59 protein-coding genes, 1 tRNA gene and 1 riboswitch (2 of these 61 running past the window's edge) are annotated in these 54585 nt (G+C 63.8%); of the genes, 32 read left to right on the top strand and 28 right to left on the bottom strand.

Features of this window, described 5'->3' with window-relative positions; all coding sequences use genetic code 11:
* A protein-coding gene (gene argF / locus AWB75_RS03020) for an ornithine carbamoyltransferase (RefSeq protein WP_061122589.1) crosses the window boundary here: on the top strand, window positions 1-902 show its 3' portion. It extends 28 nt beyond the left edge of the window; only the last 902 of its 930 coding nucleotides appear in the window; its start codon lies beyond the left edge, outside the window; its stop codon occupies window positions 900-902.
* A 150-nt stretch (window positions 903-1052) separates the two neighbouring features.
* Window positions 1053-2282 carry an argininosuccinate synthase gene (locus AWB75_RS03015; RefSeq protein ID WP_061122746.1) on the top strand — a complete coding sequence of 410 codons (1230 nt, stop codon included), beginning with the start codon at window positions 1053-1055 and terminating at the stop codon, window positions 2280-2282.
* A gap of 72 nt (window positions 2283-2354) precedes the next feature.
* Here AWB75_RS03015 and murB read toward each other — a convergent pair whose 3' ends face one another.
* The gene (murB, locus tag AWB75_RS03010) at window positions 2355-3371 is read right to left on the bottom strand and encodes a UDP-N-acetylmuramate dehydrogenase (protein WP_061122588.1); all 1017 of its coding nucleotides are present in this window, start codon (window positions 3369-3371) and stop codon (window positions 2355-2357) included.
* 96 nt (window positions 3372-3467) lie between these two features.
* On the opposite strand from murB, the gene AWB75_RS03005 reads away from it, so the two are divergent.
* Window positions 3468-3953 (top strand): YajQ family cyclic di-GMP-binding protein, encoded by a 486-nt coding sequence (locus AWB75_RS03005; protein WP_061122587.1) that lies wholly within the window; start codon window positions 3468-3470, stop codon window positions 3951-3953.
* A 54-nt stretch (window positions 3954-4007) separates the two neighbouring features.
* Here the strand turns inward: AWB75_RS03005 and plsY are convergent, their stop codons facing one another.
* The 5 genes from plsY to queG all read right to left on the bottom strand — a co-directional run bounded on the left by plsY (window position 4008) and on the right by queG (window position 7899).
* On the bottom strand, window positions 4008-4634 hold the full coding sequence (plsY, locus tag AWB75_RS03000; protein ID WP_061122586.1) for a glycerol-3-phosphate 1-O-acyltransferase PlsY: 627 nt from the start codon (window positions 4632-4634) through the stop codon (window positions 4008-4010).
* 36 nt (window positions 4635-4670) lie between these two features.
* Window positions 4671-5162, bottom strand: coding sequence for a Cys-tRNA(Pro) deacylase (ybaK, locus tag AWB75_RS02995; RefSeq protein ID WP_061122585.1), 492 nt, complete (start codon window positions 5160-5162; stop codon window positions 4671-4673).
* A gap of 96 nt (window positions 5163-5258) precedes the next feature.
* Entirely contained in the window at window positions 5259-6188 is a 930-nt protein-coding gene (gene xerD / locus AWB75_RS02990; RefSeq protein ID WP_061122584.1) for a site-specific tyrosine recombinase XerD, read from the bottom strand.
* A complete protein-coding gene (locus AWB75_RS02985) occupies window positions 6185-6661 on the bottom strand; it encodes a methylated-DNA--[protein]-cysteine S-methyltransferase (protein WP_061122583.1) in 477 nt (158 codons plus the stop codon). Before AWB75_RS02985 ends, xerD begins: the two co-directional genes overlap by 4 nt.
* Complete coding sequence (gene queG, locus AWB75_RS02980) at window positions 6658-7899, bottom strand: tRNA epoxyqueuosine(34) reductase QueG (RefSeq protein ID WP_061122582.1); 1242 nt, start codon at window positions 7897-7899, stop codon at window positions 6658-6660. The genes AWB75_RS02985 and queG overlap by 4 nt, the downstream gene beginning before the upstream one ends.
* An 18-nt stretch (window positions 7900-7917) precedes the next feature.
* Here queG and tsaE point away from each other — a divergent pair, with 18 nt between their 5' ends.
* Together tsaE and AWB75_RS02970 are read left to right on the top strand one after the other, a co-directional pair.
* Complete coding sequence (tsaE, locus tag AWB75_RS02975) at window positions 7918-8490, top strand: tRNA (adenosine(37)-N6)-threonylcarbamoyltransferase complex ATPase subunit type 1 TsaE (RefSeq protein ID WP_061122581.1); 573 nt, start codon at window positions 7918-7920, stop codon at window positions 8488-8490.
* Window positions 8472-9992 carry an N-acetylmuramoyl-L-alanine amidase gene (locus AWB75_RS02970; protein WP_061122580.1) on the top strand — a complete coding sequence of 507 codons (1521 nt, stop codon included), beginning with the start codon at window positions 8472-8474 and terminating at the stop codon, window positions 9990-9992. Before tsaE ends, AWB75_RS02970 begins: the two co-directional genes overlap by 19 nt.
* Window positions 9993-10010: 18 nt before the next feature.
* On the opposite strand, the gene AWB75_RS02965 is transcribed toward AWB75_RS02970, so the two are convergent.
* Together AWB75_RS02965 and AWB75_RS02960 are read right to left on the bottom strand one after the other, a co-directional pair.
* Window positions 10011-10892: an EamA family transporter gene (locus AWB75_RS02965; RefSeq protein ID WP_061122745.1), complete on the bottom strand. Its 882-nt coding sequence runs from the start codon at window positions 10890-10892 to the stop codon at window positions 10011-10013.
* Window positions 10893-11050: 158 nt separating this feature from the next.
* A complete protein-coding gene (locus tag AWB75_RS02960; protein ID WP_061122579.1) occupies window positions 11051-11320 on the bottom strand; it encodes a hypothetical protein in 270 nt (89 codons plus the stop codon).
* 178 nt (window positions 11321-11498) lie between these two features.
* Here AWB75_RS02960 and AWB75_RS02955 point away from each other — a divergent pair, with 178 nt between their 5' ends.
* Together AWB75_RS02955 and trxA are read left to right on the top strand one after the other, a co-directional pair.
* Window positions 11499-12398 carry a pirin family protein gene (locus tag AWB75_RS02955; RefSeq protein ID WP_061122578.1) on the top strand — a complete coding sequence of 300 codons (900 nt, stop codon included), beginning with the start codon at window positions 11499-11501 and terminating at the stop codon, window positions 12396-12398.
* Between the two features lie 78 nt (window positions 12399-12476).
* Window positions 12477-13325 (top strand): thioredoxin, encoded by an 849-nt coding sequence (gene trxA, locus AWB75_RS02950; protein WP_061122577.1) that lies wholly within the window; start codon window positions 12477-12479, stop codon window positions 13323-13325.
* Window positions 13326-13390: 65 nt separating this feature from the next.
* Here trxA and AWB75_RS02945 read toward each other — a convergent pair whose 3' ends face one another.
* Entirely contained in the window at window positions 13391-14230 is an 840-nt protein-coding gene (locus tag AWB75_RS02945; protein ID WP_061122576.1) for a tRNA threonylcarbamoyladenosine dehydratase, read from the bottom strand.
* 282 nt (window positions 14231-14512) lie between these two features.
* Between AWB75_RS02945 and pdxH the strand changes: the two genes are divergently transcribed.
* The 3 genes from pdxH to AWB75_RS02930 all read left to right on the top strand — a co-directional run bounded on the left by pdxH (window position 14513) and on the right by AWB75_RS02930 (window position 17533).
* Window positions 14513-15154, top strand: coding sequence for a pyridoxamine 5'-phosphate oxidase (pdxH, locus tag AWB75_RS02940; RefSeq protein WP_061122575.1), 642 nt, complete (start codon window positions 14513-14515; stop codon window positions 15152-15154).
* A gap of 100 nt (window positions 15155-15254) precedes the next feature.
* Complete coding sequence (locus AWB75_RS02935) at window positions 15255-16469, top strand: SAM-dependent methyltransferase (RefSeq protein ID WP_061122574.1); 1215 nt, start codon at window positions 15255-15257, stop codon at window positions 16467-16469.
* The gene (locus AWB75_RS02930) at window positions 16469-17533 is read left to right on the top strand and encodes a DUF72 domain-containing protein (RefSeq protein ID WP_407642116.1); all 1065 of its coding nucleotides are present in this window, start codon (window positions 16469-16471) and stop codon (window positions 17531-17533) included. Before AWB75_RS02935 ends, AWB75_RS02930 begins: the two co-directional genes overlap by 1 nt.
* Before the next feature lie 16 nt (window positions 17534-17549).
* Here AWB75_RS02930 and msrA read toward each other — a convergent pair whose 3' ends face one another.
* Window positions 17550-18107: a peptide-methionine (S)-S-oxide reductase MsrA gene (gene msrA / locus AWB75_RS02925; RefSeq protein ID WP_061122573.1), complete on the bottom strand. Its 558-nt coding sequence runs from the start codon at window positions 18105-18107 to the stop codon at window positions 17550-17552.
* Window positions 18108-18397: 290 nt separating this feature from the next.
* Between msrA and AWB75_RS02920 the strand changes: the two genes are divergently transcribed.
* Entirely contained in the window at window positions 18398-18910 is a 513-nt protein-coding gene (locus AWB75_RS02920) for a flavin reductase family protein (RefSeq protein WP_061122572.1), read from the top strand.
* Between the two features lies 1 nt (window position 18911).
* Here the strand turns inward: AWB75_RS02920 and AWB75_RS02915 are convergent, their stop codons facing one another.
* Window positions 18912-19415 carry an Lrp/AsnC family transcriptional regulator gene (locus AWB75_RS02915; protein ID WP_061122571.1) on the bottom strand — a complete coding sequence of 168 codons (504 nt, stop codon included), beginning with the start codon at window positions 19413-19415 and terminating at the stop codon, window positions 18912-18914.
* 133 nt (window positions 19416-19548) lie between these two features.
* Between AWB75_RS02915 and kynB the strand changes: the two genes are divergently transcribed.
* From kynB to kynA, 3 genes are read left to right on the top strand one after another with little or no spacing between them, the layout of a single operon-like run.
* A complete protein-coding gene (kynB, locus tag AWB75_RS02910; protein ID WP_061122570.1) occupies window positions 19549-20175 on the top strand; it encodes an arylformamidase in 627 nt (208 codons plus the stop codon).
* 26 nt (window positions 20176-20201) lie between these two features.
* Window positions 20202-21452, top strand: a complete 1251-nt coding sequence (gene kynU / locus AWB75_RS02905; RefSeq protein ID WP_061122742.1) for a kynureninase — start codon at window positions 20202-20204, stop codon at window positions 21450-21452.
* Between the two features lie 14 nt (window positions 21453-21466).
* Window positions 21467-22336: a tryptophan 2,3-dioxygenase gene (kynA, locus tag AWB75_RS02900; RefSeq protein WP_061122743.1), complete on the top strand. Its 870-nt coding sequence runs from the start codon at window positions 21467-21469 to the stop codon at window positions 22334-22336.
* Between the two features lie 4 nt (window positions 22337-22340).
* Here the strand turns inward: kynA and AWB75_RS02895 are convergent, their stop codons facing one another.
* On the bottom strand, window positions 22341-23129 hold the full coding sequence (locus AWB75_RS02895; protein WP_061122569.1) for an IclR family transcriptional regulator: 789 nt from the start codon (window positions 23127-23129) through the stop codon (window positions 22341-22343).
* A 134-nt stretch (window positions 23130-23263) separates the two neighbouring features.
* Here AWB75_RS02895 and AWB75_RS02890 point away from each other — a divergent pair, with 134 nt between their 5' ends.
* From AWB75_RS02890 to AWB75_RS02875, 4 genes are all read left to right on the top strand, one after another.
* Window positions 23264-24454: an acyl-CoA dehydrogenase gene (locus tag AWB75_RS02890; protein WP_061122568.1), complete on the top strand. Its 1191-nt coding sequence runs from the start codon at window positions 23264-23266 to the stop codon at window positions 24452-24454.
* Window positions 24455-24715: 261 nt separating this feature from the next.
* Window positions 24716-25018 (top strand): DUF883 family protein, encoded by a 303-nt coding sequence (locus AWB75_RS02885; RefSeq protein WP_061122567.1) that lies wholly within the window; start codon window positions 24716-24718, stop codon window positions 25016-25018.
* A 190-nt stretch (window positions 25019-25208) separates the two neighbouring features.
* Window positions 25209-25589 carry a phage holin family protein gene (locus AWB75_RS02880; protein ID WP_061122566.1) on the top strand — a complete coding sequence of 127 codons (381 nt, stop codon included), beginning with the start codon at window positions 25209-25211 and terminating at the stop codon, window positions 25587-25589.
* 20 nt (window positions 25590-25609) lie between these two features.
* Window positions 25610-26107, top strand: a complete 498-nt coding sequence (locus AWB75_RS02875; protein ID WP_061122565.1) for a DUF3318 domain-containing protein — start codon at window positions 25610-25612, stop codon at window positions 26105-26107.
* A 10-nt stretch (window positions 26108-26117) separates the two neighbouring features.
* Here the strand turns inward: AWB75_RS02875 and AWB75_RS02870 are convergent, their stop codons facing one another.
* The 7 genes from AWB75_RS02870 to glyA form a co-directional block, all read right to left on the bottom strand.
* Window positions 26118-26582 (bottom strand): type IV pilin protein, encoded by a 465-nt coding sequence (locus AWB75_RS02870; protein WP_061122741.1) that lies wholly within the window; start codon window positions 26580-26582, stop codon window positions 26118-26120.
* Window positions 26583-26591: 9 nt separating this feature from the next.
* Entirely contained in the window at window positions 26592-27077 is a 486-nt protein-coding gene (locus tag AWB75_RS02865; RefSeq protein WP_061122564.1) for a pilus assembly PilX family protein, read from the bottom strand.
* Complete coding sequence (locus AWB75_RS02860; RefSeq protein ID WP_061122563.1) at window positions 27074-27868, bottom strand: PilW family protein; 795 nt, start codon at window positions 27866-27868, stop codon at window positions 27074-27076. Before AWB75_RS02860 ends, AWB75_RS02865 begins: the two co-directional genes overlap by 4 nt.
* Window positions 27865-28260, bottom strand: coding sequence for a type IV pilus modification PilV family protein (locus tag AWB75_RS02855; protein ID WP_061122562.1), 396 nt, complete (start codon window positions 28258-28260; stop codon window positions 27865-27867). The genes AWB75_RS02860 and AWB75_RS02855 overlap by 4 nt, the downstream gene beginning before the upstream one ends.
* Complete coding sequence (locus AWB75_RS02850) at window positions 28257-28805, bottom strand: GspH/FimT family pseudopilin (protein ID WP_061122561.1); 549 nt, start codon at window positions 28803-28805, stop codon at window positions 28257-28259. Before AWB75_RS02850 ends, AWB75_RS02855 begins: the two co-directional genes overlap by 4 nt.
* A gap of 159 nt (window positions 28806-28964) precedes the next feature.
* Window positions 28965-29447, bottom strand: a complete 483-nt coding sequence (nrdR, locus tag AWB75_RS02845; RefSeq protein ID WP_061122560.1) for a transcriptional regulator NrdR — start codon at window positions 29445-29447, stop codon at window positions 28965-28967.
* A gap of 18 nt (window positions 29448-29465) precedes the next feature.
* Window positions 29466-30713, bottom strand: a complete 1248-nt coding sequence (gene glyA, locus AWB75_RS02840) for a serine hydroxymethyltransferase (protein WP_061122559.1) — start codon at window positions 30711-30713, stop codon at window positions 29466-29468.
* Window positions 30714-30879: 166 nt separating this feature from the next.
* A riboswitch (ZMP/ZTP riboswitch) is annotated at window positions 30880-30978 on the bottom strand.
* Between the two features lie 206 nt (window positions 30979-31184).
* Between glyA and ydfG the strand changes: the two genes are divergently transcribed.
* The 9 genes from ydfG (at window position 31185) to AWB75_RS02795 (ending at window position 37875) form a co-directional block, all read left to right on the top strand.
* Window positions 31185-31931, top strand: a complete 747-nt coding sequence (gene ydfG, locus AWB75_RS02835; protein ID WP_061122558.1) for a bifunctional NADP-dependent 3-hydroxy acid dehydrogenase/3-hydroxypropionate dehydrogenase YdfG — start codon at window positions 31185-31187, stop codon at window positions 31929-31931.
* 127 nt (window positions 31932-32058) lie between these two features.
* Window positions 32059-32520 (top strand): tol-pal system-associated acyl-CoA thioesterase, encoded by a 462-nt coding sequence (gene ybgC / locus AWB75_RS02830; protein ID WP_061122557.1) that lies wholly within the window; start codon window positions 32059-32061, stop codon window positions 32518-32520.
* Between the two features lie 163 nt (window positions 32521-32683).
* Complete coding sequence (gene tolQ, locus AWB75_RS02825) at window positions 32684-33361, top strand: protein TolQ (protein ID WP_008342801.1); 678 nt, start codon at window positions 32684-32686, stop codon at window positions 33359-33361.
* 15 nt (window positions 33362-33376) lie between these two features.
* The gene (tolR, locus tag AWB75_RS02820; protein WP_061122556.1) at window positions 33377-33820 is read left to right on the top strand and encodes a protein TolR; all 444 of its coding nucleotides are present in this window, start codon (window positions 33377-33379) and stop codon (window positions 33818-33820) included.
* Window positions 33817-34917, top strand: a complete 1101-nt coding sequence (tolA, locus tag AWB75_RS02815) for a cell envelope integrity protein TolA (protein ID WP_061122555.1) — start codon at window positions 33817-33819, stop codon at window positions 34915-34917. The genes tolR and tolA overlap by 4 nt, the downstream gene beginning before the upstream one ends.
* A 106-nt stretch (window positions 34918-35023) precedes the next feature.
* Window positions 35024-36316 (top strand): Tol-Pal system beta propeller repeat protein TolB, encoded by a 1293-nt coding sequence (gene tolB / locus AWB75_RS02810; RefSeq protein ID WP_061122554.1) that lies wholly within the window; start codon window positions 35024-35026, stop codon window positions 36314-36316.
* A gap of 55 nt (window positions 36317-36371) precedes the next feature.
* Window positions 36372-36878, top strand: coding sequence for a peptidoglycan-associated lipoprotein Pal (gene pal, locus AWB75_RS02805; protein WP_061122553.1), 507 nt, complete (start codon window positions 36372-36374; stop codon window positions 36876-36878).
* A 27-nt stretch (window positions 36879-36905) separates the two neighbouring features.
* Window positions 36906-37655 carry a tol-pal system protein YbgF gene (ybgF, locus tag AWB75_RS02800; RefSeq protein ID WP_061122552.1) on the top strand — a complete coding sequence of 250 codons (750 nt, stop codon included), beginning with the start codon at window positions 36906-36908 and terminating at the stop codon, window positions 37653-37655.
* 144 nt (window positions 37656-37799) lie between these two features.
* Window positions 37800-37875, top strand: a tRNA-Lys gene (locus AWB75_RS02795).
* A 74-nt stretch (window positions 37876-37949) separates the two neighbouring features.
* Here the strand turns inward: AWB75_RS02795 and AWB75_RS02790 are convergent.
* Complete coding sequence (locus AWB75_RS02790; RefSeq protein ID WP_061122551.1) at window positions 37950-38222, bottom strand: hypothetical protein; 273 nt, start codon at window positions 38220-38222, stop codon at window positions 37950-37952.
* A gap of 184 nt (window positions 38223-38406) precedes the next feature.
* Between AWB75_RS02790 and AWB75_RS02785 the strand changes: the two genes are divergently transcribed.
* Window positions 38407-39480, top strand: coding sequence for a helix-turn-helix transcriptional regulator (locus tag AWB75_RS02785; protein ID WP_061122550.1), 1074 nt, complete (start codon window positions 38407-38409; stop codon window positions 39478-39480).
* 36 nt (window positions 39481-39516) lie between these two features.
* Here the strand turns inward: AWB75_RS02785 and AWB75_RS02780 are convergent, their stop codons facing one another.
* Together AWB75_RS02780 and AWB75_RS02775 are read right to left on the bottom strand one after the other, a co-directional pair.
* Window positions 39517-42966, bottom strand: coding sequence for an ATP-binding protein (locus tag AWB75_RS02780; protein WP_061122549.1), 3450 nt, complete (start codon window positions 42964-42966; stop codon window positions 39517-39519).
* 3 nt (window positions 42967-42969) lie between these two features.
* Entirely contained in the window at window positions 42970-44226 is a 1257-nt protein-coding gene (locus tag AWB75_RS02775; protein ID WP_061122740.1) for a metallophosphoesterase family protein, read from the bottom strand.
* A gap of 170 nt (window positions 44227-44396) precedes the next feature.
* Between AWB75_RS02775 and AWB75_RS02770 the strand changes: the two genes are divergently transcribed.
* Window positions 44397-44651: a hypothetical protein gene (locus AWB75_RS02770; protein WP_061122548.1), complete on the top strand. Its 255-nt coding sequence runs from the start codon at window positions 44397-44399 to the stop codon at window positions 44649-44651.
* Here the strand turns inward: AWB75_RS02770 and rsmA are convergent.
* The 4 genes from rsmA to AWB75_RS02750 all read right to left on the bottom strand — a co-directional run bounded on the left by rsmA (window position 44633) and on the right by AWB75_RS02750 (window position 50349).
* The gene (gene rsmA, locus AWB75_RS02765) at window positions 44633-45457 is read right to left on the bottom strand and encodes a 16S rRNA (adenine(1518)-N(6)/adenine(1519)-N(6))-dimethyltransferase RsmA (protein WP_061122547.1); all 825 of its coding nucleotides are present in this window, start codon (window positions 45455-45457) and stop codon (window positions 44633-44635) included. The genes AWB75_RS02770 and rsmA overlap by 19 nt on opposite strands.
* A gap of 26 nt (window positions 45458-45483) precedes the next feature.
* Entirely contained in the window at window positions 45484-46467 is a 984-nt protein-coding gene (pdxA, locus tag AWB75_RS02760; RefSeq protein ID WP_061122546.1) for a 4-hydroxythreonine-4-phosphate dehydrogenase PdxA, read from the bottom strand.
* A 4-nt stretch (window positions 46468-46471) separates the two neighbouring features.
* Entirely contained in the window at window positions 46472-47830 is a 1359-nt protein-coding gene (locus AWB75_RS02755) for a peptidylprolyl isomerase (protein WP_407642112.1), read from the bottom strand.
* A gap of 131 nt (window positions 47831-47961) precedes the next feature.
* On the bottom strand, window positions 47962-50349 hold the full coding sequence (locus AWB75_RS02750) for an LPS-assembly protein LptD (protein ID WP_061122544.1): 2388 nt from the start codon (window positions 50347-50349) through the stop codon (window positions 47962-47964).
* A 225-nt stretch (window positions 50350-50574) separates the two neighbouring features.
* Here AWB75_RS02750 and AWB75_RS02745 point away from each other — a divergent pair, with 225 nt between their 5' ends.
* The 3 genes from AWB75_RS02745 (at window position 50575) to purB (ending at window position 53784) form a co-directional block, all read left to right on the top strand.
* Window positions 50575-51600, top strand: a complete 1026-nt coding sequence (locus AWB75_RS02745; RefSeq protein ID WP_061122739.1) for an aminoglycoside phosphotransferase family protein — start codon at window positions 50575-50577, stop codon at window positions 51598-51600.
* Window positions 51601-51606: 6 nt separating this feature from the next.
* Complete coding sequence (gene murU / locus AWB75_RS02740; protein ID WP_061122543.1) at window positions 51607-52311, top strand: N-acetylmuramate alpha-1-phosphate uridylyltransferase MurU; 705 nt, start codon at window positions 51607-51609, stop codon at window positions 52309-52311.
* Window positions 52312-52395: 84 nt separating this feature from the next.
* On the top strand, window positions 52396-53784 hold the full coding sequence (gene purB / locus AWB75_RS02735; RefSeq protein ID WP_061122542.1) for an adenylosuccinate lyase: 1389 nt from the start codon (window positions 52396-52398) through the stop codon (window positions 53782-53784).
* 34 nt (window positions 53785-53818) lie between these two features.
* On the opposite strand, the gene AWB75_RS02730 is transcribed toward purB, so the two are convergent.
* Both AWB75_RS02730 and AWB75_RS02725 read right to left on the bottom strand, forming a co-directional pair.
* The gene (locus AWB75_RS02730) at window positions 53819-54316 is read right to left on the bottom strand and encodes a gluconokinase (RefSeq protein WP_061122541.1); all 498 of its coding nucleotides are present in this window, start codon (window positions 54314-54316) and stop codon (window positions 53819-53821) included.
* 10 nt (window positions 54317-54326) lie between these two features.
* Window positions 54327-54585, bottom strand: partial view of a GntP family permease gene (locus tag AWB75_RS02725; RefSeq protein ID WP_061122540.1) — the 3' end only. Its footprint extends 1106 nt past the window's final position; 259 of the gene's 1365 nt are visible here — the last part of the coding sequence; its start codon lies beyond the right edge, outside the window; the stop codon is at window positions 54327-54329.

Genomic DNA, 54585 nt, shown 5'->3' with positions numbered 1-54585 from the left:
TTCAGTTCAAGGATTTTTCGCTCGACGACTACGAGTACGTGCTCGAACGCGCGCGCATCCTGAAGCGCAAGTTCAAGAACTACGAGACGTATCATCCGCTGCACGACCGCACGCTCGCGATGATCTTCGAGAAAAGCTCGACGCGCACGCGTCTCTCGTTCGAGGCGGGCATCTTCCAGCTCGGCGGCCACGCGGTCTTCATGAACACGCGCGACACGCAGCTCGGCCGCGGCGAGCCGATCGAAGATTCGGCGCAGGTCATTTCGCGCATGGTCGACATCATCATGATCCGCACGTTCGGCCAGGACATCATCAAGCGCTTCGCGGAAAGTTCGCGCGTGCCGGTCATCAACGGGCTGACCAACGAGTATCACCCGTGTCAGGTGCTGGCCGACATCTTCACGTTCTATGAGCACCGCGGGCCGATTCACGGCAAGACGGTCGCGTGGGTCGGCGATGCGAACAACATGCTCTATACGTGGATCGAGGCGGCCCAGATTCTCGGGTTCAAGCTGCGCCTGTCGACGCCGCTGGGCTACAAGCTCGATCCCGCGCTCGTCGCCGAGGAAAGCAAGCCGTTCTTCACTGAATTCGACGATCCGAACGAAGCCTGCGCAGGCGCGGACCTCGTCACGACGGACGTGTGGACCAGCATGGGCTACGAAGCCGAGAACGAAGCGCGCATGAAAGCGTTCGCCGACTATTGCGTCGATGCCGAAATGATGGCGCGCGCCAATCCCGATGCGCTCTTCATGCACTGCCTGCCCGCGCACCGCGGCGAGGAAGTGAGCGCGGATGTCATCGATGGTCCGCAGAGCGTCGTCTGGGACGAGGCGGAAAACCGTCTGCACGTCCAGAAGGCGCTGATGGAGTATCTCCTGCTCGGCAAGCTCAACCATTGAGCGCCGACGAGCCGCGCATCCCAAATTTACGGGAGCGCGGCTTTTTAATGTCAAAATAGTATTTTTTCCGCGCACTTCATGCCCGTCGCGCGCGGCGGACGCGAAGCGGCGCACAACCGCCGCACCGGCTTTTCCGCACACGAGTTCACCATGAGCGATATCAAGAAAGTCGTGCTCGCCTATTCGGGCGGTCTCGACACCTCCGTCATCCTGAAGTGGTTGCAGGACAACTACGACGCCGAAGTCGTCACCTTCACGGCCGACATCGGCCAGGGCGAGGAGCTGGAACCCGCACGCAAGAAAGCGATCCAGCTCGGCATCAAGCCGGAGAACATTTTCATCGACGATCTGCGCGAAGAGTTCGTCCGCGATTTCGTGTTCCCGATGTTCCGCGCGAACACCATCTACGAAGGCGAATATCTGCTCGGCACGTCGATCGCGCGTCCGCTGATCGCGAAGCGCCAGATCGAGATCGCGCGCGCGTCCGGCGCACAGGCCGTCTCGCACGGCGCGACCGGCAAGGGCAACGACCAGGTGCGCTTCGAGCTCGGCTATTACGCGCTGGAACCGGGCATCAAGGTCATCGCGCCGTGGCGTGAATGGGATCTGCTCTCGCGCGAAAAGCTGCTCGCGTACGCGGAAAAGGCCGGCATTCCGATCGAAATGAAGCACAAGCAAGGCGGCGCGCCCTACTCGATGGACGCGAATCTGCTGCACATCTCGTTCGAAGGCCGCCATCTGGAAGACCCGAAGGCCGAGGCCGAAGCCGAAATGTGGCGCTGGACGGTGTCGCCGGAAGAGGCGCCGGATCAGCCGGAATATCTGGACGTCGAATACGAGCACGGCGATCCCGTCGCGCTGAATGGCAAGCGCCTGTCGCCCGCGGAAATGCTGACCGAGCTGAACCGTCTCGGCGGCAAGCACGGCATCGGCCGGCTGGATCTGGTCGAGAACCGTTACGTCGGCATGAAGTCGCGCGGCTGCTATGAAACGCCGGGCGGCACGATCATGCTGAAGGCGCACCGCGGTATCGAGTCGATCACGCTCGATCGCGAAGTCGCGCACCTGAAGGACGATCTGATGGCCCGTTACGCATCGCTGATCTACAACGGCTACTGGTGGAGCCCGGAGCGCCGCGCGATCCAAGTGCTGATCGACCACACGCAAGAGAAGGTCAACGGCTGGGTGCGCGTGAAGCTCTACAAGGGCAGCGTGTCGGTTGTCGCGCGCGATTCGAAGGAAACCCTGTTCGACAAGAACATCGCGACCTTCGACGACGACGGCGGCGCCTACAACCAGGCCGACGCCGGCGGCTTCATCAAGCTGAATGCGCTGCGCATGCGGATCGCGGAGAACGCGCGTCGTCAGCGCCGAGACTGATTCTCTGGCGTTGTGACGTAAAAAAACCCGCTGGGCTTCGAAATCCAGCGGGTTTTTATTTGCGCGGCGACGTCAGAGGCAGACCGGCTCCATCTCCAGCTCGACATCGAAACGCGCGAGCACATCGCGCTTGATGGCTTCAGCGAGTTCGAGCACCTGCGCGCCCGTTGCGCCGCCGCGATTCACGAGCACGAGCGCCTGCCGGTCGTGCACCGCCGCGCCGCCGATGCCGCGCCCTTTCCAGCCGCATCGGTCGATCAGCCAGCCCGCCGCGAGCTTCACCTGCCCGTCGTGCTGCGGATACGACACGACGCCGGGTTCACGCGCTTTCAAGGTTTCGAACGCCAGCGCGCTCACGACCGGATTCTTGAAGAAGCTGCCCGCGTTGCCGAGCACGGTCCAGTCGGGCAGCTTGGCGCGCCGCACGGCGACGACGGCATCGAAAACGGCCTTCGCATCGCATTTTCCGGCGCCTTCGAGCGCGCGCGCGACATCGGCATAGTCGGCGCGCGGCGTCCACGCTTTCGGCAGCCGGAACACCACCGACGTGATCATGAAGCGCCCGCGCCCTGCCCGCTTGAAGAAGCTGTCGCGATAACCGAACGCACATGCGGCGCGATCGAAGTCCACGCGCTCGCCCGTCGCGAGCTCCACCGCGCTCAGGCGCTCGAAGCGCTCGCCCATTTCGAGGCCGTACGCGCCGATGTTCTGAATCGGCGCCGCGCCGACCGTGCCGGGAATCAGCGCCAGGTTTTCGAGGCCCGGCATGCCATGTGCGAGCGTCCAGGCGACGAAGTCGTGCCAGTTCTCGCCCGCGCCGGCTTCGACGAGCCACGCGTCGTCGTCCTCGCCGATCACGCGTTTGCCCGCGATGCCGACGATCAGCGCGACGCCGTCGAAATCGCGCGTCAGCACGACGTTGCTGCCGCCGCCGAGCACGAGTTGCGGCAGGTTCGCGATGCGCGCGTCGCGAGCGAGCGAGGCGGCCGCATCGACGGAATCGATGCGCATGGCGTGGCGGGCGCGCACGTCGAAACCGAACGTGTTATGCGGGAGGAGCGGGAAATCCGTGAGAAGCTGAAGCGACATGAGCGAGGCGCGTCGGTAAAATGACGTCAGGTTCGTGATTATAGCGATAGCGCGAGCGCGTCCAGCCGCGCTCGCCTCAATGAAGGAGAAACAGCAATGCCATCGTTTGACGTCGTCAGCGAAGCAAACATGATCGAAGTGAAGAACGCCATCGAGCAATCGAACAAGGAAATCTCGACGCGCTTCGACTTCAAGGGTTCGGATTCACGCGTCGAGCAAAAGGAGCGCGAACTCACGCTCTACGCCGACGACGATTTCAAGCTCGGCCAGGTGAAGGACGTCCTGCTGAACAAATTGGCCAAGCGCGGCGTCGACGTGCGTTTTCTCGATTACGGCAAGCAGGAGAAGATCGGCGGCGACAAACTCAAGCAGGTCGTCACGGTCAAGAAAGGCGTCTCGGGCGATCTGGCGAAGAAGATCGTCAAGATCGTGAAGGACAGCAAGATCAAGGTGCAGGCGAGCATTCAGGGCGACGCGGTGCGCGTGCAAGGCACGAAGCGCGACGACCTGCAGGGCGCCATTGCGCTGCTCAAGAAGGAAGTCACGGACACGCCGCTCGACTTCAACAACTTCCGCGACTGAGCTTTTCCTGTTTCGACAAAGCCGTTCCGTCTCGCACCGGAACGGCTTTTTTATTTACTCGACCGCTTTCTTCTTCTCGCCGATGCGGCTTTCCTTGCCCGCGAGCAGTTTCGAGATATTGGCGCGATGCCGCCAGATGAGCAGCAAACTCATCGCGAGAACGGCGAGCGAGATGCGGCCCGGCCCGAATAGAAAGACCTGAAAGAACGGCGCGAACACGGCCGCGACGAGCGCCGCCAGCGACGAATAGCGGAAGAAGAACGCGATGATGAGCCACGTGAGCAGCGTCGCGATGCCGAGCGCCGGATGGATCGCGAGCAGCACGCCCGCCGCCGTCGCGACGCCCTTGCCACCCTGGAACCTGAAGAAGACCGGGTACAAATGCCCGAGGAACACGGCGATGGCCGCGAGCGCGGTCGCGGTATTGACGCCCGTCTGATCCCATCCGAAGCTCGCGCCGAAATGCGCGACGATCCACACGGGCAGCCAGCCCTTGAATGCATCGCCGATGAGTGTGAGGATCGCGGCTTTCTTGTTGCCGGTGCGCAGCACGTTGGTCGCGCCGGGATTGCCCGAGCCGTACGAGCGGGGATCGGCCAGGCCCATCGCGTGACTCACGACGACGGCGAATGAAATCGAGCCGATCAGATAGGACACGACGGCGACGATCAGAAAAATCATGGTGTCTTGTAGGTTGTGGCGAGAGCGGAAGGCATTCTAATCGACGCTCGCGCACTGTACGGGCGTAGCAATGAGCAGTTCGGTGAGCACCGACGGTTTCAGGCTCACGAGATAGCCGCGCCGCCCACCGTTCAGATAGATCAGGTCGAGATCGAGAATGCTCGACTCGACGTACACCGGCATGGCTTTCTTCGTTCCAAACGGCGACGTTCCGCCGACGAGAAAGCCCGAGTGCCGGTTCGCGACGTCCGGTTTGCACGGCTCGATGCGCTTCGCGCCCGTCTGCCGCGCGAGGTTCTTGGTGGATACGGTGCGGTCGCCGTGCATCAGCACGATGAGCGGCTTCGCGTGCTCGTCTTCCATCACCAGCGTCTTGACGACGCTATGCTCGTCCACGCCGAGCTGCCGCGCGGATTCCTCCGTGCCGCCGTGCTCGACATAGTCGTAAGGATGCTCGCCGAAATCGACCTTATGACGACGCAGGAATTGCGTCGCGGGCGTTTCGGAGACGTGTTTGGTTTTCGACATGGACGCATTGTAGCGGCGCGTTCAGCGCCTCACCATCGGCCATCCGGACGAGTGTGCAACGGCGCGCCGCCGTGGCACGATCGTTCGCGAATGAAGCTACCCCCGCGGATGATGCTCGCGATGCAGCTTGTGCAGACGCTCGCGCGCAACGTGCGTGTAAATCTGCGTCGTCGAGATGTCCGAATGGCCGAGCAGCAACTGCACGACGCGCAGGTCCGCGCCGTGATTGAGAAGATGCGTCGCGAACGCGTGACGCAGCGTGTGCGGTGACAGCGGCGCATGCACGCCGCCGTTGAACGCATGACGCTTGATGATGTTCCAGAACTGCTGACGCGTCATGCCGTCGCCGCGCGAAGTGACGAAGAGCGCATCGGCGGCGCGCGCGCCGAGCAGCGCCGGGCGCGACTCGCGCAAGTAGCGGTCGAGCCAGTCATGCGCCGTCTCGCCGAACGGAATCAGGCGCTCTTTCGAGCCCTTGCCCATCACGCGCACGACGCCTTCGTTGAGACCGAGCTCGACCGTCTTCAGCGTGACGAGCTCGGTGACGCGCAGGCCGCTCGCATACATCAGTTCGAGCATCGTGCGGTCGCGCAGCCCGAGCGGCGTGTCGATGTCAGGCGCGCCGAGCAGCGCTTCGACTTGCGCTTCGTTGAGCGTCGATGGAAAGCGCGGCGGTTGCTTGGCCGAGCGCAGCTTGAGCGTCGGATCGGCGGTGACGCGATGCTCGCGCAACGCCCACGCGTAGTAGCGTCGGAAGACGGACAAGCGGCGGTTCGCGGAGGTCGCCTTGTCGCCGCTTCGCAAAGCTGCGTACGCGGTCAGATCGACTTCCGTCGCCGTGTCGAGCGATGCGCCGCGCGTTTTGCCGAGCCACTCCGCGAAGAGCTTTAGATCGCGCCGATACGCTTCGAGCGAGTTCTTCGCAAGCCCGTGTTCGAGCCAGAGCGCGTCGCAAAAGAAATCGATCGCGTCATGGCTCGCGACGAATCCGGGCGTCTGTATGTCTTCAGTCGTTGCACTCATCATGCGATCGATACACCTTCGTGCGCCAGCAGCCAGCGCTTCACGTTGCGATAAAACCCTTCGCCGGGATGATGCGCGAAACCGCCGATCCCGCCCGACGCCACTACCCGATGGCACGGTATCACGATCGGCAGCGGATTGGAGCCGCACGCCTGCCCGACCGCGCGCGGCACGCTGCCGATCTCGCGCGCGAGCTGGCCGTATGTCCATACGTGCCCTGCGCCGATGCTGGAAATACCGCGCCACACGCGCTGCTGAAACGCGGTGCCACACGTTGCGAGCGGCAGGTCGAAACGTATCGACGGTTGCTCGAAATACGCACGGATCTGCGCGGCGGCGTCTATCACGAGCGGCTTTTCAGGCGCGATGCTGTCGACATCGGCGGGCAGATAGACGATCTCGCGCACGCACGCTTCATCGGCGCGAATGCCGACCTTGCCGAACGGCGCTTCGATGACCGCATCGAACGGATTCATTTGCGACTCCCTTGCGCGAGCGCCCAGTGCACATGCTCGCGAACCAGCGCCGACGGATCGTCCGCGCGTGCTTCCAATGCTTCGGTGACAGCCTTGCGTTCGACCGTATCGAGCGTGGAAGAACGCAACGCATTGCCCATCGCGACCGCGATATTGCGCAGCCAGCGCTCGTGCCCGATGCGCCGGATCGCGCTGCCCTGCATGCGTATATCGAAGTCGCCGGCGCTCCACGCAAACAGCTCGACGAGCGTCGCGCGATCGAGCCCGTGCCGCACGTCGAAATCCGCGACGGGCGCGGCCTGCGCGAACTTGTTCCACGGACACACGAGCTGGCAGTCATCGCAGCCGTACACGCGATTGCCGATCAGCGGCCGCATCTCTTCGGGGATGCTGCCGTGCAGTTCGATCGTCAGATACGAGATGCAGCGCCGCGCGTCGACCCGATACGGCGCGACGATCGCGCCCGTCGGACACGCGCCGATGCAGCGCGCGCACTGCCCGCAATGCGCGCCGTCCTCTTCGGGATGCGGATCGAAAGGCAGCGGCACGTCGACGTAAATCTCGCCGAGAAAGAACAGCGAACCGGCGTCGCGATCGAGCAGCAGCGTGTGCTTGCCGCGCCAGCCGTTGCCCGCTTTCTGCGCGAGCGCGACCTCCAGCACCGGCGCGGAATCCGTGAACGCGCGATGGCCGAACGGCCCGATCTCGCCCTCGATGCGCTCGGCCAGTTGCTGCAGACGATTGCGCATGACCTTGTGATAATCGCGGCCGCGCGCGTAGATGGACACGACCGCTTCGGATGGCTTCGACAAACGCGACCATTCGATCGCGCGCCAGTCGTTCTTCTGACCATCGGCTGTCGCGACACTTTCATCGCCTATTTTGCCGAGCGTTTCTGCCGGCAGATAGGCCATGCGAGCCGTGATGACGCGTCGCGTGCCGGCCACAAGCTCGGCCGGTCTTGCGCGTTTCATCCCATGTTTGGCCATATAATCCATTTCGCCGTGATAGCCTGCTTCCAGCCAGTCATTCAGGCCTTTCTCGGCATCCGACAGGTCGATATCGCTGATACCGACCGCACCGAATCCCAGCTCGCGCCCCCACACCCTGATGCGTTGCGCGAGCGCCGCCAGCGCGTTTTCATCGAGATCGAATACGCGAGACTCTGAGGCGGACTCAGCGGCGGCGTCGCTGGACGCGGTCGTGATTTCAACGGAATGTTCCGGCAATCGGTTCATCACGACATTTTACGAGCAATGCCCGAAAGCCCATCACGAACGACGCAAGACTTATCCGCCGCGCTTCTCGAACGACGTTTCGAACTGCGCGACGAAGCCGCGACGCTCGCTTTCGGTGAACGCTTCGCGCGCGCCATCGACGCCACGCGCAAGCACGCATCCATCGCTTCATCTGAACGTTTTCACGGTCTGCAAGTCCAGTTGATCGGGGATCTGGGCGCGGGCAAGACCACGCTCGTGCGCGCCACGCTGCGCGCGCTCGGTCACGTTGGCCGGGTGAAGAGCCCGACTTACACGCTCGTCGAGCCGTATTCGCTCGTCATCGAAAGCGGTCCGCTCGACGTTTATCACTTCGATCTCTATCGCTTCGCCGATCCGGCCGAATGGGCCGATGCCGGCTTTCGCGAATATTTCGATGCAGGCGCGGTGTGCCTCGTCGAGTGGCCACAACAGGCGGGCGGCCTGCTCGGCGTGCCGGACCTCGTATTTGCGCTTTCTCTGCCAGACGAAGGAATATCGAACGAAGAAGGCCGCGTGCTGACCGCGCGGGCGTTTAGCGAAACAGGAAAGTCATGTCTCGAAAGATGTTGATCAAGCCGTTTGCGTCGATCGAAGCGAGTGCGAGCGCGCCGCATAACTGGCGCCGCCGCCAGGTGTTGCGCGCGGGCGCGTCGACGCTCGTGCTCGCGCTCGCCGGACCGAAGCTCGCGCGTGCGAGCAGCGTGCTCGGCGTGCGGGTGTGGCCGGCGCGCGATTACACCCGCGTGACGATCGAATCGGACCAGCCGCTGCAGAACGCCAATCAGTTGTTGCAGGGACCGGACCGGCTCGTCGTCGATCTTTCGGGCATCGATCTCGATCAGGCGCTGCGCGATCTCGTCTCGAAGATCGCGCCGAACGATCCGCAGATTCAATCGGTGCGCATCGGGCAGTATCAGCCGCATGTCGTGCGCATGGTGTTCGACCTCAAGGGCTCGGTGAAGCCGCAGGTGTTCACGCTGGGGCCGATCGGCAGCTATAAATATCGGCTCGTGTTCGACCTGTATCCGGCCGTCGCGCCCGATCCGCTGATGGATCTGCTCGCGCAGACCGAGCGCAAGCAGGAAGCGCTCGACCGCGCGAATCCCGCATTTTCAAACTCGACATCGACGCCGCCGCCCGCGACGCTCTCCGGTCCGACGACCGCGCAGAAGCCATCCACGCCCGATTCCACCGACGATTTCTTCCAGAAGTACGCGCAAAGCGACACTTCAGCCGACAGCGCGGCCGCACCGAAGCCTTCGGTGAAACCGCAGCGCGTGCCGACGCCGCCGCCCGTCATCGCGAAGAAGGACGACAACGAAGACCAGTACACGTTCTCCGCGCCCAAGCAGTCGGGCACGACGCGCCTGCTGACCGTGGCGATCGATCCGGGTCACGGCGGCGAGGACCCCGGCGCGATCGGCGGACAGGGCACGTACGAGAAGCACATCGCGCTCGACATCGCGAAAAAGCTGCGCGCGAAGATCGACGCCCAGCCGAACATGCGCGCGATGATGACCCGCGACGCCGACTTCTTCGTGCCGCTCAACGTGCGCGTGCAGAAGGCGCAGCGCGTCTCGGCGGATCTGTTCGTGTCGATTCACGCGGACGCCTTCACCTCGCCCGATGCGCGCGGCTCGTCGGTGTTCGCCTTGTCGGAGCACGGCGCGTCGAGCGCGGCCGCACGCTGGATGGCGGCCAAGGAGAACGCGTCGGATCAGGTCGGCGGCATCAACGTGAAGTCGCAGGATGCGAGCGTCAACCGCGCGCTCTTCGATATGTCGACGACCGCGCAAATCCGCGATTCGATGCGCTATGGCAGCTTCGTGCTGAACGAGATCGGCGGCATCAACAAGCTGCACAAAGGCTCGGTCGAACAGGCGGGATTCGCCGTGCTGAAGGCGCCGGACATTCCTTCGATCCTCGTGGAGACGGCGTTCATCAGCAATCCGGACGAGGAAGCGCGCCTGAACGACGAAGCCTATCGCGACAAGATGGCCAGCGCGATCATGAAAGGCATCAAGCGATACTTCGCGGCGAATCCGCCGCTCGCGAAGAGCCGCATGACGTAAGGCGCGAGAACGGCCCGGTCAGCGTGTCGTCGGCAGAATGCGCTGAGCGAGCCGCGCGCCGAAGACGTTCACTACGAGCCCCGCCATCACGAGCGCCGCGCCCGCGACCTGCGCGGCGTTCAATCCCTCGTCGAGAAACACCGCCGCCGACGCGAGCCCGACCACCGGGACGAGCAGCGAAAACGGCGCGACGCTGCCCGCCGGATAGCGCGCGAGCAACTTTCCCCACAGGCTATAACCGACGATCGTCGCGACGAACGCGAGATAGAGAATCGCGAGCACCGACACGAGCGGAATGTGCGCGAGGCTCGCTTCGATCCGCGCCGGGCCTTCGAAGATCAGCGACAGCGCGAGAAACGGCAGCGGCGGAATGAGGCTGCCCCACACGACGAGCGAAAGCAGATCGACCTTGCCCATGCGCTTCGTCACGACATTGCCGAGCGCCCACATCGACGCCGCCGCGAGCGTGAAGAGAAAGCCGGTGACGGTCATCGCCTGCCCGCCGCGCACGCCGATGAGCGCGAGCCCCGCCGCCGCGATCAACAGTCCGGCGACATTCACCGCGCGGATCCGCTCGCCGAGGAACATCGCCGCGAACATGAGCGTGAAAAACGCCTGCGCCTGCAGAACGAGCGACGCGAGCCCGGCCGGCATGCCGACGTACATGCCGTAGAACAGCAACGCGAACTGGCCGAGGGAAATCGTGAGGCTGTAGGCGAACAGCCAGCGCAGCGGTATCTGCGGGCGCTTGACGAAGATCACCGGCACGGCGGCGAGCGCGAAGCGCAGCGCGCCGAGCAGCATCGGCGGCACACCATGCAATCCCAGCTTGATGACGACGAAATTCACGCCCCACGCGAGAATCACGACTGTTGCGATCAGCAAATCTTTTGGCGACATCGCCATTCCCCTCGTGTCTTGCGCGTCGTTGACGAGCCGGAAAGTGTAACGGAGGGCGGCGCGGCAGGCTTGTCGAATGCTGTGTCGATGCGCGCACACGCAAAAAGGCGCTCGCGCCGATCAAACGGCACGAGCGCCTCGCGGCGCGAAAGCGACGCTTACTTGCTCTGACCGCCCTCCGCGGCCGGATCGTTGCCGGTCGTCGCATCGGGCGTCTTCTTGCCCGCCGACGGATGCGCGGTGTGCTTGCGCGGCTTCTTGTGCTTCATCGTGGTCGAGCCGGACGCATCGCCCTGCGTCGCGGTCGATGTGTCGCCGCCCATCGCCGCCGACGAATTGCCCGACGAGGTCTGCGCGAACGCGCCCGTCGCTGCGGTAGCGGTGAAAAGGCCCGCGGTAATGGCCATCAACAGCTTGTTCTTGCTCATGTTTTCAATCTCCCATCAAGGTTGCACAGGTTGCGCGACGCTGCACGCATGCTAAAAAGCGCGGCGACGTAAAAGACGAAGGCTGTGGTGGCACGTCTGCGCCACACGGCATCGGCCGGTAGAATCGACGGAATCCGGTGCGCCATTCCGGCGTCCGATCTTTCCCTCGGAACCCGCCATGCCCTCGACGATCCGCGCACTCCTCAAGCCTCACCAGCACGACGTCGGCGGCCTCATGGTGCGTCGGGTGCTGCCCGCACTCGCGGCGCGCACCGTCGGACCCTTCATCTTTTTCGACCACATCGGTCCCGCAACGCTCGTGCCCGGCAAGGGACTCGACGTGCGTCCGCATCCGCATATCGGGCTTGCGACGGTTACCTATCTGTTCGACGGCGCGATCATGCATCGCGACAGCGTCGGCTCGGTGCAGAAGATCGTGCCCGGCGACGTCAACTGGATGACCGCGGGCCGCGGCATCGTCCATTCCGAACGCACGCCCGATGAAGAGCGCGCATCCGGCCAGACGATGCACGGCATCCAGACGTGGGTCGCCATGCCGGTCGCGAGCGAGGAGATCGAGCCGGCGTTCGAGCATCACGCGGCGGCCGCGCTGCCGCAGATCGAGCGCGATGGCGTCACGCTGCGCGTGATCGCGGGCACGGCGTTCGGCGCAAAAGCCCCGACGCGCACGTTCTCACCGACGCTCTACGTCGCCGCGCAGTTCACGGCCGGCAGTGCGATCGCGCTCGATACCGAGCACGAGGAACGCGGCGTCTATCTCGTGAGCGGCGATCTCGCGATCGACGGCGAGGCTCTGCCAGAACAACAGATGGCCGTGCTCGAACCGGGCGCGGACGTGATGCTGCAAAGCGCGAACGGCGCCGTTGCGATGCTGCTCGGCGGCGCGCCGCTCGACGGCCCGCGCTTCATCGAATGGAACTTCGTGTCGAGTTCGCGCGAGAAGATCGACGCCGCGAAGATCGCATGGAGCGAGCAGCGCATGGGGCACGTGCCCGGCGAAACCGAATTCATCCCGCTGCCGCCGCAGCGCCGTGAGAATCGCGCGCCCGAAGCTTGAGGCGCGCGCCAGCGCTTGAGAGTTGCGCGGATCGTCCCTATCTCTTAGGAACCGACCGCAAGAATTAGGAGAAAACGCATGGATACGACCCTCGCCACCTTCGAGAACGACGTCATCAACGCGTCGATGCTCGCGCCCGTTCTGGTCGATTTCTGGGCGCCCTGGTGCGGCCCCTGCAAGACGCTAGGCCCGATGCTGGAGCGGCTCGAAGCGGAAGCCGCGGGCAAGTGGAAGCTCGTGAAGGTGAACGTCGACGAAAATCAGGAACTCGCCGCGCATTTTCAGGTGCGCAGCATTCCGCACGTTGTCGCGTTCGCGGATGGCCGGCCGGTCGATCAGTTCATCGGCGTATTGCCGGAAGGCCAGTTGCGCGAATTTCTCGACCGGCTCGTACCCGACGGCGCCGATGCCGAGCGCCGCACGGCGCAAGCCGCGTGGGCCGCGGGCAAGCGCAAGGAAGCGATCGACACGATCAAGGCCGCGCTCGCGCTCGATCCCGGCTGGGACGATGCGCGTCTCGACCTGATCGAATGGCTGATCGCGGAACGCCGCATCGACGAAGCGAAGGAAGAGGACAAGCTGCTGTCGCCGAAAACGAAGCAGGGCATCGATGCGCGCTACAACGCGCTGAAAACCGAGCTCGACGCCGCCGATGCAGCCGCCGATCTTCCGCCCGCCGACGCGCTGATCGACGCGGTCAACGCGAATCCCGACGATCTGGACGCGCGCTTCGCGCTCGCCAACCGCCTGATTGCGGGACGCGATTACGACGGCGCGCTGGAGCATCTGCTCGCGATCGTCACGCGCGACCGCGCCTTCATGGACGACGTCGGCCGCAAGACGATGCTGTCGGTGTTCGACCTCGCCGCAAGTCAGCCGGATCTCGTATCGAAGTGGCGGCGCAGGCTGAGCGCGGCGATGAACTGATCCGTGCTTTCAGATCGATACGGCCAGCCTTCCAGAGCTGGCCGTATTGCTTTCAGGCGGCGCTCTCAGGCAGCACTTTTTGCCAGCGCTCGCAACACATGCGCGGCCGCCGCGAAACCGAAGCTCGCCGTCACGCACACGCTCGATCCAAACCCCGCGCAATTGAGCCCTACCGGCCCTGCGTAACCCGCGCCGGTTTCGAGATGTTCTGCGCCTTCGCTGATATCGCACGCGGCGGCTTCGGGATAGATCAGCGGCTCGTCCGAATACACCGCGCTCACCTTGAAGCGCGCCTTGGGCCCGCGCGGAAAGCCATGCAGCTTGCGCAACTGGCCGCGCACCTTCGACAGCAGCGGGTCCTGAATCGTGAGCGCGAGATCGTCAATGCGGATGCGCGTCGGATCGAGCTGCCCGCCCGCGCCGCCGACGGTGATGAGCGCCTGCTTGCGCGCGACGCACCACGCGATCAGCGCGGTTTTCGTACGCACGCTGTCGATCGCATCGACGACGTAATCGAAGCCGCTGCCAAGCGTCGCGTCGAAGTTGCCAGGCTCAACGAAGTCCTCGATCTGCCGCACGTCGCAGGCCGGGTCGATCAGCCTGATGCGCTCGGCCATCGCGGTGACTTTCGCCTTGCCGTAATTGCCGTCGAGCGCGTGAATCTGCCGGTTGGTGTTGCTTTCCGCGACGTTGTCGAGATCGATCAGCGTCAGCGTGCCGACCGCGCTGCGCGCGAGCGCCTCGGCAACCCACGAGCCCACGCCGCCGATGCCGATCACCGCGATATGCGCCCTTTCGAACGCGGCGAGCGCGGGCGCGCCGTACAGACGCGCGATGCCGCCGAAGCGGCGTTCACGGTCGGCGTCATCGGGAGGCGGTACGGTGGTGCTGGATGAAACGTTCATGTCGTGCGTCGATAAAACCGGAGTTGTTGAAAGCAAACCAAAAGCCATGAAATACCGCGCGCCTTGCGCTGCGTCAATCAGCGCTTACAGCGGGCTGTCGGTCTGGAAACTTACGTGCCCGATCATGCAAAATTCGAACGAATTGCGTATTCTGCCTTATCGAAACCCTGAACGTGATAGCCCCAAACGCCGTGCTCGGCGGCGCGTACCGCGTTAAGGGTAATCAGGGCAAGATCGTTTCTCCTTGGCTATACTGACCGCGACTGTAGCGCTTGCATAAAAATGACCACCCTAGCAGACCTTCGTAAAAATTATTCGCGCGGCGCGCTCGATGCCGCCGATGTCGATCCGGACCCGGTGCAACAGTTTCATACGTGGTTCGCGCAGGCGCTCGATGCGAAGCTGCCCGAACCCAACGCGATGACCCTGGCGACCGTCGATGCGCAAGGGCGTCCGTCTGCGCGCATCGTGCTCATCAAGGGCGTCGATGAGCGCGGATTCGTTTTCTTCACCAATTACGAAAGCCGCAAGGGCCGCGAACTCGCCGCCAATTCCGCGGCGAGCCTGCTGTTCCACTGGATCGAACTCGAGCGCCAGGTGCGCATCGAGGGCCGCGTCGAAAAGACGAGCGATGCGGAGAGCGACGCGTATTACGCATCGCGGCCGCTCGGTTCGCGTATCGGCGCGTGGGCATCCGACCAGAGTCAGCCGCTCGCAAGCCGTGAGACGCTGGAAGCGCGCGAGCGCGAGATGGTCGCCAAATATGGCGACGCGCCGCCGCGCCCACCGCATTGGGGCGGTTATCGCGTCGTGCCGGATTGCATCGAATTCTGGCAGGGACGCCCGTCGAGGCTGCACGACCGCATCGTCTATACGCGTGACGACGCGGGCGGTCCGTGGCGAATCATAAGACTCGCGCCGTGAAGTAAAACGAGCGCGAGCGCTGGCAACACCGAGATCGCAACGGCAACGAACATGAAGGCGCGAGCCTTCCCTTGATTTTCTTTAGCGCGGAGAAACAAGCATGTTCTGGGAGAAGAAGCTGACGCAGTGGGTTCAGGAAGTCCGCGACCGGGCCAACGTGCCCGCGCGGCTCGTGCTGTGGGATGGCCAGCAGCACGATTTCGGACAGTTCGCAGCGCCGCAGGTGACACTGCACGTCAAGAGCGCGACCGCGCTGCCCTATCTGCTGGAACCGAGTCTCGACAATCTCGGCGAAGCCTACGTGAAGGGCAAGATCGATATCGAGGGCAAGCTCTCCGACATCATCAACGTCAGCTATTCGCTTGCGAAGAGCACGGTGACGAGCGCGAGCAAACTCGCCCGCGTGCGACGCTACTTCAATCACTCGAAGTCGTCGGACAAGAAGGCCATTGAGTACCACTACGATGTGTCGAACGAGTTCTATCAACTCTGGCTCGACAAGAACATGGTGTATTCGTGCGCGTACTTCGAGAACGGCGACGAAGACATCGACACCGCGCAGCTCAAGAAGATCGACCACATTCTCACGAAGATCCAGGTTCAGCCGGGGCACCGCCTGCTGGATATCGGCTGCGGCTGGGGGGCGCTCGTCATCCGCGCGGCGCAGAAGTTCGGCGCGCAGTGCGTGGGCGTCACGCTCTCCGAGAACCAGTTCAGGCTCGCGACCGAGCGCGTGAAGGCCGCCGGCCTCGAAGACAGAGTCGAGATTCGCCTGCAGGACTATCGCGACATTCCGGGGCAGTTCGACCGCATCACGAGCGTGGGCATGTTCGAGCATGTCGGGCGCAAGAATCTGCCGGGTTATTTCGCGAAGATGCGCGATCTCCTCGCCGATGACGGCGTCGCGTTGAATCACGGCATCACGTCTTCCGACGCGGACAGCGGCGAAACCTCGCTCGGCGGCGGCGAGTTCATCGACCGGTATGTGTTCCCCGATGGCGAGCTGCCGCACATCGGCCTCGCGCTCGAAAGCATGCAGCGCGGCGGGCTGGAGGCGATCGACATCGAAAGCCTGCGGCGGCATTACGCGCATACGCTCGGGATCTGGGCTGAGCGGTTCGAGCAACACGCCGAAGAAGCGAAGAAGCTCGTCGATGACGAGCATTTCCGCATCTGGCGCGTGTATCTGGCGGGCTGCGCGTATGCGTTCGAAAACGACGACGTGTCGATCTATCAGGTGGTCTGCCGCAAGGCGGGACGCAGCGCGACGACGTTGCCGTGGTCGCGGCGGTATATCTACGAGAAGGCGCTCTGATTCCATCGCCCGACTCTTCCGAGGCCGAACAGAGCGATTTGTTCGGCGAACCGCCCGCTCTCGCCGAAGCCGCGAAGCCGGCGAAGCAACCAAAGCCGCGCGGCGTCCTGCCCGCGCCTTCGCAGCCCGAGCTCGAAACGCTCGCAACGCGCCTTCCCCGCACGGTCCGGCTCGGCACGTCGACGTGGTCGTTTCCCGGCTGGCGCGGCATCGTCTACGGCGACGAGTATTCGAACGCCAAACTTTCGCGCGACGGTCTCACCGCTTACGGCGCGCATCCGCTTCTGAAAACCGTGTCGATCGACCGCTCGTTCTACGCGCCGTTGCCGCTCGCGGAATATGCGCGCTACGCGTCGCAGGTGCCGGAGCATTTCCGCTTCATCGTGAAGGCGCCCGCTTCCGTCACCGATGCCTTCGTGCGTGGCGAGCGCGGCGCGCCGGACGCGGAGAACCCGGCGTTCCTGAACGCGCAGATCGCCATCGACGAGTTCGTGACGCCTTGCGTCGGCGGTCTCGGCGCGAAAGCGGGCGCGCTCGTGTTCCAGTTCTCGCCGCTGCCCGATGCGATGGTCGTCGAACCGGCGCGCTTCATCGACCGACTGTCCGCATTCCTGAGCGCGCTGCCGCCGCTCGAAGGCGAGTCGTGCTATGGGGTCGAAATCCGCGACGCCGTGATGCTCACGCCGCGCTTCATCCGCGCTTTGCGCGATGCGAATGTGCGCTATTGCATCGGCGTGCACGCGCGCATGCCGGACGTGCGCCGTCAGGCGAAGGCGCTCGCAATGCTCGATGAGGAAAAGATGGGACCGCTCGTCGTGCGCTGGAGTCTGCACAGCGGCTTTCGCTATGAACAGGCAAAGGCGAAGTACGAGCCGTTCGACAAGATCGTCGATGAAGATATCGAGACCCGCGAAGCGCTCGCCGAGCTTGCCGCGCGCTATGCGATCGCGGGCCAGCCGGTGGTGATCGCGGCGAACAACAAGGCGGAAGGCTCCGCGCCTCTCACGTGCATCGCGCTCGCGCGCGGCATCGCTGAAAACTGCGAGCGCGCGCGAGGAAATTAAAAGCGCTGGAAACGCATCACGCCTTCAGCCGATGCACGAACTTCTTGCGGAACTTCGCGACCTTCGGCCCGACGACCGCCGCGCAATAGCCCTGATTCGGATGCTGCGCGAAGTAGTTCTGGTGATATGCCTCGGCGGGATAGTAGTCGTTATCAAGCGGCACGACTTGCGTGACGATCTTGCCGCCGTAGATATCCTCGCGCTGCAATTCGTCGATGACTTCGAGCGCCGTCTTGCGCTGCTCGTCGGAATGCGTGAACACGGCCGAGCGATACTGTGTGCCGACATCGTTCCCCTGCCGGTTGAGCTGCGTCGGATCGTGCGTCGCGAAGAAAATCTCGAGCACCTCGCGATAGCTGATGACCGAGGGATCGAATACGACCTTCACCACTTCGGCGTGACCGGTATCGCCTTCACAGACCTGCTCGTAGGAAGGATCGACGACCTTGCCGCCCGCATAGCCCGATTCGACCGACTCCACGCCCTGCACCGCGAGAAACACGGCTTCGGTACACCAGAAACATCCACCGCCGAGCGTCGCGGTTTCGAATTTCTCCTGGCCAGTTTGAGTCATAAGGCGCAACTCCTCGTCAAGTGCTTGCGGCCACGCCGCGGATCATGCATATGGATGCGCGCATCGATTTTTTCAATTTCCGCGACGCGCACGCGATGAATCCGAGCTTACTGGGTTTGGCCGACTCGCGCCGAAGCCCTCTCGATTGCTGGTGAATTGCTGGCGTTTGGCGGCTACCGGCAGCCGATTCCGATAGAATCGAAACTAATTTCCCGCTTTTACATGACTTCTGAAAAGGTCCTTCCGACTGAAGCGCGACGCGCGGCCGGCTCGGTAGCACACTCTGCCAAATGAAACGCGCCAAATCCCCGAACTTCGATCCCACCGCGTTTCGCGCCGCGCTCGGCCAGTTTGCGACCGGCGTCACGGTCATCACGACGCGCACCGAATCCGGCCAGCTCATCGGCATCACCGCGAGTTCGTTCAATTCGGTGTCGCTGAATCCGCCGCTCGTGCTCTGGAGTCTCGCGACGAAATCTGCGTCGATGCCGGTTTTTCGTGCAAATAGTCATTACGTGGTGAACGTGCTGGCGTCGTCGCAACTAGAATTGTGCAAGCGTTTCGCGACCGTGAAGGGCGACCGCTTCGCCGGCGTCTCGCACGCGGCGGGCGATACCGGCATGCCCGTGCTCGACGGCGCGCTCGCATGGTTCGAATGCCACAACCGCAGCCGCTACGACGAAGGCGATCACGTGATCTTCGTCGGTGAAGTGGAACGCTGCGGCGTGCGCGAAGACGCGAGCGACGTCGCGCCGCTCGTCTTCCAGGCCGGCGCCTTTCACACGCTCCGACCGCTCGAATGACTTACGCGATGTGGCCGCGCCCCGGCTGCTCGATCAGCGCGACGGGTACGCCCGCATCGTCTTTCATCGTCTGAAGCACGATGTTCGAGCGGATGTCGATGACGCCGGGCGCCTTGTACAGCTTCGAGAGAATGAAATCCGAATAGTGCTTGAGGTTGTGCGCGAGCACCCGCAGCACGTAGTGCGTGTCGCCCGTGACGACAAACGCGCCGACCACTTCCGGCCATTCGCGCACGGCGGCGGCGAACTTCTCGTGCCAGTTTTCCTGGTCGTTGCGCATCGAGACGTGGACGAACGCCTCAAGTTCGATGCCGAGCCGCTCGCGGTCGAGGCACGCGCGATAGCTCGCGATCACCCCTTCCTCTTCCAGCAGCCTCATCCGGCGCAAGCACGCCGACGGCGAGAGCGAAATGCGCTCCGCCAGGTCCAGGTTGCTGATCCGTCCATCTTCCTGCAGTACCGCCAGAATTCGGCAATCTGTTGCATCGAGCGTGAAGCCGGTCATTTTTGAGTCCCCTAGCCCGTTTCATCGAATTATGTTCTAAGCGCGACAGTTTTGGGTGGTTATTTCGCAAGCACTTTTCGAGATGACACGACTATGATTTGACGCATCTCCACGCTTTCTGCTAGGGCGCGTCATGACACTTTTCGACATTTCACCGCCGATTGATACCGCGACGCCCGTCTGGCCCGGCGACACGCGCGTCGGCATCGAGCGGGTGTGGCGCATGGAGGCGGGCTCGCCCGTCAACGTCGCGCGGCTCACGCTCTCGCCGCACACGGGCGCGCACGCCGACGCGCCGCTTCACTACGACGAGCACGGCGCGCCGATCGGCGAAGTCGCGCTCGATACGTACCTCGGTGCGTGCCGCGTCGTGCATTGCATCGGCGCGTCGCCGCTCGTGACGCCCGCGCACATCGCTGATTTTCTCTGCGACGCGCCTGCGCGCATCCTGCTGCGCACTTACACGAACGCGCCGCTCGACGCGTGGGACAGCAACTTCACGGCGGTCGCGCCTGAAACCATCGACTTGCTGGCGGAAAAAGGCGTGAAGCTCATCGGCATCGATACGCCGTCGCTCGACCCGCAACACTCGAAAACGATGGACGCGCACCGACGCATCCGCGCGCACGGCATGGCGATTCTCGAAGGTCTCGTGCTCGATGCCGTCGCACCCGGCGATTACGAGCTGATCGCGCTGCCGCTGAAATTCTCGACGCTCGATGCGAGCCCGGTTCGCGCCGTCCTGCGTCCGCTTTCCTGACGATCTCCAACTATATGGACTTTTCGATGAAACATCGTGACGAAGCCGTGTCGCTCGACCGCGACGATGCCCTGCGCGCGCTGCGCGACCAGTTCGCGCTCGCGGACGGCGTGATCTATCTCGACGGCAATTCTCTCGGCGTGCCGCCGAAGGCCGCCGCCGCGCGTGCCGCCCACGTGATCGCCGCCGAATGGGGCGAAGGCCTGATCCGAAGCTGGAACACGGCGGGCTGGTTCGCGCTGCCGAAACGCCTCGGCAACAAGCTTGGCTCCTTGATCGGCGCGGGAGAGGATGAAGTCGTCGTCACCGACACGATCTCCGCGAACCTCTTCAAGATTCTGTCGGCGGCGCTCAAGCTCGCGAACGAGCGCGATCCGAAGCGCCGCGTGATCGTCTCCGAACGTTCGAACTTTCCGACCGATCTGTACATCGCGCAGGGCTTGATCGAGCAACTGGATCGCGGCTACGAGCTGCGTCTCGTCGACGATCCGTCCGAGTTGCAAACCGCCATCGACGAAACCACCGCGATCGCGATGATCACGCACGTCAACTATCGCACCGGCTACATGCACGACATGGCCGCGCTCACGCAGACGATTCATCGCGCGGGCGCGCTCGCCGTCTGGGATCTCGCGCATTCGGCGGGCGCGGTGCAGGTCGATCTCAACGGCGTCGGTGCGGATTACGCGGTCGGCTGCACGTACAAGTATCTGAACGGCGGTCCGGGCTCGCCCGCGTTCGTGTGGGTGCCGAAGCGTCACCAGAATGCGTTCTCGCAGCCGCTCTCGGGCTGGTGGGGCCACAAGAAACCGTTCGAGATGGACCCGGTGTATCGTCCGGACGACGGCGTCGGGCGCTTTCTCTGCGGCACGCAGCCGATCGTGTCGATGTCGCTCGTCGAATGCGGCCTCGACGTTTTCCTGCAAACCGACATGCAGTCGCTGCGCCGGAAGTCGCTGGCGTTGGGCGATCTGTTCATCAAGCTGGTCGAAGCGCGTTGCGGCGAATTCCCGCTCTCGCTCGCGACGCCGCGCGATCATGCGCAGCGCGGCTCGCAGGTGAGCTTCGAGCATCCGCACGGCTATGAGGTGATGCAGGCGCTGATCGCGCGCGGCGTGATCGGCGATTATCGCGAGCCGCGCATTCTGCGCTTCGGCTTCACGCCGCTCTATACACGCTTCGCCGATGTATGGGACGCCGTCGAAATCCTGCGCGACGTGCTCGCGACCGAAAGCTGGCGCGCGCCCGAATTCGCCGAACGCGCATCGGTGACCTGAGAGGAATGTCGATCATGAGCAATACGCAAGGCTGCCCTTTCGGCCACGGCGCGAACATCGAAGAGAAAGACTGGCACGGCGCCAAGCTCGATTTCTCCGATTCGATGAGCTACGGCGATTATCTCGGCCTCGACTCGATCCTCAACGCGCAGCATCCTCTGTCGCCGGATCACAACGAGATGCTGTTCATCGTGCAGCATCAGACGAGCGAGCTATGGATGAAGCTCGCGCTCTACGAACTGCGCGCGGCGCTCGGGGCGGTGCATCGTGACGAACTGCCGCCCGCGTTCAAGATGCTCGCGCGCGTGTCGCGCATCTTCGAGCAACTCGTGCAGGCGTGGAGCGTCCTCGCGACGATGACGCCCTCGGAGTACACCGCGATGCGGCCGTATCTCGGGCAATCGTCGGGATTTCAGTCGCATCAGTATCGGCAGATCGAGTTCATGCTCGGCAACAAGAACGAGCAGATGCTGAAGCCGCACGCGCACCGGCCGGAGATTCTCGAACAGGTGCGCGAGACGCTCGAAGCGCCCTCTTTCTACGACGAAGTGATTCGTCTGCTCGCGCGCCGCGGTTTCGATATCGACCCGCAGCGGCTCGACCGCGACTGGACGCAGCCGACGACGCACGATCCATCCGTCGAAGCGGCGTGGCTCGCGGTGTATCGCGATCCGTCGCAACACTGGGATCTGTACGAAATGGCGGAAGAGCTCGTCGATCTGGAAGACGCGTTCCGTCAATGGCGCTTCCGGCACGTGACGACGGTGGAGCGCATCATCGGCTTCAAGGGCGGCACGGGCGGCACGGCGGGCGCGTCGTATTTGCGCAAGATGCTCGATGTCGTGCTGTTTCCGGAGCTCTGGCACGTTCGCACCGTGCTCTGAAGTTTTACGCGAGACGTGCGGCGAGCGCCTTCAGCTTCGGCCCGATGGTCTCGCGAAAGTAAGCCTCGCCCATCGACGACGCCGGCCCGCTGCTCGACAGCACGAGCCAGCGTCCGTTGCGCAGATCGCGGAACGGCGCGGCGATGGCGTTGACGTCGTCGTGCCATTCGCGGAACGAGTAGCAGCAGCCGTCGCGCTTGAAGTCTTCGATGGCGCGCCGTGCCGCGTCCACCTGCGACGCGTCTTCGGTCTTTGCCAGCTCGTCCAGAAGCGCGTCGCGGGCCGCGGGTTCCTGCACGGCGAGATACGCGCGTCCCATCGAGCTCGTGAGCATCGACAGACGCGAGCCGGGCGCGAGCCCGAGCGTCAGCGCCGTCTCGCTGCGAATGGTTTCGAGATAAATCATGTCGAGCCCGTCGCGGCAGCCGAGCGATACCGCCGCGCCGATCTCCCGCGCCAGCGAGCGCATGTGCGGACGCGCGAGCTCCAGCGTGTCCGCGCCCGCTAGTAATGTGAAGCCGAGCGACAGCACGCCGGTGTCGAGGGCGTATTTGCCCGCAGGTTCGTCGAAGCGCAAATAGCCGAGCGTCGTCAGCGTGTAGGCGAGACGATTGACCGTCGCCTTGGGCAAGCCCGTCCGGTCGACGAAATCGCGATTGCCGAGCAGCGTCTCGCCGGGACGGAACGCGCGCAGCAGGTCGAGCCCACGCGCGAGCGCGACCACGAACTTGCGCTCGTCGATGTCCTCCGACGATACGTGACGCGCGGAATTTCGGTTGGATTCGATCGGCATCGGATGATAGACTCAGGACTGATTTGCAAAACATTGTTTCGCTTAGCGGAACTCATGTCAAGCGCCCCGCGCGCCGGCCGATTACGCAATCCGATCCGCGCACGGCGCTTCACGATGAAATCAGGAGATAGCACATGGCCGACGCCGCCCGTTTCAACTGGGAAGATCCGCTCTTGCTGGATCAGCAGCTCACCGAAGACGAGCGCATGGTGCGCGACGCCGCGCGCGCCTACGCGCAGGACAAGCTGCAGCCGCGCGTGATGCAGGCGTTTCGCGATGAAAAGACCGATCCGGCGATCTTCCGCGAAATGGGCGAACTCGGCCTGCTCGGGCCGACGATCCCCGAGCAATACGGCGGTCCCGGCCTGAACTATGTTTGCTATGGCTTGATCGCGCGCGAAGTCGAGCGCGTGGACTCGGGCTATCGGTCGATGATGTCGGTGCAGTCGTCGCTCGTCATGGTTCCGATCAACACCTTCGGCAGCGACGCGCAGAAAGAAAAGTATCTGCCGAAGCTCGCGCGCGGCGAATGGATCGGCTGCTTTGGCCTGACCGAGCCGAACGCCGGCTCCGATCCGGCCAGCATGACGACGCGCGCGAAGAAGGTGCAGAACGGCTTCTCGCTGTCCGGCACGAAGATGTGGATTTCGAACTCGCCGATCGCGGACGTGTTCGTCGTCTGGGCGAAGCTGGAGGAAGACGGCAAGGACGAGATTCGCGGCTTCATCCTCGAGAAAGGCTGGAAGGGCCTTTCCGCGCCCGCGATTCACGGCAAGGTGGGCCTGCGCGCATCGATCACCGGCGAAATCGTGATGGACGAAGTGTTCGTCCCCGAAGAAAACATTCTTCCCGACGTGCGCGGTCTCAAAGGTCCGTTCACTTGCCTCAACTCGGCGCGCTACGGCATTTCATGGGGCGCGCTCGGCGCCGCCGAAGCCTGCTGGCACACGGCGCGGCAATACACGCTGGATCGCAAGCAATTCGGCCGGCCGCTGGCGGCGAACCAGCTGATTCAGAAGAAGCTCGCCGACATGCAGACCGAAATCACGCTCGGGCTTCAAGGCGTGCTGCGTCTCGGCCGCATGAAGGACGAGGGCACGGCGGCCGTCGAGATCACGTCGATCATGAAACGCAACTCGTGCGGCAAGGCGCTCGACATCGCACGGCTCGCGCGTGACATGCTCGGCGGCAACGGTATCTCCGACGAGTTCGGCGTCGCGCGTCATCTGGTGAATCTCGAAGTGGTGAACACGTACGAAGGCACGCACGATATTCACGCGCTGATTCTCGGGCGCGCGCAGACGGGCATTCAGGCGTTTTTCTGAACAAGCTTCATTAAACCGAAAGGGCCGGCACATGTGCCGGCCCTTTGTTCTTGTAACTTTCGATGCGCGCCTGAAACTTTTACGGGTCAGATCGAATCAATCCGCAACGATGTCGACGCAATGACGAGGCATCGCGCCGTCGCAAGGGTTCCCGCGGCTGGAACGGAAACTGCGACAGTCGGCGTTGCATGACTTAAGCTTCCTCGTCGGCGGTCCCATCTTTGGTTACCATTCGCGTAGCCTTACCGATTGGAGCCTTTAATGTCAGAAATCAATAAGGAGCGATTCATGTCGGATATCAAAACCGTTCTCGCTGACGCCGAAGACCTTCTGAAGCAAGCGGCTACCGCCACCGGCGAACGCGCTTCCGAACTGCGCGAAACCGCGCTCACGCGTCTCAAGCAAGCGAAAGAAAAAGCAGCGGACGCGCAGGTCGTCGTGGTCGAACGCGGCAAGAAAGCGGCGCGTGCCACCGACGACTATGTGCATGAGCATCCGTGGGCGTCCATCGGCATCGCGGCTGGCATCGGCATGGTCATCGGCCTGTTGATCAATCGCAAGTAATCGGCCTATTTCGGCCGTTCCTCAGTCGATGGCCCGCAGATTGCTAAGCTGCATGCTGTCGCGGTCCCCGTTGGACTGAACCGCGAGCGCCTGCCCGGGCGCGCGGCTCGACACTCGCACCGGCCGGCTGCCTCGCGCGCCGACCGGAATCATAAAAAGGCGGCACCAACGCGCCTCTCGCATTCAAGCCATGACGACAGAACGGCCACTGCAGCAATCGTCTCCCGGACCGCTGCGACGAATTTTGAGTTCCGCCTTCGCCATCTTCGAGACGCGCCTTGAACTCATCGGCATCGAGTTGCAGGAGGAGAAAGAGCGGCTCATCGGCGTGCTTTTCCTCGGGCTCGCCGCCATGATGCTCGCGATGATGGCGCTCATCTCGCTCACCGTGCTCATCGCCATCTTCTTCTGGGACACGTACCGCTGGCAGGCGCTCGGCGGCATCACGGTGCTGTATGCGCTGATCGCAATAGCCTGCGGCCTGCGTGCGCGCAGCAACCTGCGCGACGCGCCGAACATGTTCGACGAGACGCTCGACGAATTCCGCAAAGACCGCGATACGTTCCGCTAATCTCCGCGCGCACTCTACCCATGAGCCAACACGACACTTTCAGAACGCCCAAACGCGACAAGACGCAGAAGCTGCGTACGCCGCACATGCGCGCGCTGCGCAAGGAATTGCTGATTGCGCGCGCGGATGTCGAGCGCATGGAACTGCGGCAAGCCACGTACGACCTGCGCGCGTCGGTCACGCATTTCAGCTTCCTGCGCTTCCTGATGCCGGGCGGCGGCGGATCGCGCCGCTGGGGCAAGCGCCGCGCGTCGCCGGGCGGTATCGGCGGCATGCTCGGCGCGCTGCTCGGTTCAGGGAACATGGGCATGCTGCTCAAGCAGTATCCGATCATCGGTTCGGTCGCCTCGCTCATGCTCACCAAGCCGGTGCGAACAAAGCTGCTGCGCAGCGCGAAGCCCGTGCTCAAGTGGGGCGGTCTCGCGCTCGCCGGATGGGAAGGCTGGCGCATCTATCAGCAGATGAAGTCGGCCGCGCCCGAAACATCCAACGACGCCGTCGATCCCACAGTGTTCTGACGCCGGCATTTCAGCCCCTCCCCGTCCAGCAGGCCGCCGACTGCGCCGCATCGAGCGGCGTGCCGGAGCCTGCCGGATGATTCCAGCGCAGCCCGGTCGCGTCGATGACGAACGCGCCGCATGCGTCGTCTTCCATCGCGCCGCGGACGACGGGCGTCGCTTCGATCGCGTAGCCGCCATTCGTCGGCGATTCTGGCTGTACCGCGATGCGATATACCGCCGTTCCATTCGAAGGCGCCTGGTCGAGACCGGCGACAAGCGCGACGCCCTCGCCGCTTTCCGATGTCTGCGCGAGACGCGCCGTTTCGACAAACTGCACCGCGCGCATCAGCGCAGAGGCCGCATCGAACCGATGCGCCTTCACCACGTGCGTTCGATACATCGGTACCGCGAATGCCGCGATGATCGCTGCGACGCCGAGCGTGATCATCAATTCCAGCAGGCTGAAGGCTCTTTCCTTGTTGCGCTCGTTCATGTCCATGCCTCAAAACGGTTTGGCGACGACGCGCCGCCAGTGTTGCGTGCTGGCGCCATCGTTCACGTCGATACGAAGCTGAAGCCATGCTTCGGAATCCGCCGATGCGCCGAAGCCCCGCGCGGTAACGAGATACGACGCGCCCGCCCACGATTCGATCAGGCATTGCGGCGCGCGCCGCGCGTACGGCCAGGCGCTGAACGGTGAGATAGCGAAAGCGGACGCCCCTTCGAACGATGTCTTCATGCGCCAGCGCGACGGCTCATCGTTCACCGATGGACTCGCCGCCGGCATCGCGGACGACAGCATCCGGCTGCATCGGATGAGCGCGCCGTCCGCCGCATGAAATGCCCGGATGCGTTCGCGCGCGGCGACCGTCGTGCGCGCCGCCACGAGCGACGCCTGCAGCCATGCGCCCGCAGTGGTCAGCATCATCGCGGCGAGAATCAGCACGATCGGCAACGTGGCGCCGTGGGAAAGCGAGCGTCGCTTCATTGCGCGCCTCCGGATACCGTCGCGGCTGCATTGCGTATCGCGACGCGCCGCCAGAACGCCTGCCGGATGCGGCCGTCATCGGCATAAGCGGGCAAGCCGGTGCAATCGACGTAGTTCGTTCTTCGCCTGGCTTGCGTCGCGAAGCCGCGCACAAGTACGCAAATGTCGGCGGCGTAAGCCTCGCGCCAGCGTTCACGCGCGACGGCCGAGGCATCGAGCGCGGACGGTGAACCCGTCAGCCAATACGTGACACGGATTCGTTCGATGCCTTCGACCATCGGCTGCGCCTGTTTTCCGCTGCCTTCGCAGTAGAGCTCCGGCTCGCCTGTCGAAGCGCTGACCTTCGCATAGAAGCGATTCGTGACGATCGGATCGGAGACGGCCTGGCCGATGCAATCCGTCGGCACGCCTGCGCTCGACGACCATGTCGACACGGCATCGGCGGCATAGCGCAGTTGCACGCCGTCGGAGCGGCCTGTGAGCGCCTCACACGATGCGGCCGTTTCCGCGCCGATGACCCGGCCTTGCGCGCAGCCGAAGACCGGCGCTTCGACGCTCGCGGTTTTATCGTGGCCGGACGCGAATCCCGCCATCTGAATCTGCTGGCCGAGCATGTCGAGCGCGGTCGAAGCGGCGTCGTGAATGCGCGCGGCATCGGCGGCCCGTTCGAACGCAGCGCGTTGTGCGCGATAGAGCGACAGCGACGCAGTCACGATCAACAGGCCGAGCGCGAGCGCGATCGTCATTTCCACGAGTGTGTGACCGCGCGATGTGGAGTGCCGTGAAATCATCGTGCGAACGCCACCGCAACGCATGACGTGAGCGGCTTCGCTTGCGGCTCGGAACATGGATTGGACCGGTCTTCCGCGCGCCAGCTCACGGTCGCGACGTACACGCCATCGGCGCGATCGGTTATCAGGACTTCACCTGACGGAAGCATCGACGCCGTCCGCGTCTGCCACTGCGACACCACCGTCGCGCGGTCCGCATTGCTGCGCACGCCTTCAGCGATCGAATCGGCGACGAGCGCCGCACGTTCTCCCAGCAACGCCGCCCGCTCGCCGCGCGCGAGCGCACTTTGCATGGCGAGGATTCCGAGCGCGGTGACCGCCGTGAGCGACAGCGCGATCATCACTTCGATCAGCGAATCGCCGCGTTGCGCGTTCCAGAGAGCCCGCTTCATGCCGACGCACCGCAAGCGCCCTGCGTCATGCGCGCCCGCCCGCCTGCCGCAAGCCGGACGCACCGGCGCGACGCCGGATTCGCGGCGGGACCGGGACCGCGCGGCGCGAAATCGAAACTGCGAAATCCGCCGATCACTTGGCCTGACGGTGGCGTGAACGACAGCTCCGTCGACGTTCCCGTTATCGCGACCGAAGTCATTGCCGGCTGCATGCGCAGGAGCGCCGGCGCGCCATCGCGGTCGACGAACAATGCCCATCCGCACGACCAGTCGGTGACGCCGTTCTCGCAGCTTCGTCCCGCTGCAAGGCAATGGCGCGACGCGTCGATCCGGCAGAGCGTCACGCGCGCGCCGCGCCGCACGGCTTCGGCGCGGCCGAGGGAAAGCGTGGAAAACAGCGCGCGCGCTCGCGCATCGACCTGATCGCGGGTCTGCCACGCGAAAAAAGACGGCGCGGCGAACGTCGCGAGAATCGCCATCGCGGCGAGCACCACGCACAGTTCGACGAGCGTGAATCCCTGATTTGAAGCGCGGATCATCTGCATGCCTTATCAATCGAGTTGAGCCGAAACGCTCAATCTATCGGGAAGGAATGCGCTCCGCCATTAGCCGAACGGACGAGTGTTCACGCCGCCCGGAGCCCGGCACACTGCGCGAGCGAACGGGAAAAATTCAGGCTCGGGAGGAAAACGATGCGAAAAAGATCAGCGCTTGCGCGAACTCGATTTCTTCGGCGCGGCACGCCGAAATTCCTCGAGCACGTCTTCGAATTCGGAGACGTCTTCGAAACGCTTGTAGACGGAAGCGAAACGCACGTAGGCGATGGTATCGAGCTGCCGCAACTCGTTCATCACGAGTTCGCCGAGGCGCTCGCTTTGCACCTCGCGCTCGCCGCTGCCGAGCAACTGATACTCGATGCGCGACGCGGCGGCATCGATGGCATCGGCTGCGACCGGGCGCTTTCTCAGCGCCAGTTGCATGCTCGCGACGATCTTGCGCCGGTCGAACTCGGTGCGGCTGCCGTCTTTCTTGACGACGGCCGGCAGCGCCAGCTCGACGCGCTCATAAGTCGTGAAACGTTTGTCGCAGGCAGGACAGCGCCGCCGCCGCCGAATGGCCGCGCCATCCTCCGACACGCGAGAATCCACGACCTGGGTATCTTCGTGTCGGCAGAATGGGCAGCGCATCGGCGTTCGGCTCGCGAATTAACGGTAGACCGGGAAACGCTTGGTCAGATCGGCCACTTGCGTGCGCACGCGCTCGATGGTCGCCTGGTCTTCCGGATGGTCGAGCACGTCGGCGATCAGATTGCCGACGATCTCCGCTTCCTTCACGCCGAAGCCGCGCGTGGTCATCGCCGGCGAACCGAGACGCACACCGCTCGTGACGAAGGGCTTTTCCGGATCGTTCGGAATCGCATTCTTGTTGACGGTGATGTGCGCGGCGCCGAGCGCGGCTTCAGCCGCCTTGCCGGTGATTTTCTTCGCACGCAGATCGACCAGCATCACGTGGCTTTCCGTGCGGCCCGACACGATACGCAGACCGCGCTTCACGAGCGTTTCCGCGAGCACGCGCGCGTTGTCGATCACACCTTGCTGGTACGTCTTGAACTCCGGCGCGAGCGCTTCCTTGAACGCGACGGCCTTGGCGGCGATCACGTGCATGAGCGGCCCGCCCTGAATGCCCGGGAAGATGGCCGAGTTGATCGGCTTCTCGAACTCCGACTTCATCAGAATGACGCCGCCACGCGGGCCGCGCAGGCTCTTGTGCGTCGTCGTGGTGACGAAATCCGCATGCGGAACCGGGTTCGGATAAAGCCCCGCGGCCACGAGGCCCGCGTAGTGCGCCATGTCGACCATGAAATACGCGCCGACGCTCTTCGCGATCTTCGACAGACGCTCGAAGTCGATGCGCAGCGCGAACGCCGACGCGCCCGCGACGATCAGCTTCGGCTTGTGCTCTTTCGCGAGCGCTTCGGTCTTGTCGTAGTCGATGTCTTCGGCGTCGTTCAGGCCGTAGCTCACCACGTTGAACCACTTGCCCGACATGTTGACCGGCGAGCCGTGCGTCAGGTGACCGCCTTCGGCGAGACTCATGCCCATGATCGTGTCGCCCGGCTTCAGCACGGCGAAGAACACGCCCTGGTTGGCCTGCGAGCCGGAGTTCGGCTGGACGTTCGCGGCTTCGGCGCCGAAGAGCTGCTTCACGCGGTCGATCGCGAGCTGCTCGACGATGTCGACGTACTCGCAGCCGCCGTAATAGCGCTTGCCGGGATAGCCTTCGGCGTACTTGTTCGTGAGTTGGGAGCCCTGCGCCGCCATCACGGCCGGCGACGTGTAGTTTTCCGACGCGATCAGCTCGATGTGGTCTTCCTGGCGGCGGTTTTCCTGCTCGATCGCCTTGAGCAATTCGGGATCGACATTGGCGAGGGTACTTTCGGCTCTGTCAAACATACGTTTTCCGTGAGATCAAAACAGGTTGACCGGATCGCGCGTGCGCCACGTTTGAAGCAGACGCAAAAAACGCTGGAAACCGAAGGAGTCCAGGCGCGACGGATGAGGGATGAATCCGAATTCGCGGAACGGACAGCCACCGGCAACGCAGCAACGGCGTGCGGATCTCAGCTGCCCAGGCGAACGGCAAAACGACGCTCCGCGCTTCCTGGTGGGTCGCTCCACCTTGAATCCGAAGATTCTATCGCCAGTCACGCGGGGTTTGAGCGTTGTAGTGTAATGGGCTGCCCTGCTTTAGGCAACCGGCTTCCGGGGCCGCTCGACGCACTCGCGGAAGGCTTCAGAGCACGATCGTTCGCGCCCGCGATTGCTTGCCGCGCCGCATCAATGGAAGTACCCTTTGCGCCGTTGCCGGACGCGCTCGCGCGTGCGCTCCGGCTTTGCCCATCACACCTCATTCGGAGTCCGCTCATGATCGTTTTCGTCACCGGCGCGTCTGCCGGATTCGGCGCCGCCGTCGCCCGCACCTTCGTGAAAGGCGGGCATCGCGTGATCGCCGCCGCGCGCCGAAAGGACCGCCTTCTCGCGCTGTCGAACGAGCTCGGCGACGCGCTCCTTCCGGTCGAACTCGACGTGCGCGACGAGAACGCCGTGAGAAATGCGGTCGATTCTCTGCCCGAGGCGTTCGCGAACATCGACGTGCTCGTGAACAACGCGGGCCTCGCGCTCGGCCTCGAGCCCGCGCAACGCGCGAACCTCGACGACTGGAAAAGCATGATCGACACGAATTGCACGGGTCTCGCGACCGTCACGCATGCGATCCTGCCGGGCATGGTCGAGCGCAATCGCGGGCACGTGTTCAACATGGGATCCGTGGCGGGCACGTATCCGTATGCCGGCGGCAACGTGTACGGCGCGACCAAGGCATTCGTGCGGCAGTTCAGCCTGAACCTGCGCGCGGACGTCGCCGGCACCGCGCTGCGCGTGACCGACATTGAGCCGGGGCTGGTAGGCGGCACCGAATTTTCCAACGTGCGCTTCAAGGGCGACGACGCGAAAGCCGGCACCGTCTACAAGGACGTGCAGGCGCTCACGCCCGAGGACATCGCCGACGCGATCTACTGGATCGCCACGCGCCCTGCGCACGTGAATATCAACGCGATTGAGATGATGCCGATAGCGCAGACGTTCGCACCGTTGCAAATTCACCGCGATTAATCTGGTGATCTGCCTAAGGATTTGGCGGTGGTGCTTCGGGTTCCGGTAAAATGCCGCCGATGAATATCTGTCAAAAAGCGAGCCGGAACGCGCTTGAGCGCTTCTGCGCGAGCGGAGCGGCGCAAAGGTGAGTGATCCGTTGACTTTCGAGTGGCCGATTCGGGTGTATTACGAGGACACCGACGCCGGCGGCATCGTCTTCTACGCGAACTACCTGAAGTTCTTCGAGCGGGCGCGCACCGAATGGCTGCGCGCGTGCGGCATCGACCAGCAGCGTGTCGCGGATTCGAACGGCATCGTGTTCGTCGTGAGGCGCACGTCGGTCGAATACGCTTCGCCGGCGCGTCTGGATGACCTCATTCGTGTCGTGAGCCGTATCGAGCGGCTGGGGCGCGCATCGGTGGATTTTCATCAGGAAGCGTGGCGCGACGGCGTGCTGCTCGCGAGCGGCGATATTCGCGTGGCGTCCGTGGATCGCGCGTCGATCCGTCCGGCCGCCATTCCCGACGCGGTGCTCGACGGACTGAAACGCGGCCCGCACGCCGCGCTCGCCACAGCGCCGTGCGGCGCAAACCAGGATCGAACCTGATCGATGAACCCATCGCACCCCGAAGCGAACACGCTCCGGGAACAGAGGAAGCATTAACGAGCATGAGCCGGTCATGGCGCGGCTTTCGTTTGATTCACAGCCGTTTCACGAAAGCATGACTTTCTGGCCGGACGCCCCTTTCGGGACGTAACAGCGGACCTTTATGAACAATACACAAGATTTGTCGATCATTTCTCTCGTCGTTCACGCGAGCTTGCTCGCGCAGGCGGTGATGGCGCTGCTGCTGCTGCTGTCGCTCCTGTCCTGGACTTTCATCTTCCGCAAGTGGTTCGCGATTCGCCGCGCGCGCGCGCAAACCGAGCGTTTCGAGCGCGATTTCTGGTCGGGCGGCGACCTGCAGGCGCTTTATCAGAGCGCGGCGAACAATCGCCACACCATCGGCGCGCTGGAGCGTATCTTCGAATCCGGCATGCGCGAATTCCTGAAGGGCAAGGAGCGCCGCATCACCGATCCGGGCGCGATCCTCGACGGTTCCCGCCGCGCCATGCGCGCCGCGTTCCAGCGGGAAATGGACGTGCTCGAAGCGAACCTCGCTTTCCTCGCGTCGGTCGGCTCGGTGAGTCCGTATATCGGTCTCTTTGGCACGGTCTGGGGGATCATGAATTCGTTCCGCGGCCTGGCCAATGTGCAGCAGGCGACGCTCGCGAACGTGGCGCCGGGAATCGCCGAGGCGCTCGTCGCCACCGCGATCGGCCTTTTCGCCGCGATTCCGGCCGTGGTCGCATATAACCGCTACGCGCACGATATCGATCGCCTGGCGATCCGCTTCGAGACCTTCATCGAAGAGTTCTCGAACATCCTGCAGCGTCAGGCGCACTAAGAGAAGGAGTCCGCGATGGCAGGCCCCATTCGTTCCAGCATGCGCGGCAGTTCGCGTCGCGCGATGTCCGATATCAACGTCGTGCCGTACATCGACGTGATGCTCGTGCTGCTCGTCATCTTCATGGTGACGGCGCCGCTCGTTTCGCCGTCGATCATCAATCTGCCGACCGTCGGCAATGCGCAGCCGCAAGAGCAGCAGCCGCCGCTCGTCATCAACATCAAGGCGGACGGCAGCATGAACGTCCGCTACAAGGAAGAAGGCGGCGCGACGCAAGAGCAGAAAATGACGATGAAGGACCTGAACAGCTTCGTGCTGAATCGTCAGGAATCGCATCCGGATCAGCCCGTCGTGATCGCGGCGGACAAGACCGTGAAGTACGAAGTCGTGATGAACGTGATGTCCGATATGAAGGCGCGCGGCGTGAAGCGCGTCGGATTGCTCGTCAAATCGCAATGACCCTTTTGCACAGGCAGACACGCGCATCGTCCGCGCGACCGATCCGCCCGCCGCGTGAGCGCGGTACGGGCAAGGCGTTCGCGCTCGCGGCGTTGATGCACCTGCTGCTCGGCTGGTTCCTGTACCACGGCATCAACTGGCAGAACAACACGCCGGCGGGCGCGGAAGCGGAAATCTGGACCGAGATTCCGGACACGCCCGCGCCGACGCCCCGCCCCGCTCCGCCGCCGCCCGCGCCGGTGAAAGTGCAGCCCGCGCCGCCGCCCGCGAAGGACGAGGATGCGGACATCGCGTTGCAGGAGAAGAAGCGCAAGCAGCAGGAAGCCGCCGCGCGCGAAGCTCAACTGGCGGAGCAACGCCGTCAGCAGGAAGAGGCAAAGCAGGAAGCGGAAGCCAAGCGTCAGCAGCTCGCCGCGCAAGCCGCTCAGCAGAAGGCAATGCAGGATAAGCAGAAGCAGATCGAGCAGCAGCGGCAGGCCGAACTGCAGAAGCAGCAGCAACAGAAAGCGCAGCAGGACAAGCAGCGCCAACAGCAGCAGGCCGACGCGCAAAAGCAGGAGCAGTTGAAGGAACAAAAAGAGCAGAAGGAACAGCAGGAAGCGAAGGCGAAGGCCGACGCGCAAGCCAAAGCCAAGGCTGAGTCTGACGCCAAGGCGAAGGCCGCCGCGCAGGCGAAAGCCAAGGCCGATGCCGAAGCGAAGGCCAAGCTCGATGCCGAGCGCAAGTCTCGCCTCGCGCAGTTGCAAGGGCAGTTGGGGGGCGGCACGGCGGGCAGCGGCGAGGGGCTCGCGAAGAGCGGCACCGGCAAGGGAGCCGGCGGCAATGCGACCTCTCCGGGCTACGCCGAGAAGGTGCAGCGCCGCGTGCGGCCGAACATCGTGTGGGCCGGCGAAACCGCCGGGCTCGAGACCGTGGTGTCGGTCCGCTGCTCGTCGTCCGGCACGCTGCTTTCGGCGAACATCACCCGCTCGAGCGGCAACGAGCAGTGGGATCAGGCTGCGTTGCGCGCGGTGCAGCGCTCGGATCCGATGCCCGTCGATATCGACGGCAAGGCGCCGGATCACTTCACGATCACGCTGCGCCCGGCCGGAGGCTGAGCGGCGCCCGGAGCGAGCCGCTTCGGGAGGGAACGATTTGTGCGAGCGCGGGTCTGCTTTGCAGCCCGCGGACACTTGAAACGCTTTTATCTGGAACCTATACAGCATGAGTTTGATGACGAAGCTTGGCCTCAAAACGCTGGTCGCGTCCTGCCTGATCGCAGCCGGCACTGCCGCACACGCCCAGTTGAACGTGCTCGTGACCGGCGTCGGTTCGACCCAGTTCCCGATCGCGACGGCCAATTTCGCCAATGAAGCGAATTCGCCGCAACAAATCAGCGCGATCATTCGCCAGGATCTGCAGAGAAGCGGCAAGTTCACGAACGTCGATGCGGGCAGCGCGCCCGTCGCTGAATCCGATTCGGTCGATCTCGGCGCATGGAAAGCGAAAGGCGCGGATGCGTTCGTTTCGGGCAGCGTAAGCAAGCTGCCGAACGGCCAATACGAAGTGCGCTTCCGTCTCTACGACACGGTCAAGCAGCAGAATCTCGGCGGCCTGTCGCTCGTCAGCGCCGAAAGCGGCCTGCGCATGAGCGCGCACAAGATTGCGGACTACATTTACGCCAAGCTCCTCGGCGGCCGCGGTGTGTTCGCGACGCGTCTGTCCTATGTCATTCAGACGGGCGGACGCTATCAATTGCAGATTTCGGATTCGGACGGCCAGGACGCGAAGATCGCCCTCTCCAGCCCCGAGCCGATCATCTCCCCGGCGTGGTCGCCGGACGGCACGAAGGTCGCGTACGTGTCGTTCGAGAAGAAGAAGCCGGTGGTCTACATCCACGATCTGCCTACGGGCCGTCGCGTGGTCGTGTCGAACCAGAAGGGCAACAACAGTGCGCCGGCGTGGTCGCCTGACGGCCGCAAGCTCGCCGTCGCGCTCTCGCGCACCGGAAACACGCAGATTTTCGAAGTCAACGCAGACGGCTCCGGCCTGCGCCGTCTCACACAAGGCAGTTCCATCGATACCGAGCCGGCCTTCTCGCCCGATGGCAGCTCCATCTACTTCACGAGCGATCGCGGCGGCCAACCGCAGATCTACAAGATGCCGGCGGCGGGGGAAAGCGCCGGCGCGGCCCAGCGGGTCACCTTTGCGGGCAGCTACAACACGAGCCCGCGCGTGAGCCCGGACGGCAAGCAACTCGCGTACATTTCGCGCACTGGCGGCGGCTTCAAGCTGTATTTGCAGGACCTCGCGTCCGGCACGGCGACGGGGCTTACCGACACGACGCATGACGAATCGCCGAGCTTTGCGGCGAACGGTCAGTACATCCTCTACGCCACCCAAGTGAACGGACGTGGCGTGTTGGCAGCCGTTTCGACCGACGGTCGTACGCGGCAAGTCTTGTCAGTTCAGGGCGGTGCGGTGCGCGAGCCGTCCTGGGGTCCGTTCATGCAATAAGTTCAGCAACAACGTTTCAAATACAACGTTCAGCTACAACACAAGGAGAGGTACCATGATGTCGAAACTTCGTATCGGCCTGGCAGTTGCGATGGTCGGCGCATTGGCGGCGTGTCACTCGGGCGTGAAGCTCGACGAAGGCCAGAACAAGGGTGCAGTCGGCACGCAGCCGAACCCGACGGACGTGAAGCAGGTCAACATCGACCCGCTGAACGATCCGAACAGCCCGCTCGCCAAGCGCAGCATCTATTTCGACTTCGACAGCTATGCCGTGAAGGACGACTATCAGCCGCTGCTGCAACAACACTCGTCGTACATCAAGAGCCATCCGGAGCGTCACGTCCTGATCCAGGGCAACACCGACGAGCGCGGCACGAGCGAATACAACCTCGCGCTCGGCCAGAAGCGTGCGGAAGCCGTGCGTCGCGCGATGTCGCTGATGGGCGTCGCCGATACGCAGATGGAAGCCGTGAGCCTCGGCAAGGAAAAGCCGATGGCGACGGGTCACGACGAGTCGTCGTGGGCGCAGAACCGCCGCGCCGACCTCGTCTATCAACAGTAACGTAACCAGTCACGGGTGAGTCGCCCTATGTTGTATCGCTTTCCCTTGCTGCGCGTAGCCGCAGCCGCGTGCGTGGTTGGCTCCACGATGCTCGGCGTGCCCGCGCACGCCGGCGTCTTCGACGACAACGAAGCGCGTAAAGCCGTGCTCGATCTGCGCACGAAGACTGATAGCTTGTCCAGTCAGTTGCAGGCCGCGCAGCGCACGATCCTCGATCAGCAGAATCGGATCGACCAGCTCAATCAGCAGGTCGCTACGGTTCGCGGCCAGAACGAGGATCTGGCCAATCAGGTCGCGACGCTGCAGAAGCAGCAGAAGGACTATTACGCCGATCTCGACACGCGCTTGAAGAAGTTCGAGCCGCAGCAAGAGACGATCGACGGCGTGACCGGTTCGGTGCAGCCCGGCGAGACGGAAGCGTTCAACGCAGCGTCGACTCAGTTCCGCAACGGTGACTACAAGAACGCCGCGGCGTCCTTCAAGGCGTTCGTGGCGAAGTATCCTCAGAGTCCGTATCAGCCAACGGCGCGATACTGGCTCGGCAATGCGCTCTATGCGCAACGCGACTACAAGGCATCGACTGCTGTCTGGCAAGACCTGGTGAAGAGTTATCCGACGCATCCGCGAGCGCCGGAGGCGCTGCTTGCGATCGCGAACAACCAGATTGAGCAAGGCCAGAAAGCGGCTGCGAAGCAGACGCTGCAGCAGATCATCTCGCAGTACGCCGGTACGGAAGTCGCGCAGACTGCACAGAGCAAGATGTCGCAGGTGAAGTGAGCGGAGCTTCGCGGTTCTTTGCGCCTCGAGAAGAATGCCCGCGGGCCGTGACGCCGCAGGCATTTTTCTTTCGATGTTGTGATGGTTTCCTTGTTAGCCGGCTTGACATGGATCCCGTTCGCCGATTATAATTTCGCCTCTTTCGGGTCGTTAGCTCAGCTGGTAGAGCAGCGGACTTTTAATCCGTTGGTCACAGGTTCGAATCCCGTACGGCCTACCAAAGAATCAAGTAGAAAGCCCAGTCTCGCGACTGGGCTTTTTGCTTTGGGCCCGCATCAACGCAACCTCCCCGCGTCATTGCCCCAGCAACTTCAAGCGCGGCGTCAACTCCAGCGCGGCGACGGTCTCGAACATCGCGTTCGCTTCGCTTAACGAACGATCCGCCTCGGCCTTGCGCTTCTTGTACTTCAAATGTTTGTCGAATCCCGCGACGACAACAATGGCGCCCGCCAACGCACTCGGCCACACGAAGTCCGCCAGGAGTAACGAAACCGTCCCCCAGAGCGCATAAGGCCAAAGCTTCGGCTTGGCGGGGGCCGCACGCAGCGACAGGTCGCTTTTACTCATGGTTTTTCGCTCCTCGACATGCCTGAAATGAATCCTCGCGATCGGCGCCGCTATTCTTTCCGCTTACGTCGGGGACCGTCACCAGAAGAATCCGAAAGCCCGTCCGGCCGCCTTCGCCCATCGAGACACAATATGTCCCGATCGCCCCTATAATCGGAATCTGCCTCCTCCTCGCCCGCGCACCATGACCTCCAGTCTCGACGAAGCCATCCTCCGCGTGCTGCCCACCGAACGTGATGCAACCGCCTGGCTTTCGACGCCCGAAGTGCGCAGGCGGCTCGAAGAGCGCGGCCATCGCGTCGGCTATACGAAGAAAGTGCAACGCCATCTGACCGCGCTCGAAGCCGATGCGCGAGTCGTATCGATGATCAGCGGACGCGAACTCCTCTGGCAGCGCAAGCCGTGGCTGCACGGCTTGCAGGAAGGCATGAGCGGCCTGATGAGCGCGTCGGAGGCCGTGGCGTTCCACATCCTGCAGCGCTTCGCGGGCAACAAGCTCCCGAACGCGGTCACACGCGACATCGATCCGCTTTTCAAGGCCGCCGAATCGCGGTTGTCGCAGGAGAAGGCGGACAGCCGCATCTATCGCGCGTGGGCTGACAAGATCGATTCCGTCGATGGCGCGTTCACGCTGATTCGCCCCAAGCTGCGCCCCGAAATATTCCAGACGGTGGCGACCGCCACGTTCTTCGAACGCGAACTCCTCGTGCAGTACCGCGCCGCATACAAGACCGACAGCAGCGATTCCCAGAAAACGCGCAAACTCTGGCCGCTCGCGCTCGTCGAATCAGCCGGCGTGATGTACATGGTCGCGCAAGACCCGAATCGCGCGCCGCGTCCGGAGAAAGGCGAAACGCAATGGCTGCGCACGCTCTACCGGCTCGATCGCATCCGCTCGGTGACGGAGTCGGGCGAATCCTTCACGTACCCCGAGGACTTCAAGCTGCGCAAGTACATCGAGACGCAGCAGGTGTTCGACTTTCTGCCCGAGCCGCCGGTACGGCTCGAACTCGCCTTCGAAGGCAACGCGGGCAATCAGTTGCGCGAATCGCCGATGTCGAAGGATCAGTACATCGACACGCTGCCCGATGGCCGGATGAAAGTCACGGGCACGGTGACGCCGAGCCTCAAACTCCGCTGGTGGCTGCGCGCGCTCGGCGCGGGCGTCGAAATTCTCGCGCCGCAAGCCCTGCGCGACGAATTCGCCGATGATTTCCGCAAGCTCGCGAGCCGATATGGTCAGACACACGCGCAATGAACGACGCCGCGCGCGCGAAACACGTCAACGTCGCCGTCAGCGCATATAACGCACGTTGACCTGCGGCCCGAACACGTCGCGGACGATATCGACCAGATGATCGTGGTGGCTCAGAAAGATCACCTGCGTGCGTTTGGCGATGTGCGCGAGCACGGCGAGGCCGGCGCGCGCGCGGCCATCGTCGAAATTGATGAAGAGATCGTCGGCGACGAACGGCAGCGCCGACGCCTTCTCGCCATGCTCCTCCAGCGCCGCAAGCCGCAGCGCGAGGTACAACTGATCGCGCGTGCCTTCGCTCATCCCCGAAATGTCGACGTGCTCGCCGCTCGAACGGATCGCGGAGAGCGCCATCGGCTGACGGTCGTAATCGACGATGAGTCGCGAAAACGCGCCGAGCGTGAGTTCCGAGAAGATCGTGCTCGCGCGCGACAGCATCGGGCCTTGACGACGTTCGCGATAGCGATCGATCGCCCATTTGAGCAGCGTCGATGCCGTCTCGACTTTCACGAAGCGCTCAGCGGCGTCCGACATCGTGGCCAGCGCCTCCTGGCGCTTCGCTTCTGCGCGGGCGGCGTTCGCTTCGCCCGAGATGGCCGCGAGCTCGCGGCGCGCGGCATCGAGCGCGGTCGCCGTTTCGCCAGCGATTCTCACCGACTCCGAGAGCGCCGCGGCGATGCGCGAAAGCTCGGCCTGCACGTTCGCCATGTCCGCGCCCTCCACTTCCGCGACCAGCTCGTCGAGCGTGAGGCCGTCGCCGCCCTTGATGAGCGCGGCGCGCGCATCGTCCGCGGCGGCGCTCAACTCACGCTTTTTCTGCGATTGCGCGATCAGCGCCTGAAGCACGTCGGGCGTGTCGACGCCAGCCAGATCGTAGAGCGGACGCAGCGTTGCCTTGGCCTCTTCCACGTCTGCTGCGGCTTTACTCTCCTGCTCTCTCGCGGCCGCGTGCGCCTTCTTCAGGCGCTCCAGTTCGGCATGCGCCGCGCAAGCGCGATCGAGGCGCGCCGACAGTTCCGTTGCGATTCGTTCCGCGCCGAGCGTCGCGAGTGAATCGTCGAATTCGCGCGCAAGCTGCAACGCATCGGCGTCGAGTGCATCGAGCGCCGCGCGCATCGTGTCGATCTGGCCGGCGCGCATCGTGTCGATCTGCGTCAATTGCTCGCCGATTTTCTTCACGATCTCGATGGCCGCTTCAGCCGCCGCCTGCGAATCCGCCGCGTTCGTGAGACCCGCCTTCGCGAGCGCCGCCGACCACTCGCGCTGCCAGCGCTCGAACGCGTCGCGGGCGGCTTTCGCCGCGCTTTGACGCGCGACGCGCTCGGCTTGCGCTTCGTCGAGTTGCGCGGAGACGTTGCGCCGCGTCACGGCGGCTTCGTCGATAGCCGCGATATGCGCCTCGGCGATGTCGCATAGCATGTCGAGATCGGTGCCCGCGTTCGCCTCTTTCAAATGCCGTGCGAGCTCGTCGCGCCGCGCGGCGGCATCGGCGGAATCGCGCTCGCGTTCCTCGGTGCGCGCATCGAGCGCCTGGGCCGCTGCCAGCACCTTCTCGCGCGATACGATCCACGAAGGCGCATCGTCCAGGGACATCTCCGCGATCTGCGATTGCGCCGCGAGCGCGCGCCACGCATCGTCGGACTTCGTCAGCGCCGATTCGGCTTCACGCACGCTCTCCTCGCGCCGTTCGAGCGTCGCTTCCTCGCTCGCGACGCGCCGCTTCAGCGTCGCGAGCTGCGTCGCATGACCAACCGAGCCGAGCTGACGATCAGCGAGGCCGTCCGCCGCGTGCATTGCGGTTTCGAATCCGGGCGCGCCTCGATCGAGCGCGAGATCGCCCGATTTGATCGCGCGCCACGCGGCATCGCGCGTCGTGCGTGCGTCGCGAACCTGATCGCCTGTGACGACATCGTGTGTATCGACGAGATCGTCCAGCTCGGTTCGCGTCGCGTGCAGCTTGTCCTGCGCTTCCTGCGCGCGATCGGCGGCGAGCGTCAATCGCGACATCAGTTCCTGACGTTCCGCGCGCAATGCCGCGATGCGCTCCGCCGCCGGCAGCGTCATCGACTTCAATTCGACGATCGGCCGCGACCATCGTCCAAGCGACGCGATGCCCGCATCCAGCGTGTGCTGCGCGTCGCATATCGCGTCTTCGAGACGCTGCATCGCCGCGCTCGCATCGCGATACTTCTGCGCGGCGCGCAACGCCGCGCGCAGTGCCGGCGGCACCTCGCCGCTCGCGATGGCCGCAAGGCGCGCTTTCAGCGTGTCGATCTGCGTCGCGCTGTCTTCCGCCGCCTGTTGCGCGTTGCGCGCCGCGAGTTCGAGTTCGCCGCGCTCGAGCATCAGGCTCGTGACTGTCTGCAGCGCAAGCGCGCCGGGCATCGCGCGGCGTGCGCCCGCTTCGTCTTGCGGCCAGCCGAGCTGCGCGCCGTCATGCCCGATTTGCCGCAAACGCATGTCGACTTCGAGTTCGAGCCGGGCAATATCGCTCGCGTGATTCGTGCAGCGCTGCCGTGCGGTTTCGAGCGCACGAATGCGGGATTGCGCCGTCAACAGGCCGTGCTCGATATGCACCGCGCTCAGCTCCGCCTGCAACTGGCCGGCATTTTTCGCGTGCAGGTCGAGCGCGGTTTGCGCGGCCGCGAGCCGCGTCAGCGCGTCGTGCAGCGTCGCTTCGGCGTTGGCGGGCAGATCGACGGCATCGCCCAGTTCGCGCAAATCAGCCGCCTTCTCGCGCCACACGTTCAGATACGGCGCGACGCGCCGCACGCGTTCGAGCTTGCCGCGCTGCGCTTCGAGCGCGGCGCGGCGCGCATCCTGCTCGCGGCTTAGCTCCTCGGCTTCTTCAACCGCCACATGCGCGCGACGCCACTGCGCCGTCCTCACGCTCGCCGCTTTCAGTTCGGCGGTGGCTTCGTCGTATTGCTTCAGGCCGACGTAATACGCGCGATCGCCCGATTTCCTCTTCGCCCACAGTCGATCGGCTTCGTCCGCGAGACGCTGGCGCACGTCGCCGAGACTCGCAATACCGGCCGCCGACTGGAACAGCACCTGCCCGACATCGCTCGATGCATCGAGAATGGCTTCCCCGCCGCGGCGCAGCGCCTCGTGATTCAGGCAGTACATCTGCTCGAAAAAGCCCTTGTCGGCGGCGCCGAGAAACGGCGCGAGCGCGTCGGCGGGCAGCGCGTCGCCGTCGGGCATCGAGAGCGACGACTTGCGGCTCTTCGAGCGGTGAAACGCCAAGGCCTCGCCATTCGTCTCGATGGAAGCGCCGAGCCGCAAGTCGCTTTGCGGATGCACGAACGCGAGCGGCGAGCTGTGCGGCATGCCGAAGAGCAGTTCGGAAATCGCATTCTTGATGGTCGACTTGCCGGCCTCGTTCGGCCCGACGACGAAATGGAAGTCGTGTTCCGCCGCCGGAAATTCGACGGCGTGATCGGTGAACTTGCCGTAGCGGATGAGTTCGAGCTTGCCGATACGCATTCGTTACTCCGCGTCCGCGAGTTGCGCGATCAGGCCGGAGCGCACGTCGCCGACGAGCTTCGCGAGTTCGCCGTTGCGCACGTGCTCCAGTTCGGGCACGAACTTCTGCAACTCACTCGGCGCCTGGGACGCCAGCGCAATCAGCTTGTCCTGCAACATGCCAAGAAACTCCGGGTCGGACTCGGCTTCGATCAGCAGGCCGTGGAGATCGGCGAGCGCATCGGCGCGGCCGGCTGCCGGTTTGCTGTGCGCGAGCGGCTCGGTCGCGATCTTCACTTTCTCCAGCCAGAGGCGGTCATGGCTGATCGCCGCAATCTGTGCGAGCACTTCCGCACGTAATTGCGTTTCGAGACCGAACAATTCACCGTGCGCGCCGGTCGCGCCGGTAATCGTCACGCGCACCGCGTGCGGCACGTGCGACGCCGACGTTTCGACGAGCGCTTCGAGCGCACGGCCGACCGCGCGCGCGACTTCATCGAGCGTGCTGGCTTGGGATGCGTCGACGGTGACGGATTCCCAGCGCAGCACGTCGATGAAAAGCCGTTCGACGCTCACCGCTTCCGACTCCGACACAGTGACGATCACCGCGCCGCGCCGGCCCGTCTCGCGGATATTGCGTCCTTGCAGATTGCCCGGAAACACGATGGTCGACGCGTCCTGCCAGATCGCGTAGTCGTGCACATGGCCGAGCGCCCAGTAGTGATATTCCTTCGCGTGCAGTTCGGCGACCGAGCACGGCGCGTAGCTCGCGTGCATCGAACCGCCTTCGAGCGCGGTATGCAGCACGCCGATGTTGAAATAGCCCGCGACGGGCGGCGGATAAGCGGTGACGAGATTCGTCGTGACCGCCTTCTCCTTGAAGCTGTGGCCGTGCAGCGCGACCTTCAGCGCGTCGATGCGGTACGTCTGCGGCTTTCTGGTCGAAAACGTGTGGACGTTGTCGGGCAACTGGAGCTGGCTCGTCATTTCGCTTTCGGCGTCGTGGTTGCCGAACAGCACGTAGACCGGAATGCCCGCGCGACGCAGGCGCCCCATCTCGCGGCAGAAAAAGATGCCCGTGTTGTGATCGCGCCAGGTGCCGTCGTAGAGATCGCCGGCGATCACCATGAAATCGACCTGCTCGTCGACCGCTATGGACACGAGCTTCGAGAACGCCTCGCGCGTCGCCTGGCGCAGCATGTCGGCGGGTGCGTCTGCGTAGGCCGAAAGGCCGTGCAACGGGCTGTCGAGATGAATATCCGCTGCGTGAATGAAGCGCATGTGTCTCCCTTTGAGGATGTCTTTCTGCCCCGCATCGGTGGGGACGACGATCATAGCAGCCGATTCGGACACATCGCGTCCCGGTCAGCAATGACGCTTCGAGACGTGAAATGTCCCGTCTCGCGCTCAGAATCCATCGCTCGGATTCAACGCGACACGAGGCCAAAACGATGAACGCAACACTCGAGCGAGACGCCACGATCACGAGCCCATACACACCACGGAATGTGGATGCCGCGATCGGGCATCTGGAGCGTGTACTGTCGGCGGAAAGCGCGAACTCGCTGTTCGGCCAGACTTACTGGCGCACGCGCGTGCGGCAGGTGAGCGCGACGCGCGGCTTGCAGCGCGAGCAGCGCGCGAGACTGGAACGGCTGATGAAACTGCTGTCGGACGCCGGCTGCGCTCAGCCTTTCGAGCGCTGAACCGCCTGCGCCAGCGCGACGAATTCCGCGACCGGCACTTCCTCGGCGCGCCGCGTGAGATCGAAGCCGAGGGCGTCGAAATCGACCGTGTCGCGGTACGCGCCCAGGTTGTTACGCAATACCTTGCGGCGCTGCGCGAACGCGGCCTTCACGACATTGCTCAACACGGTTTCATCGACTTCGGGCAATTCGTGCGGCGCGAACGGAATCATGCGCACGATCGCGGAATTCACCTTCGGCGGCGGATTGAAAGATTCCGGCGGCACGTCGATCAGCTTGTCCATCACGTAGCGGTATTGCAGCATCACCGAAAGACGCCCGTAGTCCTTGCTCGCGGGCTCCGCGATCATGCGCTCGACCACTTCGTCCTGCAGCATGAAATGCTGATCAATGACCTTGTGCGCGAACGTCGTCAGATGGAACAGCAGCGGACTCGAAATGTTGTACGGCAGATTGCCGACGATACGCAGCGTCGGCTTATCGCTGTCCGCACCTTGAAGCGCGAGCGTGGCGAAATCGAAATCGAGCGCGTCCGCGGAATGCACGATGAGCTTGTTCCCGAAGCGCTTTTCCAGCCGGCCGATCAGATCGCGGTCCAGTTCCACCGCATGCAGCGGCGATTCGGGCGTCGCGAGCCGCTCGATCAGCGGCTCCGTGAGCGCCGCGAGCCCCGGCCCGATTTCGACCATGCGCTCGCCGCGCTTGGGCGCGATCACATCGACGATGGAATCGATCACGCCCTGATCGACGAGGAAGTTCTGCCCGAAACGCTTGCGCGCGAAATGGCCTTGATGTTTGGTCGACATACCGATTCGAATGAATGCGCGCGCGTTCAGGCGCTGCGCTTGTGGCGCGCCATCGTGACGGCGGCGTCGATTGCGGCGATCATGCTGCCCGGATCGGCGCGGCCCGTGCCGGCGAGATCGAGCGCGGTGCCGTGATCCACCGACGTGCGGATGATCGGCAAGCCCAACGTCACGTTGATGCCTTCGCCGAAAGTGGCGTACTTCAGCACCGGCAAGCCCTGATCGTGGAACATCGCGAGCACGCAGTCGGCGTCTTTCAGATAGCGCGGCTGGAACAAGGTATCCGCGGGATACGGGCCGGACGCGTCGATGCCGAGTGCGCGGGCGCGTTCGAGCGCGGGCGTGATGATGTCGATTTCCTCGCGACCCAGATAGCCGTTTTCTCCCGCATGCGGATTCAGGCCGGTCACGAGAATGCGCGGTGCGGCGAGACCGAAACGCGCGCGCAAATCGTGATGAATGATGGTGAGCGTTTCGACGAGACCTTCGATGCTGAGCGCCGCCGACACATCCTTCAGCGGCAGATGCGTGGTCGCGAGCGCAACGCGCAACGGCTTTTCGCTCGAACCGGCGAGCATCATCACGACGCGCGGCGTGTTCGTGCGCTCGGCGAGATATTCGGTGTGGCCGGTGAAAGGCACGCCGGCATCGTTGATCGTGCTCTTTTGCAACGGCGCGGTGACGATGGCGTCGAAGCGGCCGGACACCGCGCCGTCGATCGCGGCATCGAGCAGGCCGAGCACGTAGCGCCCGTTGGCGGCATCCAGCTTGCCTGGCTTTGCAGGCACGGCTAGCGCGTGATGCTCGATGTCGATCGCATCGCCCGCCGCGGGCCAGGCGCTGCCTGCGCGTACCGCCAGCAAGTCCCGATCGCCGAGCACCGTGAAACGCGCCGACGGCCAACGCTCGCGTGCCCCTTCGAGCGCGGCCGCCGTCAACTCCGGGCCGACACCGGCCGGCTCGCCAGTCGTGATGGCGATGGCGAGCGGTCGGGCGTCGGCGGCGCTCATGGCGTTACTGCTGTTGGGCAGCGATGCCCTTGTACTGCACGTACGCGGTGTCGCGCAATTCGCGCAGCCAGTCGGAATACGCCTGCTCGGCCTTGCGCTGGCCGATCGCCTGACGCGCGATATCGAGCTGCTGCGACGCGGAGCCTTCCGCATCGCGGCGGCCGAGCACCTGAATCAAGTGGTAGCCGTATTCGCTTCGCACCGGATCGCTGACAGCGCCGTCCTGGAGATTGTTCATCGCGCGCTCGAATTCGGGCACGGTTTCGCCCGGGCTGATCCAGCCGAGATCGCCGCCCTGCGACGCCGAGCCGTCCTGCGAATAGGTGCGCGCGAAGTTGGCGAAATCGCCGCCGCCAATCACTTGCTGCTTGATGTCGAGCAGCTTCTGGCGCGCGGTCTGTTCCGACATGCCGTCCGACACGCGCAGCAGAATGTGACGCACGTGGGTCTGCACGAGCTTGGGCGCATCGCCCGGCGTGCCCTGGCTCGCGCGGCGATCCACCAGCTTGATGATCTCGAAGCCGCCGTCGGTGCGCAGAAGTGTGGGTACGATCTGGCCCGGACGCAGCGGCGACACGGCCGTCACGATGCCCGCCGGCAGCGTGGCCGGTGCACGGTAGCCGAGATCGCCGCCCTTGCTGGCGTCGGTGTCCTGCGAATTGTCCTTCGCGAGCTTGGCGAAATCGGCGCCGCCTTGCGCCTGTTTCAGCACGGCGTCGGCCTTCGCCTGTACTGCCTGAACCTGGGCCTCCGGCGCGTCGGACGGGACCTTGAACATGATGTGCTGCAGACGCAGATCGCTCGTATTGCGCGCGCCCGGACCGCGCTGGCTCGCGATGTAGTTCGCCACTTCGCCGTCGGACACGGTGACCTTGCTGTCCACTTCCTTCTCGCGCAGCTTGGAAAGCGTGAGTTCCGTGCGTGCGTCGCGCACGAAGGTGGACCAGGGCACGCCCTGCGCCTCGATGCGCGAGCGGTAGACTTCGAGCGTCATCTGGTTTTGCTGCGCGAGACGCGCGAGCGTGCGGTTGACGGTGGCGTCGTCGATGACGATGCCGTCTTCCTTGGCACGCTGCAACTGGATGCGCTCGAGCACCATCTGATCGAGCACCTGCCGCTGCAACTGGTCCGCGGGCGGCACCGGGGCGCTCTGCTGCTGCAGACGCTTGGCGATGAGCGCCGTGCGCTCTTGCAGTTCGCGCTGCGTGATGACGCCGTCGTTCACCACAGCGACCACGGAATCGGCGACTTGCGCATTGCGATTCGACAACGCCTGCGCACCGGCCGGCGAACTCAGGATCAGCGCGCCAACGAGCATGCCCGCTGCGATTGCCGTCGATCGAAACTTATTCACGTTTGCCACAGATACTCCATCAAATACGGGCTTGACCCGTTCGTGTCCTGCTTGTGTGTGCCGCCTGCGCGGCCCTCGGCGCCGCGCTTCACTGCCTGCCGCGGGATGCCCGATGCCGTTCGCGAACGCTCGTTCCGGCCTCACTCGTAATCGCTGTACCGGGAGAGCGGCGGCGCGGCTGGCGGCGGCGGCTGATAACCCTGCACGCTCGCGCGGAATGCGCTGACGAGGCCGTTATCGACGTTCGACAGGCCCTTGAACGTCAACTGCGCAAGCACACGTGTACCCGATGCAGGCTGGCCGGAGGTGTTCACGCCGTTCGCGTAACGCTGCATGCCGAAGCCGAACGCCCAGCAGTCGGCATCGTACTGGAAGCCCAGGAGCCCGTCGACGAGACGATGACTCGCGAGATCATAATTTACGCGGGCGACGGCATAGAGGCGATTCGAGAGCGGCCACTCGCCGGACAACAGAATCTGGTTGATCGGCTCGTTCACCAGCGTGGTCTGGTTGGACCGCGTATAGCGATAGCCGACGTTGATGACCCTGCGTTCGCCGGGACTGAACGCGAAACCGATGCTCGAGCGCACGAGCTGGTTGTTGTCCACATTATATTGGAACGCAGTTTCCGAAGCGAAACCAGCGCCCAGCTTGATGGCCGCGCCCGCGATCAGGTCCGAGTGCTTCGCCTGTTCGGGCAACTGGCCCGGCGTGATCGTGACACGCTGACTCTGGAAATAATACTGCTGCGCGATGACAAAACGCGCGCGCTCATCGCCCGTCGCCGGGTTGATGAAGCGCGTCGTCAGGCCCGCGGTGATTCGGTTTGCGTCCGCGATCCGGTCGTTGCCGACGAACGTGTTCGGCGTGTAGATCTCGGCCAGGCCAAAATCGGCTTCGGCCGTATCGAAGATCGGTGCGAAGTCCTGATTGCGGTACGGCGTGTAGACGTAATAGAGCCGCGGCTCCAGCGTCTGGATGTAATCCTCGCCGAAGAGCCGCACCGAGCGGTCGAACACGAGACCCGTGTCGAAGCTGAGGGTCGGAATCGACTCGGTGAAATTCTTCGGCTGCCCCGTCACGGGCGGCGACGAGCCCGCCACCTGAGTCGTCGCGATGTGGGTCAGGTCGTACGACGCGAAATGCCACTGCACCTTCGGCGTGACGAAATAGCCCGGCGCGTTGACGCCGTAACTCAGGTACGGATTGAAGTACAGCCGGTTGCCGTCGGTTGCGCCTTCGGTGGTGATCGTGAAGCGCGTGGCGTCCGCCTCGAAGCCGTAATCGAAGCCGCCGACGTTGTACTTGTTGTACTGAACGTTCAACTGCGGCTCGCGCGCGTACGGCGGAGTCGACGGCTGCAGCGTCTGCCAGCGCTGCTCGCGCGCGAGCACCAGCCACGGACCATTGGTGTACGTGAGCCCCGCTTCCTGCTGATACAGCATCTGCGTGCCGTTCAGGAACTGATTCGACGAGTTGCCCAGATCTTCCGGATACTGATCGTCCGAAACCTTGTTGTAATTGACGTAGCCGCCGAATCCGTTACCGAAGTTCTGCCGATGCTGCCAGAAGATGGCATAGCGATTCGTATGCGTTTCGCGGTCGTTCGGCAGATAGTTGACGTCGAGCGAACCCGAATACGTGGGCGACAGATAGCGGTACGTTGCTTCCCCGAGCACGCCACGCTGCGTCATGATGCGCGGCGTGATGGTGAGATCGCGATTCGGCGCGATGTTGAAATAGTACGGGATCGACGTCTCGAAGCCCGTTGTCGAGCTGAGCGAGAAGGTCGGCGGCAGCAGGCCGCTGCGACGATCGCCCGTCAGCGGAAACGACAGCCACGGGCTCGCAAACACGGGCACGCCCTGGAAAAACAGCACCCCGTTATGCGCGATGCCGTCTTCGGCGCCCGTGTCGAAGTCGAACGACGTGCCCTTGATGTACCACGCCGGATCGGCTTCGCACTGGCACGCCGTGTATGTGCCGTGATCGACGCGCGCACGCTCGTTGTCGATCATATCGACGCGCTCGGCGCTGCCCGAGCCGCCCGTCAGGTTGAAGCGGTACTTCGGGTTCGTCATGAACCCTTCGTTGGCCTCCACCTTCAAATGCGCTTCCGGACCGATGAACGACACGCCGTTGTTGATCAGCCTGACATTGCCGAAAGCATCGGCCATGTCCGTATCCTGGTCGTAATGCAGCGCGTCCGCCTTGATGACCGTGACCGTGCGCCGGATTTCCGCCGAGCCCTTCGCCGCCATGTCTTCATCGGACGTGCCGGTGGCCTTGTCGCTCAGCAGGAAAGTGGAAGGCTGCTGACCGCCTTGCAGCGGGCGCTCTTCGAGTTGCGGCGCGAGGCGCAGGCCGCCGGGACCGTCTAGCGGCTGGGGATACGCTGCGTCGCCCACGAGCTGAGCATGCGCGAGAGCGGGCATCAGGCCCGGAACGGACAGAAGCGCGGCAACGAGCCGCCGTCTGCGTGGCTGAGCGTCGCCTTTTTTCAATACGGGAAACTGTCGTGGCGGCATGTATGGGTGGCGGTTCGATCCCGTTCGCGCCCACGCGCTCGATGCCGCCGGGCAGGCGGCCGTGCCCGTACCGCAGTCGAACTTGACGGTCCGTTGCTAAGCAGGGACGACACTCGATCGAACGGTGACGCGCACAGTCGTCGGGGGCCTGGCGCCAGGCGTGAAACGGATCGCTTCAAAAAGTCGTGGGGTATTATATGGCAAGATGTTTTGCTCCTCGAATTTATGACGCATATTACTTCCGACGCCCGCCTCACTCAGCTCCGCTCGTGGCTCGAAAACGTCGCCGGACGCTATCGGTTGAACGTCGCGAGTCTCGCCCCGGCCTCCACCGACGCCAGCTTCAGACGCTACTTCAGGCTCGAATGCGATTCGGAGTTCGGCCAGACGCTCATTGCCGTCGATGCGCCACCGCCGGAAAAGTGCCGCGAGTTCATGCAAGTCGCCGGGCTGCTCGAAGCGGCGGCTGTCCATGTGCCGAAGATTCTCGAGACCGATTTCGACGAAGGCTTCATGCTCGTGACCGATCTCGGCACGACGACTTACATTTCCGTTCTCGACGAAAAAAACGCGCGCCCCTTGATGCGCGCGGCGATCGACACCCTGATCCGCTTTCAGCAAACGTCCAGTGAAGGCGTCCTGCCGCCCTTCGACGAGGCGTTTCTGCGCCGCGAGATGGAGCTGATGCCTGAATGGTTCATCGGCCGGCACCTGGGCCGCGAGGTCAGCGCCGATGAACGCAAGACGCTGGACGGCACCTTCACACTGCTCGTGCAAAGCGCGCTCGCGCAGCCGCAGACCTTCATGCTACGCGATTTCATGCCGCGCAATCTCATGGTCTGCGAGCCGAATCCCGGCGTGCTGGATTTTCAGGACGCAGTGTATGGCCCCATCACGTACGACATGGCATCGCTGATGCGCGACGCCTTCATCAGTTGGGACGAGGAGTTCCAGCTCGATTGCTTCGCGTACTACTGGGAGCGCGCGCGAAAGGCCGGCTTGCCCGTCGATGCGGATTTCGGCGAGTTCTATCGCCAGCTCGAATGGATGGGCCTTCAGCGGCACATCAAGGTGCTCGGCCTGTTCGCTCGCATCCACTATCGCGACGGCAAACCGCGCTATCTCGGCGATCTGCCGCGCTTCATCGGTTATGCGCGCAAGGTCGCGGAACGCTATGCGCCGCTGTGGCCGTTCGCGCGTTTGCTCGACTCGCTGGAAGGCCGCGCGATCGAAGTCGGTTACACCTTCTGAATCACGATGACCCACGCTTTGAAAACGGCGATGATCTTCGCCGCGGGACGCGGCGAACGCATGCGGCCGCTCACCGATACCCGTCCGAAACCGCTGCTGGAAGCGGGCGGCAAGCCGCTCATCGTGTGGCAGATCGAGCGGCTCGCGGTGGCCGGCATCGAGACGATCGTCGTCAATCATGCGTGGCTCGGCGAGCAGATCGAAGCCGCGCTGGGCGACGGATCGCGCTGGGGCGTCGCACTGCGCTACTCGCCCGAGACGGATGCGCTGGAGACGGCGGGCGGCATCGCGCAGGCGTTGCATCTGATCGGCGACGGCGTGTTCATCGCGGTGAGCGGCGACGTGTTCTGCGATTTCGACTACGCGAAGTTGCACGAACCCGCCGAAGCGTTGTCGGCGCTCGAAACACCGGGAATGCATCTCGTGATGGTCCCGAATCCGCCGTTCCATCCGAAAGGCGATTTCGCCTTGCGCGACGACGGCACGCTCGCGCTCGACGGCGAGCCGCGCTACACGTTCGGCAACATCGGTCTATACGACACGCGCATGTTCCGCGATCTCGTGCCCGGCACGCGCCGCGCGCTGACGCCTTACTATCGCGAAACGATTGCCGCCGGGTGCGCGAGCGGTGAGCTTTACGCCGGACGGTGGGAAAACGTCGGCACGCCTGCGCAGTTGCAGGCGCTGGATCAGGAATTGCGGACGCGGTGAGCCGTGCCGTCGTCCGGATTGGGACGCATCCGATGGTAAAATGCGCGGTTCTCCCGTCTTTTCCTTCCCCGCGGTCCGCACACCATGTCCGATACTCGTCCCGATACCCTCTTTGCGCTCACCGCGCTGTCGCCGCTCGACGGCCGCTACGCCGCCAAGACCGAAGCCCTGCGTGACTGGCTCTCTGAAGCCGCGTTCATGCGTCATCGCGTGACGGTCGAGATTCACTGGCTGATCGCGCTGTCGCGCGCCGGTTTCGCCGAAGTGCCGCGCTTTTCCGAGGCGTCCGAGCAATTCCTGCTGAACCTCGCCGAGCGCTTCACCGCGCACGACGCCGCGCGTATCAAGGACATCGAGCGCGTCACGAATCATGATGTGAAAGCCGTCGAATACTGGCTCAAGGAGTCGGTCAAGGGCCAGCCGGACCTGGAACGCGCAAGCGAGTTCATCCACTTCGCGTGCACGTCGGAAGATATCAACAACACGTCGCACGGCCTGATGCTCGCCGGCGCGCGCGAACGCGTGATTCTGCCCGCGCTGCGCTCGGTGCATGAGCGGCTCGTCAAGCTCGCGCACGCGCACGCCGAGCAGCCGATGCTCTCGCGCACGCACGGCCAGCCCGCCAGCCCGACGACGCTCGGCAAGGAAATCGCGAACGTCGCTGCGCGCCTGTCGCGCGCGATCCAGCGCGTCGAGAAGGTCGAACTGCTCGGCAAGATGAATGGCGCGGTCGGTAATTTCAACGCGCATCTGTCGGCATACCCGGAGTTCGACTGGGAAGCGTTCTCCAAGGATGTCGTTGAGAATCGTCTGAAGCTGACGTTCAATCCGTACACGATCCAGATCGAGCCACACGACTATATGGCGGAACTGTTCGACGCCGTCGCGCGTGCGAATACGATCCTTCTCGACCTCGATCGCGACGTCTGGGGCTATATTTCGCTCGGCTATTTCAAGCAAAGGACGAAGGCCGGCGAGATCGGCTCGTCGACGATGCCGCACAAGGTCAACCCAATCGACTTCGAGAACTCGGAAGGCAACCTGGGCCTCGCGAATGCGACGCTGCGCCACCTTTCAGACAAGCTGCCGGTCTCACGCTGGCAGCGCGACCTGACTGATTCGACCGTGCTGCGCAACATCGGCGTGGCGTTCGGCTATTCGCTGCTCGCCTACGATGCGCTGATTCGCGGCCTCGACAAGCTGGAAGTGAACGCTGCGCGCCTGAACGAAGACCTCGACAACTGCTGGGAAGTGCTCGCGGAACCCGTACAGACGGTGATGCGCCGCTATGGCATCGAAAATCCGTACGAGCAGTTGAAGGAACTGACCCGCGGCAAGGGCATCACGCGTGAAGCGCTGCAGGCATTCGTCGGCGGACTGGCGATTCCGGCCGAGGCGAAGAAGCTGCTGCTGGAAATGACGCCGGGATCGTATATCGGCAAGGCGGTCGAGCTGGCGAAGCGGATTGCATAAGTGAGAAAGCCCCGGAAAAAATCCGGGGCTTCTTTTACTTTCGTGTCTTCAACTTCTCGATCACGTTATCGACGATCTGCTCGGGCGTAAGCTCGATGCTCTCGGTGATCGCCTCGTCCTCGCCGGGTTCCTCCAGCGTATCGAGTTGGCTCTGCAACAGCGACGGATCGAAGAAATGGCCGGTGCGCGACCCGAGCCGTTCGCGCAGGACGTCCATCGTGCCGTGCAGATAGATGAAGCAGACATCGCTGTCGCCATCGCGCAGGACGTCGCGATACGAGCGTTTCAGCGACGAGCACGTGAACACCGCCGTCTCGCCCGCCCGCTGCTTTTCCTCGATCGCCGCGCGGATCGTTTTCAGCCACGGCCAGCGATCGTCGTCGGTCAGCGGAATGCCCTTGTGCATCTTCTCCTTGTTCGCGGCGCTGTGATAAGCGTCGCCATCGGTGAACGCACAATGCAGGCGTTCCGCCAACATTTCGCCGATGAGCGATTTGCCGGCGCCCGACACACCCATTGCGATCAGAATCATCGATTTCTCCTTACACGAACGCCGCAAGCACGAAAGTCAAACCGAGACCCAGCAGGGAAATAATGGTCTCGAGCAACGACCACGTCTTGAATGTCTGGCCGACCGTCATCCCGAAATACTCTTTGATCAGCCAGAAGCCGCCGTCGTTCACGTGCGAGAAGATCAGCGAGCCCGAGCCAGTCGCAAGCACAAGCAATTCCGGACTCGTGTGACCGCCCGCGGCCGCGGCGATCGGCGCGACGATGCCGCACGCGGTCGTCATCGCGACG

Origin of the sequence: Caballeronia catudaia (genome assembly GCF_001544755.2) — a bacterium.
Classification (GTDB): Bacteria; Pseudomonadota; Gammaproteobacteria; order Burkholderiales; family Burkholderiaceae; genus Caballeronia; species Caballeronia catudaia.
Note: the sequence above shows the minus strand (reverse complement) of the source record. Positions and strands in the feature narration are given on the sequence as shown.

Bases quoted from the DNA above. Each gene is read 5' to 3' on its own strand.
- AWB75_RS03015 (WP_061122746.1), top strand. From the start codon at position 1,053: ATGAGCGATATCAAGAAAGTCGTGCTCGCCTATTCGGGCGGTCTCGAC.
- murB (WP_061122588.1), bottom strand. From the start codon at position 3,371: ATGTCGCTTCAGCTTCTCACGGATTTCCCGCTCCTCCCGCATAACACG.
- AWB75_RS03005 (WP_061122587.1), top strand. From the start codon at position 3,468: ATGCCATCGTTTGACGTCGTCAGCGAAGCAAACATGATCGAAGTGAAG.
- plsY (WP_061122586.1), bottom strand. From the start codon at position 4,634: ATGATTTTTCTGATCGTCGCCGTCGTGTCCTATCTGATCGGCTCGATT.
- ybaK (WP_061122585.1), bottom strand. From the start codon at position 5,162: ATGTCGAAAACCAAACACGTCTCCGAAACGCCCGCGACGCAATTCCTG.
- xerD (WP_061122584.1), bottom strand. From the start codon at position 6,188: ATGATGAGTGCAACGACTGAAGACATACAGACGCCCGGATTCGTCGCG.
- AWB75_RS02985 (WP_061122583.1), bottom strand. From the start codon at position 6,661: ATGAATCCGTTCGATGCGGTCATCGAAGCGCCGTTCGGCAAGGTCGGC.
- queG (WP_061122582.1), bottom strand. From the start codon at position 7,899: ATGAACCGATTGCCGGAACATTCCGTTGAAATCACGACCGCGTCCAGC.
- tsaE (WP_061122581.1), top strand. From the start codon at position 7,918: ATGCCCGAAAGCCCATCACGAACGACGCAAGACTTATCCGCCGCGCTT.
- AWB75_RS02970 (WP_061122580.1), top strand. From the start codon at position 8,472: ATGTCTCGAAAGATGTTGATCAAGCCGTTTGCGTCGATCGAAGCGAGT.
- AWB75_RS02965 (WP_061122745.1), bottom strand. From the start codon at position 10,892: ATGTCGCCAAAAGATTTGCTGATCGCAACAGTCGTGATTCTCGCGTGG.
- AWB75_RS02960 (WP_061122579.1), bottom strand. From the start codon at position 11,320: ATGAGCAAGAACAAGCTGTTGATGGCCATTACCGCGGGCCTTTTCACC.
- AWB75_RS02955 (WP_061122578.1), top strand. From the start codon at position 11,499: ATGCCCTCGACGATCCGCGCACTCCTCAAGCCTCACCAGCACGACGTC.
- trxA (WP_061122577.1), top strand. From the start codon at position 12,477: ATGGATACGACCCTCGCCACCTTCGAGAACGACGTCATCAACGCGTCG.
- AWB75_RS02945 (WP_061122576.1), bottom strand. From the start codon at position 14,230: ATGAACGTTTCATCCAGCACCACCGTACCGCCTCCCGATGACGCCGAC.
- pdxH (WP_061122575.1), top strand. From the start codon at position 14,513: ATGACCACCCTAGCAGACCTTCGTAAAAATTATTCGCGCGGCGCGCTC.
- AWB75_RS02935 (WP_061122574.1), top strand. From the start codon at position 15,255: ATGTTCTGGGAGAAGAAGCTGACGCAGTGGGTTCAGGAAGTCCGCGAC.
- msrA (WP_061122573.1), bottom strand. From the start codon at position 18,107: ATGACTCAAACTGGCCAGGAGAAATTCGAAACCGCGACGCTCGGCGGT.
- AWB75_RS02920 (WP_061122572.1), top strand. From the start codon at position 18,398: ATGAAACGCGCCAAATCCCCGAACTTCGATCCCACCGCGTTTCGCGCC.
- AWB75_RS02915 (WP_061122571.1), bottom strand. From the start codon at position 19,415: ATGACCGGCTTCACGCTCGATGCAACAGATTGCCGAATTCTGGCGGTA.
- kynB (WP_061122570.1), top strand. From the start codon at position 19,549: ATGACACTTTTCGACATTTCACCGCCGATTGATACCGCGACGCCCGTC.
- kynU (WP_061122742.1), top strand. From the start codon at position 20,202: ATGAAACATCGTGACGAAGCCGTGTCGCTCGACCGCGACGATGCCCTG.
- kynA (WP_061122743.1), top strand. From the start codon at position 21,467: ATGAGCAATACGCAAGGCTGCCCTTTCGGCCACGGCGCGAACATCGAA.
- AWB75_RS02895 (WP_061122569.1), bottom strand. From the start codon at position 23,129: ATGCCGATCGAATCCAACCGAAATTCCGCGCGTCACGTATCGTCGGAG.
- AWB75_RS02890 (WP_061122568.1), top strand. From the start codon at position 23,264: ATGGCCGACGCCGCCCGTTTCAACTGGGAAGATCCGCTCTTGCTGGAT.
- AWB75_RS02885 (WP_061122567.1), top strand. From the start codon at position 24,716: ATGTCAGAAATCAATAAGGAGCGATTCATGTCGGATATCAAAACCGTT.
- AWB75_RS02880 (WP_061122566.1), top strand. From the start codon at position 25,209: ATGACGACAGAACGGCCACTGCAGCAATCGTCTCCCGGACCGCTGCGA.
- AWB75_RS02875 (WP_061122565.1), top strand. From the start codon at position 25,610: ATGAGCCAACACGACACTTTCAGAACGCCCAAACGCGACAAGACGCAG.
- AWB75_RS02870 (WP_061122741.1), bottom strand. From the start codon at position 26,582: ATGAACGAGCGCAACAAGGAAAGAGCCTTCAGCCTGCTGGAATTGATG.
- AWB75_RS02865 (WP_061122564.1), bottom strand. From the start codon at position 27,077: ATGAAGCGACGCTCGCTTTCCCACGGCGCCACGTTGCCGATCGTGCTG.
- AWB75_RS02860 (WP_061122563.1), bottom strand. From the start codon at position 27,868: ATGATTTCACGGCACTCCACATCGCGCGGTCACACACTCGTGGAAATG.
- AWB75_RS02855 (WP_061122562.1), bottom strand. From the start codon at position 28,260: ATGAAGCGGGCTCTCTGGAACGCGCAACGCGGCGATTCGCTGATCGAA.
- AWB75_RS02850 (WP_061122561.1), bottom strand. From the start codon at position 28,805: ATGCAGATGATCCGCGCTTCAAATCAGGGATTCACGCTCGTCGAACTG.
- nrdR (WP_061122560.1), bottom strand. From the start codon at position 29,447: ATGCGCTGCCCATTCTGCCGACACGAAGATACCCAGGTCGTGGATTCT.
- glyA (WP_061122559.1), bottom strand. From the start codon at position 30,713: ATGTTTGACAGAGCCGAAAGTACCCTCGCCAATGTCGATCCCGAATTG.
- ydfG (WP_061122558.1), top strand. From the start codon at position 31,185: ATGATCGTTTTCGTCACCGGCGCGTCTGCCGGATTCGGCGCCGCCGTC.
- tolQ (WP_008342801.1), top strand. From the start codon at position 32,684: ATGAACAATACACAAGATTTGTCGATCATTTCTCTCGTCGTTCACGCG.
- tolR (WP_061122556.1), top strand. From the start codon at position 33,377: ATGGCAGGCCCCATTCGTTCCAGCATGCGCGGCAGTTCGCGTCGCGCG.
- tolA (WP_061122555.1), top strand. From the start codon at position 33,817: ATGACCCTTTTGCACAGGCAGACACGCGCATCGTCCGCGCGACCGATC.
- tolB (WP_061122554.1), top strand. From the start codon at position 35,024: ATGAGTTTGATGACGAAGCTTGGCCTCAAAACGCTGGTCGCGTCCTGC.
- pal (WP_061122553.1), top strand. From the start codon at position 36,372: ATGATGTCGAAACTTCGTATCGGCCTGGCAGTTGCGATGGTCGGCGCA.
- ybgF (WP_061122552.1), top strand. From the start codon at position 36,906: ATGTTGTATCGCTTTCCCTTGCTGCGCGTAGCCGCAGCCGCGTGCGTG.
- AWB75_RS02790 (WP_061122551.1), bottom strand. From the start codon at position 38,222: ATGAGTAAAAGCGACCTGTCGCTGCGTGCGGCCCCCGCCAAGCCGAAG.
- AWB75_RS02785 (WP_061122550.1), top strand. From the start codon at position 38,407: ATGACCTCCAGTCTCGACGAAGCCATCCTCCGCGTGCTGCCCACCGAA.
- AWB75_RS02780 (WP_061122549.1), bottom strand. From the start codon at position 42,966: ATGCGTATCGGCAAGCTCGAACTCATCCGCTACGGCAAGTTCACCGAT.
- AWB75_RS02775 (WP_061122740.1), bottom strand. From the start codon at position 44,226: ATGCGCTTCATTCACGCAGCGGATATTCATCTCGACAGCCCGTTGCAC.
- AWB75_RS02770 (WP_061122548.1), top strand. From the start codon at position 44,397: ATGAACGCAACACTCGAGCGAGACGCCACGATCACGAGCCCATACACA.
- rsmA (WP_061122547.1), bottom strand. From the start codon at position 45,457: ATGTCGACCAAACATCAAGGCCATTTCGCGCGCAAGCGTTTCGGGCAG.
- pdxA (WP_061122546.1), bottom strand. From the start codon at position 46,467: ATGAGCGCCGCCGACGCCCGACCGCTCGCCATCGCCATCACGACTGGC.
- AWB75_RS02750 (WP_061122544.1), bottom strand. From the start codon at position 50,349: ATGCCGCCACGACAGTTTCCCGTATTGAAAAAAGGCGACGCTCAGCCA.
- AWB75_RS02745 (WP_061122739.1), top strand. From the start codon at position 50,575: ATGACGCATATTACTTCCGACGCCCGCCTCACTCAGCTCCGCTCGTGG.
- murU (WP_061122543.1), top strand. From the start codon at position 51,607: ATGACCCACGCTTTGAAAACGGCGATGATCTTCGCCGCGGGACGCGGC.
- purB (WP_061122542.1), top strand. From the start codon at position 52,396: ATGTCCGATACTCGTCCCGATACCCTCTTTGCGCTCACCGCGCTGTCG.
- AWB75_RS02730 (WP_061122541.1), bottom strand. From the start codon at position 54,316: ATGATTCTGATCGCAATGGGTGTGTCGGGCGCCGGCAAATCGCTCATC.